We start from the raw sequence: 56406 nt of genomic DNA, 5'->3' as shown, positions 1-56406 counted from the left end.
CACCGTCAGGCCGCGCTCCTTCAGATAATCCTGCACGCTGTGCTCGCCCGCAAGATGCCCGGCGCCGACCGCGACGAACACGGTTCCCGGCTGATCCATCCGCGCCTTGAGCTGGTCGGCCCAGCGCGCGTTACGATCCCAGAGCAAGGTCTTCGCAAGTTCGGGCGTCGCCGCCAGGCTCTCGTTCATCGCGGTGGCAAGGCCGTCGGGGTCGCCCTTGGCCCACAACAGCACCATCTTGTCGAGCTGCGGCCCCAGCTTGTCGAGATCCTTCACCACCGCGTTGAGGAAGGCGACCTGCTGCGTTTCGGGCAGCGTATCGAAGAAGCCGAGCTGTTCGGGAAGCGTTTCGAGCCCCGCGACCGGCTTGCCCGCGGCCTTTGCAAAACCGGTCAGCAGCTTTTCGGCGCCCTGCTCGGGATCGTAGCCGAGCTTGGTGAGCGGCAGCACCGAGAGGGTAATCGCTGGAAACCAGGGTTCGAACATGTCGAACTGCGCGGGGGACAAGCCGAGGCTTGTCATCGCAGCCTGATAGGCCTTGAGCTCATCGGGATCGAGCCGCGACGACAGCTTCTTGCCGCTCTGGTCGATCGCCAGCGGCATCATCACCTTGGCCGTCTCGGCCTGATCCTCGGGCAGAACGATCTCGAGCATCAGCTGGTCGGATTTGTCGAACGCGGTCTTCACCGCTTCGTCGAACCAGCCGAGCCCGGGCTTCAGCACATGGACGGTGCCGAAGAGATAGATCGTCGTATCGTCGTCCTTCACCACCCATAGCGCGGGGTCGGCATCGGTCGTGGCCGGCGCTGGTGCGCTTGTCGCCGCAGCGGGTTCGGCGGCGGAGGCGAAATTGCCGCCGGGGATCAGCGCGCATTGCGCAAAGGGGATGAACGCGCAGGTGGCGGCAAGCGTCTTGAACCATTTTTTCACGGGAAAGCCTCTCTTCGTGGCGTCTTGTGGCCGGTGGCGGGGGAAAAGGGGAGCAAAAAAAGGGGAAGGCCGTTTCGGTCAGCGGAATTTCAGCCACAGCCAGACAATGGCGTTCACAATCAGCGAAAATGCGAACAGCGTCATAATATCGACCGGCGGCGCCAGCGCGGCGCGATGCAGCACCCACCAGGCCGGGGCCGGAAAGATGAAGGCATACCAACCGGCAACGCAGGCCCACAGCCATGCGCGTTCTTCATGATCGTCGATCGAGCGATGGTAAAGGACCATGCCGATTGCCAATCCGGCAATCCACAGCAGCGATGCGCCGACTGCGAAACCGGGGCTGAGCGATCCGCTGGCGAGCGTTTCGCTCAGCCCGCGCCCGGTCGGCTGGTCGGCGACGAGCCAGCCGCCCACGATGCCGCCGATCACTGCGCAAAAGCCGAGCGTAAGCCAATAGCGCTGCTTGCGGGGCGAAAGGCCTTGCCAAGTCGATCGATAGCGGCGGGCATAGATGGCAAGCGCGAAGATTGCGAAGGCGACCGCGGCAAGCGGGCCGGCCCAGGCGGGAAGGGGCGTGCCGCCGCTATCGAGCGCGGCCTGATTGTGGCCCGCGAAGCCGCCGAGCAGCCCGGCGGCGATCAGTGCGATGACGATCGGCCAGGCGATCAGCGCCGCGAGGCTGCGCGGCTTCGTGTCGTCACGCGACATTGTCGCCTCCCATATATCCATCATCGAAAATCTCCTCGATCGGCATTTCGAACAGCCGCGCCAATTTGAAAGCGAGCGGGAGCGAGGGATCGTATTTCCCCGTTTCGATCGCGTTCACCGCCTGCCTTGAGACATCGAGCCGGTCGGCGAGCTCCGCCTGACTCCAGTTCCGCATCGCGCGCAGCACTTTCAGCTTGTTGTTCATCGGCGCCCCGCCAGCATTTCCATCCGAAAGACCATGGCCTTCCCATAGACATCAATATGTCGCGATAGGGGAATTATTTGCTCGTCCTTTCGAACGGAGGGCAAAGATCGGATGGGACATTCGCTCCGGCGACAAGAGACTGGAGCGCCGTCGCATGGAGGACGCTCCAGCCCAAGTCGCCAGCCGTCACCGGGGAGGCACTGCGCGAGCGAATCCATCCGGATCCCCTCTTACCGGGTGGTATCGACCATAAGCAGCGCGAGCTTTGTTCCGTTCTGCGCCTGCGCGACGGCGCGTTCGACCTGCAGTTCGGCTTTCTCGATCGCATTCGATGCGCATGCCGACTGTCGAGCCTGCTCGGCAGTGCCGCGAAGGCCCGAGCGGCAAACGCTTCGCGCGGCGGTCTTGATGCGGGTGTCGAGGCGCTCGCGATCGGCGGTGCGGGTCAGGTCCAGGTCATCGATGCGGACTTCGGCGGTGGCATTTTCGCTCTCAGCCGCCATAGCGGGCGTTGCAACGGCGGTGAGCGAGAGAGCGAGGGTCAGCGTGCGGGTCATCATATCCATTCTCCTTGAATCGAGCGGTCGTGGTTAACTTGACCTGTCTTTATGTCAGGTGTCCATGACTATATGTCGTGATTCGCTGACCATGTCAATAACACCTTACAAAAAGTTCTGGAGACCTGACTGAATCGGATATTTTCGCGCTGTGGCGAACGGCGGGAAGCCTTGACCGTGCGCCGTCGCTGGGCCAATGCGGCGGCGATTTTTTGCACCTGCGAAGGGATTGCGGCTGTGGCCGACGGGGCGGACAAGACACCACTCAGTTTTCAGGACATGATCCTGACGCTGCACAATTACTGGAGCGCGCGCGGTTGCGCTATTTTGCAGCCCTATGACATGCGCGTAGGGGCGGGGACCTTTCACCCCGCGACAACGCTGCGCAGCTTGGGTCCCGAGCCGTGGAACGTTGCTTACGTGCAGCCGAGCCGCCGCCCGACCGACGGCCGCTATGGCGAGAACCCGAACCGCCTCCAGCATTATTACCAATATCAGGTGATCCTGAAGCCGTCGCCCGCCGACCTGCAGGAACAATATCTGGGCTCGCTCGCGGCGATCGGCATCGACCCGCTGCTCCACGACATCCGCTTTGTCGAGGACGACTGGGAATCGCCCACGCTCGGCGCGTGGGGTCTCGGCTGGGAAGTATGGTGCGACGGGATGGAAGTCACCCAGTTCACTTACTTCCAGCAGATGGGCGGCTTCGACTGCAAGCCCGTCGCGGGCGAGCTGACCTACGGGCTCGAACGCCTCGCCATGTATATCCAGAATGTCGACAATGTGTACGACCTGCGCTTTTCGGACGCGGTCGGCGACGTCGCGGCGGTGAGCTATGGCGATGTGTTCCTCGAGAACGAACGCCAATTCTCGAAGTGGAATTTCGAGGTGGCCGATACCGACACGCTGTTCGCAGGCTTCAAGGCGGCCGAGGCCGAATGCCAGCGCGCCATCGCGGCGAATGTCCCGCTTGCCGCCTATGATCAGGCGATCGAAGCGAGCCACCTCTTCAACCTCTTGCAGGCGCGCGGCGTGATCAGCGTGCAGGAACGCGCCAACTATATGGCGCGCGTCCGCGACCTCGCGAAGGGAAGCTGCAAGGCGTGGATCGACAGCCAGTCCGAACGCTGGACCGCAAAATATCCGGGGTGGACGCTGTGACCGATTTTCTTCTTGAACTGCGCAGCGAGGAAATCCCGGCGCGGATGCAGGCAGGGGCGCGGGCGGAGCTTGAAAAACTGTTCCGGGCGCAATTGAGCGCAGCCGGCCTCGAAACGGGCGAACTGACGATCTGGTCGACGCCCCGGCGGCTGACGCTGATCGCGCGCGATCTGCCCGAGGCGACCGCCGCCGTCAGCGAGGAACTCAAAGGCCCGCGCAGCAGCGCGCCGCCGCAGGCGCTCGAGGGGTTTCTCCGCAAGACCGGGCTGACGCAGGATCAGCTTGAGGAGCGCGATGGCGTTTATTTCGCCGTGATCGACAAGCCCGGACGCGCCACGTCTCGGGTCCTTACCGATACGATCGCGCATATCGTTCGGCACATGCCGTGGCCCAAGTCGATGCGCTGGGGCAAGGAAAGCGCGAGCAGCGAAAGCCTGCGCTGGGTCCGTCCACTGTCGGGCATTGTTGCCATTTTTGGCGAAGAGCTGGTGCCGTGCAAGATTGGCGGGATCGAGGCGGGTTTCGCGACGCGCGGCCACCGCTTCCACTGCCCGGGCGAAATCACCATCGGCTCGGCATCGGACTATGCGGAAAAGCTGCGCGCCTGCCACGTCATCGTCGACCATGAGGAACGGCAGGCGATCATCCGCGACGGCGCCGCGAAAGCTGCGGCCGACGCCGGGCTGACGCTAGTCGACGACGAGGGGCTGGTGATCGAGAATGCCGGACTCACCGAATGGCCGGCGCCCTTGCTCGGCCGCTTCGACGAAGCATTTCTGGAAGTGCCGCCCGAGGTCATCCAGCTGACGGCGCGCGTGAACCAGAAATATTTCGTCGTGAACGGGGCGGACGGGAAGCTCGCCAACGGCTTCGTCTGCACCGCAAACATCGACGCGGTCGACGGCGGCGCGGAGATCGTCGCGGGCAACCGCAAGGTGCTCGCCGCGCGCCTGTCCGACGCACGATTCTTCTGGGAACAGGATCAGAAGAAGACTCTCGCGCAGCACGCCGAAAAGCTCGCGAACATCACCTTCCATGAGAAGCTCGGCACCGTCGCCGACAAGGTCGAGCGCGTCGCGAAGCTTGCTGAATGGCTGGCGAGCGAAGGCATCGTCCCGAACTGCGACCCCGCGCTCGCGCGGCAGGCGGCCGAGCTGGCAAAGGCCGACCTCGTCACCGAAATGGTGGGCGAGTTCCCTGAACTGCAGGGCCTGATGGGCGGCTATTACGCCCGCGCCGAAGGCTTGCCCGATGCGGTCGCCGATGCGATCCGCGACCATTACAAGCCGGTCGGGCAGGGCGATGACGTGCCGACGGCGCCGGTGACGGTGGCTGTGGCGTTGGCGGACAAGCTGGATACGCTTTTTGGCTTCTTCCGCGAGGATATGTTCCCGACCGGATCGAAGGACCCGTTTGCGCTTAGGCGTGCGGGCATTTCTTCTTTGCGTCTAATTTTGCAAAACGGGCTGAAGCTATCGACCGACGCCGCGGCGACGCAGTGGCTTGGTCAAGTCGATCCGACTGCGCCGTTGAGTGAAACGCAAATTGCTGAACGCAAAATTCTGACAACGATCCCGGACTTTTTGACCGAGCGCTTGGCGGTTCAGTTGCGTGAAACCGGTGTGTCGGCGGATGTGGTGCAGGCTTCGCGCGAATGGAACAGTCGAGATGACACTCGGCTTGATCGCACGGAAGCTCGCGCTCGGGACTTGCAAGCATTCTTGGCGACCGAGGATGGCACCAATCTGCTCGCGGGCTACAAGCGCGCCGCGAATATCCTGAAGCAGGCGGGCGAGGTGAGCGGTACGGCCGCCGCGACGCCGCCGACCGAGGCCGACGGCGCGTTGCTTGCCGCGCTCGACGCCGCCGAGCCTGCAGCTTCCGCTGCCGTCGCCGAAGAGCGTTTCACCGACGCCATGGCCGCGCTCGCGTCGCTGCGCGCGCCGATCGACGCCTTTTTCGACGGTGTGATGGTCAACGACCCCGACGAAGCGGTCCGCGCCTATCGCCTCGGGCTGCTATCGCGCTTCACCGGCGCGGTGCACGGCGTCGCCGATTTCTCGAAGATCGAGGGATAGACGCGGCAGCGCGCGGGAAGGGGTGCCATGAACGAAACGCATCTCGTCTGGATCTTTGCGGTCGGCTTTCCGCTGTTCTTTGTCGCGATGTGGCTGCTCGTCACGCGCATCCTGTCGTTCGTGGGGTGGTCGAAATATCTCCCCGTCTTTGCATGGGATCGCCCGATCCCCGCCGATGCGCGGCGCTTTGCTTGGGCGACGATGGTCATCGGCCGTTTTCCGGGCGGGGTCAGCTACAAGAATGCGATGAACGTCTGGCTCGACCAGCGCGGCATCTATCTTCGTCCGCCGCTCTTCTTTCGCCTGTTCCACCCGCCGCTGCATATCGGTTGGGAGCAGATCGCGTCGATCGAGCCGCGCAAGACGCTGTGGATCAAGGCCTGGTCGCTCGCCTTTCGCCGCGACGTGCCGATCCTGACCTTTGGCGGCGGCGCAGGGCAGGCGATTTTCGAACATTGGCAGGCGCGTCATGGAGGCAGGCCAGCCTGACACCGCTAAAGCAAAACTGAGTCGACCCGGTCGCGGTTCGACCCTATTTCCCCGCCCACCTCCTCCCAGGGGCAGCAGGAGCATATGATGACGAAGATGGTGCATTTGTTCGGCGGCGCGGCCACGACGGCCGAGCGTTCGAAGGAATTGCTGGGCGGCAAGGGTTCCAACCTCGCCGAAATGGCCTCGATCGGCCTCCCGGTGCCCCCGGGCTTTACGATCACTACCGACGTCTGCACCGCTTATTATGCCAATGGCGAGCAATTCCCGGCCGGGCTGGTCGAGGATGTCGCGGCGGGCATCGCGCATATAGAGGGCATCACCGGCAAGCGCTTCGGCGACGCCGCGGATCCCTTGCTCGTCTCGGTCCGGTCGGGCGCGCGCGTTTCGATGCCTGGCATGATGGACACCGTCCTCAACCTCGGGCTCAACGATCGCACCGTCGTCGGTCTGTCGGAAGCCTCGGGTGATCCGCGCTTCGCGTGGGACAGCTATCGCCGCTTCGTGCAGATGTACGCCGACGTAGTCATGGGGCTCGACCATGCCGAGTTCGAGGAAGCGCTGGAGATCGCGAAGGAAGACAAGGGTTTCTACCTCGACACCGAGATGTCGGCCGAGGACTGGCAGGCGCTGGTCAAGGAATATCAGGCGATCGTCGAGCGCGAGACCGGCGCGCCGTTCCCGCAGGAGCCCAACGACCAGCTCTGGGGTGCGGTTGGCGCGGTGTTCGCAAGCTGGGAAAGCGACCGCGCGAAAGTCTATCGCCGCCTGAACTCGATCCCCGGCGAATGGGGCACCGCGGTCAATGTGCAGGCGATGGTATTCGGCAATATGGGCGATACTTCGGCAACCGGCGTCGCCTTCACGCGCGACCCCGCGACCGGCGAGCGCGCCTGGTACGGCGAATGGCTGATCAACGCGCAGGGCGAAGACGTCGTCGCGGGCATCCGCACGCCGCAATATCTCACCAAGATCGCGCGCGAGAAGGCGGGCGCCAAACCGCTGTCGATGGAAGAGGCGATGCCCGAGACCTTCGGCGAACTCGGCCGCGTCTTCGACACGCTCGAAACCCATTATCGCGACATGCAGGACATCGAGTTCACCGTCGAACGCGGAACCTTGTGGATGCTGCAGACGCGCTCGGGCAAGCGCACCGCCAAGGCGGCGCTGCGTATCGCGGTTGAAATGGCGGCTGAGGGGCTGATTTCTGAAGAGGAAGCGGTGCAGCGCGTCGATCCTGGCGCGCTCGACCAACTGCTCCATCCGACGCTCGACCCCAACGCGCCGCGCGACGTCCTTACCAAGGGACTTCCTGCAAGCCCCGGCGCGGCATCGGGCATGATCATGTTCGACGCCGATAGCGCGGAGAAGGCGGCCGGAATGGGCGAGGCGGTGATCCTCGTTCGTGTCGAGACGAGCCCCGAGGACATCCACGGCATGCACGCCGCCAAGGGTATTCTCACCGCGCGCGGCGGGATGACCAGCCACGCGGCGGTGGTCGCGCGCGGCATGGGCCGCCCCTGCGTTTCGGGCGCCGGCGGGCTGTCGATCGACAGCGCGGCGCGGGTGCTGCGGGTCGGCGGGCGTGAACTGCGCGAAGGCGACATCCTGACGCTCGACGGATCGACCGGCGAGGTGATGGCGGGTGAGGTTCCGACGCTGCTTCCCGAACTGGTGGGCGATTTCGGCACGCTGATGGGCTGGGCCGACAAGGTGCGCCGGATGAAGGTGCGCACCAATGCCGAGACCCCGGCGGACGCACAGGTGGCGCGCGACTTTGGCGCCGAAGGCATCGGGCTCTGCCGCACCGAACATATGTTCTTCGACGCCGCGCGCATTACCGCGGTGCGCGAGATGATCCTTGCCGACAGCGAGGACGGCCGCCGCGCCGCGCTTGCGAAGCTGCTCCCCGAACAGCGCGGCGACTTTGCCGCGATCTTCGGCGTGATGGCGGGCTTGCCGGTGACGATCCGCCTGCTCGATCCGCCGCTCCACGAATTCCTGCCGACGCGCGAAGAGGATTTCGCCGACGTCGCTGCCGCCGCGGGGGTAGGGATCGAGGCGCTGAAGGCGCGCGCGAACGAGCTGCACGAGTTCAACCCGATGCTCGGCCATCGCGGCTGTCGCTTGGGTGTCACCTATCCCGAAATCTACGAGATGCAGGCGCGCGCGATCTTTGAGGCCGCGTGCGACGTCGCCGCCGAAACCGGCGCCGCGCCTATCCCCGAGGTGATGATCCCGCTGGTGGCGACGCGCCGCGAATTCGACCTGATGAAGGCGGTCGTCGACGCGCAGGCGAGAGCGGTGTTCGCCGAAAAGGGCCGCGAGATCGCCTATCTCGTCGGCACGATGATCGAACTGCCGCGCGCCGCGCTGATGGCGGGCGAGATCGCCGAAAGCGCCGAATTTTTCAGCTTCGGCACCAACGACCTCACCCAGACGACGATCGGCATCAGCCGCGACGATGCGGGGCGCTTCCTGACGCAATATGTCGACAAGGGCATTTTCGTCACAGATCCCTTCGTCAGCCTCGACGTCGAGGGCGTCGGCCAGCTCATCGAGCTCGCCGCCGAACGCGGCCGCAGCACGCGCGCGGGCATCAAGCTCGGCATTTGCGGCGAGCATGGCGGCGACGCGCCGAGCATCCATTTCTGCGAAAAGACCGGCCTCGACTATGTCAGCGCCTCGCCCTACCGCGTGCCGATCGCGCGCCTGGCGGCGGCGCAGGCGGCGCTGAAGGCGAAATAGCACGCTTGCCGGCGGTGGGTGATTGCGGCCGGGGGAGGACTTCTCCCGGCCACGGCACCAACGCGCCGGCGAAAGCTGCGGTTTCGAATCATTGTCGCGCGCGCCGGCCGCTGCTGGTGGAAGGGCCGCGCGGAAATCGGCGCGCAGGATGTACTCCGCGACCAATAATCCGTCCGAGCGGTCATAAAGCTGAAATAGGGGGTTGCGCCCCCGGGCACTGGCCCTTAAAGGCGCCTCTCCACGCACCCGTAGCTCAGCTGGATAGAGCATCAGACTACGAATCTGAGGGTCGGGCGTTCGAATCGCTCCGGGTGCGCCATTCCCTCCCTCCGGCCGGTCGCTGGACAGGTATCGGGAATTTTCTCCCAAGATTGACGCATTCTTGAAGCCGCCTCTCGCAGCGGATTCTGCGCTGCTCGCGCCTGTAAGCCGACGTGGGTCAAGGGGGCCTGCCGGCGCCTATTCATCAGTGTTGCAGCAACTTAACATGGGTGAATGTCCGCGCGGCGCGTAACGCGCATCTGGTCTCTCGAATCCAAGGGGGACGCATGGGGCTGGCTGAAATCGTGAACGCGCTGCTGACCCCGCGGGAGCGGTTGGTCTGGGAAGCCAGCCTGGCGCGCAACGCGCGTGAATATATGAAAGGCGCCGACCTCGCCCGCGAAGGCGAAAAGCCCGTGGCGCTCCGGATTGTCCTGGCGGGCTGGGCGCAGAAATATAAACAGATGCCCGACGGTCGGCGGCAAATCCTGGGGCTGGTCCTGCCGGGCGAACTTTGCGACCTCGATCTCTTCACCGTCGCGCGCACCGATCATTCGATCGCCGCGGTGCGCCGCCTGTCGGTCGCGGAGATCGGCCGGGCGGACGCGCAGCGCCTTTTCGAACAATGTCCGAATCTGGCGCCGGCGCTGTGCTGGGCCGCGATCGTCGGCGCGGCGGTCCAGCGCGAATGGACGATCAACATTGGACAGCGAAACGCGCTCGAGCGCGTGGCCCAGCTTCTTTGCGAAATCTATGTGCGACAGCACGACATCCCGTCTGCTGGCGGCGGGGCCTGCGACTTTCTGCTCACCCAGGGACAGATGGCGGAAGCGATGGGGCTGACGCAGGTGCATGTCAACCGTATCGTCCAGCAACTCCGCCTCCGCTGCGCGGTGGAGGTTCGCAATATGCGGCTGGAAATTCCGGATTTCCAGCAGTTGGCGGCTTTGGCCTCGTTCAACGCCACCTATCTTCATCTGGGGGAAGCGGCGACATTGGTCGAACGCGTGAAGATGTTATTCCTGTCGGACCTTGACAGGCCGGACCGGCCGAACGGCGACGGCGCGATTTCGCCGACTGTCTGACGGAGACCGACTCTCCGCGTCAGCGAACGATCGGCGGGGGGGTCGAGATGCAAGAAGGGCCCTGCGTTGCGGCAGGGCCCTTCAGTCCTCTTGTATATGGCTACGCAAGAGGATGCTCATCAACCGTCCCGGGTCGCAGGTCGGTATCCGTGAAGCGATCATTAGCCTAGATGCGGCCCTTCTCTTGCAACATAGATTATAGCCGACGCGAAAAGGCAGCAGTGAGAAGAATGGGGTGGCGGAGCGGGAGGGATTCGAACCCTCGATACGCTTTTGACGTATACTCACTTTCCAGGCGAGCGCCTTCGACCACTCGGCCACCGCTCCGCACGCACCCCGGTCGTTTCGTGCGACGCACGAAGCGTGAATCGGGTGCTCAACCAATTCGCACTGGAAGGGGCGCCCTAATCGCTTGGCAGGGCTTTCGCAAGCCGGTTGGGCGTGGCAGACATCGATCATGAAACATCTGCTTCTGACAGCCGCTGCTGCCGCGTCGCTCATCCTTCCTGTGGCCGCTTCGGAGCCGTCGGCCATCCCGTCGCCGGGAGAAATTGCCGAGGCCGCACCCACTGCCGACTGGATCGCCATCGCTCCATCCGACCTCTTGGTGATGGATCTCGCGCCCGATGCGAAGGGCAAGCCGCGGCGCGTCGTCATCCAGTTGATGCCCGCGCCGTTCAGCCAGGGCTGGATCGGCAATATCCGCAAGCTCGCCGCGGCGCATTGGTGGGACGGGACGAGCATCAACCGCGTGCAGGACAATTATGTCGTGCAATGGGGCGACGCGACCGAGAAGAAGGTGCTGCCGGAGGGGTTGGCGGCGGTGCCGGAGAGAGAATATCAGGTTCGCGATACGGCCAAAGTCATGTCGATCATCGAGACGATACATGGCAACAAGGAGCGGCTCAAGGCGCTGGTCAAAGAGCAGCGAAGGTCCGACCCTCCCGTAATTTACGCGCCGGACATGCGGACAAAGGTCGATCCCTATGCGGACTTCCAAGGTTTTGCTGATGGATGGCCGGTAGCGGGAAGTACGGGCTTGTGGCCCATCCATTGCTACGGCGCCGTCGGCGTCGGTCGAAACATGTCACCGGACACCGGCAGCGGCGCCGAACTTTATGCTGTTATAGGACATGCGCCGCGCCATCTTGATCGCAACATCGCGGTCGTCGGCCGCGTCATCAGCGGCATCGAGCATCTGTCGAGCCTGCCGCGCGGGACGGAGGCGCTCGGCTTCTATAAAGCCGAGGCCGAGCGCACGCTCATTGCGTCGATCCGCATCGCGAGCGAATTACCTGCCGTCGAACAACCCAAATTCGAATATCTATCGACCGAAAGCGACAGCTTCGCGCGCTATGCCGATGCGCGCGCCAACCGGCGCGATCCCTTCTTCATTCGCCCCGCGGGCGGCGCCGATATTTGCAATATCCCGGTTCCCGTTCGTCCGGTCGCGGCGAAATAGGGTCGGTGGAGGCTTTTACCGTCAAGACGCCGCTCTGGCGCTGGCAATCCGCGACCGCGCCTGCCGCATGGTTTTTCGTGACAATAGCGGGCGAGGCGGCTGACGGCATTCGCCTTGCTGCAATATCGGGTCAATGGCTCAATGGACGCAAGGGGTTCGGCTCGGCGCGCGTCGACGCGAGAATCGGCGACACCCGATGGAAAACGTCGGTGTTCCCGCACAAGGAAAGCGGCGGCTGGTTGCTGCCGGTCAAGGCGATGGTCCGCAAGGCGGAAGGTCTTGCGGAGGGCGATCAAGTGACCGTGACGGTCAGTCTTTAGGCGGGGTTTCGGCCTTCGCGTCGCGCGCCTGCGCCTTGCGTTTGCGCAGATTGGCGCGCAACGCTTCGGCGAGGCGGCGTTCGCGTTCTAGATCGGCGGGGGGGGGCGTTTTGCTCACGAGCGTGGCCATGCCCGCGAAATCGCCGCATCGTCAAGCCTCGCATCTTGACAGGCGAGGGACGCCCCGCCATAGGCCGCGCCTGCCCAGCGAACATGCGTTGGCGGGCAGTCCGGTTGCTGCTGTAGCTCAGTGGTAGAGCGCGTCATTGGTAATGACGAGGTCGACAGTTCAATCCTGTCCAGCAGCACCATTTCCCCGCATTCGAGACGATCGGCGCGTCAGATCCTGGCGGCGAGCAGCCAGTCGTGGAACAGCTTGACCGCCGGCTGACGCAGCGCGCGCGGGCGGCACACGAACCAATAGCTGTAGGGACTGTCGACGTCGAAGTCGAACAGGCGGACGAGGCGCGGGTCGTGCGCATCGTCGAAGTGGTGGCCGTGCATGAAGGCGACGCCGATGCCCTGCGCGGCCGCCTCCAGCATCAGCGGACCCGAATCGAAATAGTCGGTCCCGGCGGGCTCAAGATAGGGCATGCCGATCGCTTTCTTCCATTCGAGGAAGGTCTCGGGCATTTCCCTGTGGAGCAGGACGGTCATCCGCTGCATCTGTTCGGGCACCGTTATCGGGCGGTCGCCGTCGGCCAGCGTTCGCGACGCGATCGGGAACACCTTGTCTTGATCGAGACGCGCCGCGTAAAGCATCGGGTCAATTGAGCGGGCGAGCGCGATGGCCGCGTCGATGCCTTCGCCGAGGCGCGCTTCGCCGTGCGACATGGTGTCGATATCGATGTGCAGTTCGGGATGCTGGCGCCTGAGTTCGGGAAGGCGCGGGAACAGCCTTTGCTGCGCGAACAGCGGCAGGACGTTGAGATGGAGGCGGAGCGATGCGTCGGGGCTGCCGGCCTGGCCGATCACCGCGCGCAGTTCATCGACAAGTGGCGACAATTGCTCGTGCAGGGCGCGCCCGGTCTCGGTGAGGCTGAGTCCGTGGTGATGGCGGTTGAACAGTGGGCGCCCCACGGCATGTTCGAGCGTCTGGATGCGGCGCGACAGCGCGGGCATCGACAGACCAAGTTCGAGCGCCGCCGCCTTGACAGTGCCGTGGCGGGCCACCTCGAGAAAGGCTTCCATGCTGCTGAGGGGAGGAAGGCGTGGCATATCGGCTGGCGATGATGGCATGGGCCCGCCCGACATGCCAGAATTTTGTGCAGTGCGTCATAGATCGACGGCGAAGCGGGGTCGCAAATCGGGAACGACAACCTATGTTTCGCATTCTGACCTTATTGAGGGAGACGCGCATTGGCCGAAGCGGCAGTGAAAGAAAAACAGGTGAAACTGCAGGTGGCGAATTCGCGCGCCGAGGAAAGCGGCGGTGGCATCGCCCGCATTCCGCGCTCTGCGATGGCTGAACTTGGCGTTACCGAAGGCGATATCATCGAGATCAGCGGCAAGCGGCAGACGGCCTCGCGCGTTGTGGCACCCTATGCGGAAGACGAGGGGCTGGAGGTTATCCGCCTCGATGGCTTGCAGCGCGCCAACGCTGGCGCGGGCGCGGGCGACATGGTGGTCCTGACCCGCGTCGAGGCCCGCCCCGCGACCCGCGTGGTGTTCGCACCGGCACAGGAAAATCTTCGGCTTCAGGGTTCGGCGAACGCACTGAAGCGCAGCTTTTTTGGCCGTCCGGTCGTCGCAGGCGATACGGTCGCGACTGCGGGACAGCAGCGGCTGCCGTCGGGTGATATGCCGCCGCAGCTTCGCCAAATGCTCAACGCGCCAGCCTATGCGCTCGCCGAAGTGCGCCTGCTCGTTGTGTCGGCGAGCCCCAAGGGCGTTGTTTTCGTCGACGAGAATACCGAAATCGAATTGCTCCCCGAATATCAGGAGCCGCAGGACGCCCGCCGCACTGATGTCACCTACGACGACCTCGGCGGGCTGGGCGAAACGATCGACCAGTTACGCGAGATGGTCGAACTGCCGCTGCGTTATCCTGAACTTTTCCGGCGTCTTGGCGTCGATCCGCCGCGCGGCGTGCTCCTCCACGGCCCGCCGGGAACGGGCAAGACGCGGCTCGCACGCGCCGTTGCCAATGAGAGCGAAGCGCAATTCTTCCTGATCAACGGGCCCGAGATCATGGGCAGCGCCTATGGCGAGTCCGAAAAGCGGTTGCGCGATATTTTCGAGCAGGCGGCGAAGTCGGCTCCTTCGATCCTGTTCATCGACGAGATCGATTCGATCGCGCCGAAGCGCGGGCAGGTGCAGGGCGAGGCCGAAAAGCGGCTGGTGGCGCAGTTGCTGACGCTGATGGACGGGCTCGAACCGCGGACGAATCTGGTCGTCATTGCCGCCACCAATCGCCCCGACGCGATCGACGAGGCGCTGCGCCGTCCCGGTCGTTTTGACCGCGAGATCGTGATCGGCGTTCCCGACGAGAAGGGGCGCCGCGAGATATTGGGTATCCACACGCGCGGCATGCCGCTCGCCGACAATGTCGATCTGGACGAGCTGTCGCGAACGACCTTCGGTTTCGTTGGCGCCGATATGGCGGCGCTGACACGCGAAGCAGCGATCGAAGCCGTTCGCCGGATCATGCCCAAGCTCAATCTCGAGGAAGGGACGATCCCCCCCGAGGTGCTCGAGGAATTGCGCGTGACGCGCGAGGACTTCAACAATGCGCTGAAACGCGTCCAGCCGTCGGCGATGCGCGAAGTGATGGTGCAGGCACCCAAGACGCGCTGGAGCGACATCGGGGGCCTCGACGCGGCGCGGGACAAGCTGATCGAAGGGATCGAGCTGCCGCTGAAGAATCCCGAGGCGTTCCGGCGACTGGGCATCCGTCCGGCGAAGGGCTTTCTGCTCTATGGCCCGCCCGGAACCGGCAAGACCCTACTCGCCAAGGCCGCGGCGCGCGAATCGGACGCGAACTTCATCTCGATCAAATCGTCGGACCTCTTGTCGAAATGGTATGGCGAGAGCGAGCAGCAGATCGCGCGCCTGTTTCAGCGTGCGCGAGCCGTCGCACCGACGATCATTTTTATCGATGAGCTCGATAGCCTGGTTCCCGCGCGGGGCAGCGGAACATCGGGCGAACCGCAGGTGACCGAACGCGTCGTCAACACGATCCTCGCTGAGATGGATGGGATCGAGGAGATGCAATCGGTCGTCGTCATCGGCGCGACGAACCGCCCGAACCTGATCGACCCCGCGCTGCTGCGCCCGGGGCGGCTTGACGAACTCATCTACGTCTCGGTGCCGAATGGCGAGGGGCGCAAGCGCATCCTCGAAATCCAGACGGCGAAGATGCCGCTCGCGGACGACGTCGATCTAGGCGTCCTCGCCGAAAAATCCGATCGCTTCACCGGCGCCGACCTGGAGGATCTGACCCGGCGTGCGGGTCTTGCGGCGCTCAAGCGCTCAATGGGCAGCGATACGGTGATGATGGAGGACTTCGAGGCCGCGCTCAAGGACACCCGCGCTTCGGTGACCGAAGCGATGGAGCGGGACTATGAAAAGATCCAGGGCGAGATCAAGCAGGCCGCAATGAGCATCGACCCGATCGGCTTCTTCGCACCCGGCATGCTCAAGCCCGTCCGCGAGCGGAAGCATGAGGAACCGAAAGACTAGGACGCTTGGGGCTGGTTCTGTCTCAGCGCCGACCAGCCCCACAGGATCAGCCAGCCGCAGAAGCCTGCCATCAGGCCATATGCGACCATGGGATGCCAGTTGTAGAGCAGCACGCCGATGGCGGGCGATACGATATAGGCCGAGCCGTTGATGGACGCGGTCATGCCGGCGACCGCTCCTTGATCGCGCCGCGGAACCGAGAGCGAGGCGCCGGCGGTGAAGCCGGGCCGGAACAGGCCGAAACCGAGCGAGGCGAGGGCAAAACCGATGATGATGCCGTGGAAGTCATAAGACAGCCCGGTCATCACGGTCCCGAGCCCGCCGAGCGCCGATCCGCACAGCACCGCAGTCCGCGGCGACATTTTTAGCAAGGGAATCAACCCCCATTGCGAAAGCAATGTCGCGAATGCGCCCGCCATCAGCACGATCCCTGTCATCGCAGCACCCTCGTCGGGGCTTAGGCGGAGGTGCAGGCGGTCGAGGATCAGGAAGCCGATTACCCCGAGCATCATCGCCTGCGCCTGCCCGCCGAAGAAGCCCGCGAGCAGCCACGGGCGCACGCGCTTGTCCGCCCAGCGGAGTGTCTCCGGTGTGATGTCGGTTCGGTCGAGGTCCTGCTCTTCGTCTTCGTCGGCGGCGGTCTGCGGAGATCCCGCGGTCGTGGGATAAGAGGCGATCGCCCCGCGCGCCGCAAAGCGCGGGACATCGTTGGGCAGACGCCAGCGTAGCGCGATGAGCACGGCCAAGCCGATCAGCGCGAAGACCAGGAGCGGGCCGGCGAGGCCGACAATGGGAAGGATGAAGAAGGGAGCGATCGCCGGGCCGATGACGGTGCCTAATCCGAAGGATGAGGATACGAGCGACAGCGCCTGCGTACGCTGTTCGGGGTCGGTGCGTGCGGCGACGTAGGCCTGCACCGCGGGGGGCGCAGCCGAGCCGAACCCGCCGTAGAGGCTGCGGAACAGCGCAAAGAGGATGAAGGTCATGCCCGCTGCCAACCAGCCTTCGAGCCCCGACCAGAGCACGAAGCCACACAGCGCCATCGACGAAAGGAAGCCGATGACGCCCAGCGCCATCAGCGCCTTGCGTCCACGTTTGTCCGATTGGCGCGCCCAGTGCGGTGCGGTGAGCACCCAGAGCAGCGCCGACCAGCTGAACGCGAGGCTGACCCACACGTCGGGAATGTGCAGCTTGGCGCCGATGGCGGGCAGGATCGACTGCATCGCGGTATTGCCCGCTGCTGCGACGAGCATGACGGCAAACAGCACCGCCATGCGGTCCGAGGGGATGGAATGCGATGTCGTCGCCATGTCCGCCCCCTCTTTGTTGCCTTCGGTAACGTGGCTTCTCCCTACACGCGAGCGTCCCGCTGTCCAGAGTCAAGACAGACTCTTTCCTTGCGCGACCGTCACGATTTTGCCACGCATTTGATCAACCGCAACAACGCGAAAGCCATCATGACCAATCCGCGGGCGCAGGCCCAACAAACGAAAGTCCCGCTGGCCCGCCGGCTGCGCGTGGGCCTCAAACGCTTTTTCGGGCCGTGGGGCATGTTCGTGCGCGGCTTCATCAAGCACCCGGTCATGGTGGGATCGATCGTGCCGTCGTCGCCGACGCTGATCCGCCATATGCTGAAGCCCGTCGACTGGAAGAATACCAAGCTGTTCGTCGAATATGGTCCGGGCGTGGGTACATTCTGCCGTCCGGTCCTCGAACGGATGACGGGCGACGCGACGCTGATCGCGATCGATACCAACGAGGACTTCATCGATTATCTTCGGGGGGATATCCGCGACAGCCGCTTTATCGCGGTTCATGGCTCAGCGGCGGACGTCGAGGAAATTATCCGCGCGCATGGCTTCGAAAAGGCCGATTATGTCCTCTCCGGTCTGCCATTCTCGACGCTGCCCGCCGGCGTCGGCCCCGCCATCGCAGCGGCGACGCACCGCGTATTACGTCCGGGCGGCGCTTTCCTCGTCTATCAATTCCGCGCCCGCGCGCGTGATTTCCTCGCGGCGCACTTCAACCGCATCGACAATGCGTTCGAATGGGTCAATGTCCCGCCCTGCTTCCTCTTCTGGGGCTGGAAGGACTGAACGTCCAAGGGACTAAACTTCCGGGTCAGGATCGCCGAGCCCGAAGTTGAGTTTTCGCGACACCGTATAATCGACGACGCCGACGACGAACCAGGCGAGCGTCCAGCGCAGCCGCGTCAGCCAGCTGCCGCGCGCCTTGTGCGATTGCGACGTGATGATCTCGCAGTCGGGCCGCAGCGCCGCGAGGAAGTTGCGCATCCTTTCGGCGAAGCCCGCGTCGGCGATCCGCACCATCACTTCGACGTTCACGAACAGGCTGCGCACGTCGAAATTGGCCGATCCGATATAAACGACATCGTCGATGACGATCAGCTTCATGTGCAGCCGGCACGGCCGATATTCCCAGACCTCGCCGGTCTTGCGCAGCAGATAGCCATAGAGCAGCCGCGACGCGCCGATCGTTGCCGGATTGTCCGACTTGCCCGCCATCACGAACCGCGCGCGGCCGCGCCGCGCGACGCGGCCGAGCCGGCGCAGCATTCCCTGGCCCGGCGAGAAATAGGCCATCGCCATATCGAGCTGCCGCGCATCATCAAGGTCGGCGCGAACCGCGCGCGCCCAGGGAGAGAGACGCTGCGTCGGGCCCCCGACGAGCCACGAGACAGCCTCGCCATCGACCGGCCATTCGCGGATCAGCCGTCGCAGGGTCAGCACCTTGCCGTCGTCGTTGACGGTGTAATCGTGGATCTCGGCGAACCATCGCGCAGCTTGTATGACCGTCGGGCCCTTCACGATCATGCCGATGTCGAACCAGCAGTCGCTGCGGGGCGGGCTCAGATAATCGTCGGCAATGTTAAACCCGCCGGTAACCGCAATATAGTCGTCGATCAGGATCAGCTTTTGATGATTGCGGATCAGATAGGTCGACCGCCAGCGGCGCGAGAAGAAGGTAACACTGCCGCCCGCTTCGCGGAGTGGGGCGAACAGGCTGTCGGGCGTGTCGCCCGAGCCGAAACTATCAATTACCGCACGGACGCGGACGCCGCGTTCCGCAGCGAGGAGCATGGCATCGAGAATGCGCCGACCCGCCGCGTCGCCCTTAAAGATATACATGATGAGGTCGATGCTGTGCGCCGCCCCGTTGATCAGATCGAGCAGCCGTGTCAGCCGGTCGCCGCCGTCGAAGAGCAGTTCGATCCGGTGGCCTGCGACATCCGCCGTCAAGCTCTGGTGCAGATCGGCGGGGGGGCAGGCGTCGGTCATCAACCGCTCATAGGCTGGTGGCCGTAAGGGCTGCAAGAGCGCCGCTTTGGTTGACATTGGCGGGCCTCCCTGCTAGCGCGCAGCGCTTGCTGCCATGCCCCAAAGGCTGGCCTCTCCGATATTAAGGAAACAACATGGCCCGCGTTACCGTCGAGGATTGCGTCGACAAGATTTCCAACCGCTTCGACCTGGTTCTGCTTTCGGCGCACCGCGCGCGCGAAATCTCGGGCGGTTCGGAACTGACCGTCGACCGCGACCGCGACAAGAATCCCGTCGTCGCGCTGCGCGAGATCGCCGAACAGACGATTCGTCCCAAGGATCTGCAGGAAACGCTCGTCGGTTCGATGCAGAAGGTCGTCGTTGACGATGACGACACGCCCGATGAAATCAGCTCGATCAGCCGCTCGGCCGAAGCGCTGCGTCTGACCGCGGCGGCGCCGCCGCGCAGTCCTGCCGGCGGTGGCGGCGACTTCGAATAAGCGCTGCTGACAATTGATTACCAACGGGGCCGCAGGAAACTGCGGCCCTTTTGTCAATCAACGTGCGTCAGTTCGGCGATCCGGATCGCCTTCGAGGCAAGCATCGGCTCCAGAATGCGCTGGATGCGGTGCGCGCGCGGCGAGCCGACCGCGATGTTGAACAGGCTGTTGGCGATCACATCGGCAATCTGGACCCCGTCGCTGCGGCGGCTGTCTGCGAGCGAGGCGCGCCCCCACTGACCGAGCCCGGCCTGAATCTCCTCGCGGACATGCGACAGGATTTTGGGATCGTAGCGCCCGTCGTCGATCACGACGTCGGTGCAGACGCCTCCCGTTTCCGGAAGCCAGTGGCCGACCGCGCTGTTGAGCAACGCGCCGTAGAGCGCGAGATCACTCGGCAGGGTGCCGCCCGGATTCTGCGCCAGCTTCTTGCGCTCGGCGACCGCGACCCACGCCCTGCCGCCGGCGCGGTCGAACAGTTCGAGCAGGTAGGCGCGTTCGACGAGGCTGATGCGGCTGCCCTTGAGTTCGCCGCGAAGCCCGGTGACGCCGCGGAAGCGATCGTGGATTTCGGTCGCTGTCTGGGGTGTGAGCATCACTGCCGAGAAGGTCATCGCGCCGGCGTTGAGCCCGCCCGATTCGTCGCAATAGATCGTCATTCCGAGGGGTTACCGCACACGCCCGAAAAAGGCGACCGTGCGTGTCTGGCCGGGCGCGACCGCGTCGGCCCACTTCCAGCGGACATGCGTAACGTCGGCCGCGGTGGCCGGGCGGGCCGCTCCGCCTTCGACCGGCACCGCCAAATCGGAAAGCGGCGCAAATTGCTTGCCGCCGTCGACCGAGACGCCGAAACCCGCTTCGTCGTCGGTGCCGTCGAACAACAGCGCTTGCGGGATCGGATTGGCGATCACCACGCCCGATGCGGGTTCCGCGCCGTTATTGGTGAAGGCGAGCGAGATGCGCACCCGGTCGCCCGGTACGACGACGTCCGGCGTGAGGTACGTCTTCGTCGCGGGCTTTCCGTCTGTGGCAGAGATCGATTTTTCGAGTTCGACCTTGCTGGTCAGCGTGCCTGTGTTCTGCGCCAGCGCCGGCGGGGCGCCGACCGCCAGAAGCGCTGCCGCCGCCCGAATGCCCCACTTCTTGCCCGTCATCGCTTCCTCCCTGGTCCTCGCCAGCATCTTTGGCGCATCAGGCAGGGCAGGGATAGCGCTTCTTCATGAGCGCGTCGAAGGCCGAGTAGATGCTGACCTTCCGCCGTACGGAAACCGGATAGCTGCGCAGGTGCGACAGCCATTGATCGGGGCTGACATCGCCCGACTCAGGCGGACAACTCGTCGTCTTGCGGCCGGCGCGGCGTTCGGCGTCGATCCGTGCCTTGTAGCGTTTGCCTGCCGCGATGACCTCGCCCTTGAGCTGATGGCCTTGCGGCGTCGCGAGCGCGAGCGGACCGAGCCGCTCGATCGACGCCGCGCGTGCGAGAAACGCCGCCACGCTCATGTCACCCGGCGCCATGGCACAGAGAAGGGGAGCGGTAAGCAGGACAGGCAGGAGGCGCGCATGTTTCGCGTTGATCATGCGCCGCCACTTGCCCCCAGCCAATGAATGATCCTTGAAGCAAGCCAGGCCGAAGCCCTATGCGCCCTGCGGATTGGCGTCGCCGAACGGGCGCGGCTTGCGCTTGATCTGCGGGATACCGCCGGCATGTCCCGAAACCGGCGTGCCGCGCTTGTCGGCGTCGTCCTCGCGGCCGATATCCTCGCCCTTGATCGCGCGCTTCGCTTCCTCGCCCGACAGCGTTTCATATTCCAGCAGTGCGCCGGCAAGCAGGTGGAGTTCGTCGAGATGGTCGGTAAGCACCTTGCGAGCGACATTTTCGCCTTCCTCGACGAGGCGGCGAACCTCGGCGTCGATCAACTTGGCTGTCTCTTCGGACATATTCTGCGCCCGCGACACGCTGTGGCCGAGGAAGACCTCGTCCTGGTTGTCGCGATAGCGCAGCCAGCCCAATTTTTCGGACATGCCATATTCCATGACCATCGCGCGGGCCATGTCGGTCGCCTGCTGAATGTCGTTCGAGGCGCCGGTGTTGAGCTCGTCCTTGCCGTAGATCAGCTGCTCGGCGATGCGGCCGCCGAAGCAGAGCGCGAGGCGCGCTTTCATCTGCTTCATATTCTGCGAATAGCGATCGCGTTCGGGCAGGTTCCACGTCACGCCCAGCGCGCGTCCGCGCGGGATGATCGTGACCTTGTGGAGCGGGTCGTTATGCTCGACGTGGAGCGAGACCAGCGCGTGACCGGCTTCGTGATAGGCGGTTGCCTTCTTTTCGTCCTCGGTCATCACCATCGAGCGACGCTCGGCGCCCATCATCACCTTGTCTTTCGCTTCCTCGAACTCGTTCGAGGCGATCAGGCGCTTGCCCTTGCGCGCGGCGAGCAGCGCCGCTTCGTTACAAAGATTTGCCAGATCGGCGCCCGAGAATCCCGGAGTGCCGCGCGCGATGCGGCGGAGGTCGACATCGGGCGCGAGCGGCTTCTTGCGCGTGTGGACTTCGAGGATTTTCTGGCGGCCCTCGATATCGGGGCGCGGCACGACGACCTGGCGGTCGAAGCGGCCCGGACGCAGCAGCGCGGGATCGAGCACGTCGGGGCGGTTGGTCGCCGCGACGATGATGATGCCTTCGTTCGCCTCGAAGCCGTCCATCTCAACCAAGAGCTGGTTCAGCGTCTGCTCGCGCTCGTCATTGCCGTTGCCGAGGCCGGCGCCACGGTGGCGGCCGACCGCGTCGATTTCATCGATGAAGACGATGCACGGCGCGTTGCGCTTCGCCTGTTCGAACATGTCGCGGACGCGCGAAGCACCAACGCCGACGAACATTTCGACGAAGTCCGAACCCGAAATGGTGAAGAATGGCACGCCTGCTTCACCCGCGATCGCGCGGGCGAGCAAGGTTTTGCCGGTGCCAGGCGAGCCGACGAGCAGCGCGCCCTTCGGGATCTGGCCGCCGAGTTTCGAGAATTTGGTCGGATCCTTCAGGAATTCGACGATTTCCTCGAGCTCTTCGCGCGCCTCGTCGATGCCCGCGACGTCGTCGAAGGTGACGCGGCCCTGCTTTTCGGTGAGCATCTTGGCGCGCGACTTGCCGAAGCCCATCGCGCCCGAGCCGTTATTCTTCTGCACCTGGCGGAAGACGAAGAAGGCGATGCCGAGGATCAGCAGGAAGGGCAGCGACTGGACGAGCATATACATCCAGAAATTCGGCACTTCGGCCGCCTTTCCGTCATATTTGACGCCATTTTCGTTGAGCATCTTGAGCAGTTCGGGATCGCGCACGACGTTGGCGGTAAAGCGGTCGCCGTTCGACAGCGTGCCGGTCACCTTGTCTTCGGAGAGCACGACGTCCTTGACGCTGCCTTCCTCGACCTTCTGGCGGAACTCCGAATAGGCGAGCGGACTGCCCGCGGGCTGCGCGGCGCCGCCGAACATCGAGGCGACGAGGAGCATGGCGAGCAGGATGCCGCTCCAGATCATCACGCTCTTCATCCAGGGGTTGCCCTGCGGTTCCTTGTCGTCCTGCATTCGGAATCTTTCCTGTCGCCCGCGAACATCGCGAAGCTGATACCGACAAGATAGGATAATCGGGTTAAATGACAATGAGGCAATCAGCCCTTTTTGTCGGTCCTGACCCCAATGTTCCGCCGCGGTGCCGCGGAAATGCGCCAGATCGTCCCTTCGAGCCCGCGCACGGCGTCGATCAGTAGTTCGCCGACCATTGCGCGGCGGCCCTGGTGCATCGCGGCGATGACGCCGTCGAGCGAGGCACCGCGCAGGACGAGCTGCGGCGCGTTGGCGCGCAGGCGCTGCGCGACGATGCGGCGGAACATTTCGGGCGGATAGCCATCGTCGCGGATCACCGCGATGTCCGACGCGTCGGGCCATGACGCGATCAGCCGCTCGACCGCCCAGTCGAGCGCCTCGTCGGCCTCGGCCAGCCACGCCGCCGACCGCGCCGACGCGACCGGGTCGAGCGCCGTCTGCGATCGCAGCGCATGGCGGAGACGTGCGCGGTCGAAGCGATCGTCGCTGTTCGACGGATCGTCCACGAAGGGAAGGTCGTTTTCGAGTGCGACCTGCACCAGCTCGCTGCGCCGCCAGTCGAGCAGCGGGCGCAGGATCAGGCCGTTCTTCGCGCGGATCGCGGCGAGCCCGCCGACACCGCTCGACCGGTTGAGCCGCATCACGATCGTTTCGAGCTGGTCGTCGGCGTGATGCGCGGTGACGATATGGTCGAGCGCGTTTGCCTCGCGCCATTGTTCGAGCAGGCGGTAGCGTTCGGCGCGCGCAGCGGCCTGCTGCGATCCCGTGATCGGCGCCGGCGGACGCAGCGTCGAATGCGGGATATGCTCGCGCGCGCAGAATCCCGCGACCATCCGCGCTTCGTCGTCCGATCCCTTGCGCAGACCATGATCTACCGTCGCCGCCCAGACCTGGCCGGGCAGCAGGCTGGTCATCAGCCAGAGCAGTGCCATGCTGTCAGGCCCGCCCGACACCGCGACGCCGAAATGGAGCCGGTGCCAGTCGGGGCCGAGCAGCGCCGCGATATCGCCGGCGAGCCGGCCGGCGACGTCGCGATCAGCAGCCTGCTTTTGCTTTTGCGGCGGCAGCATCGGTGCGAACATCCTGCGGCGCCTTGTCGCCATAGACTTCGTCGAGCTCGCGGAACGCCTTGCAGGCGTCAGCCTTCCGACCGAGCTTGTCGAGCGCGATGCCCATATAGACGAGGCTGTGCGGCGCGCGCGGGCCGCTCGGGCGGTCCTTGTAATTATTGTAGAAGGCGACCGCGGCGAGGCTCGGCTTGCCTTCGTCGAGATAGGCGCGGCCGAGGAGATTTTGCGCAAAGCTTGCATAGCTGCTCTTCGGCCATTTTTCGGCGACCGTCTTCAGCTGTGCCTGCGCTTCGGGATAGAGCTTCGCGTCCCACAGGCGATAGCCATAGTCATAGGCGTCCTTGGTCTCGTTGCCCGTCGACGGCACTTCGACCTTCTTGACGAGCGCGAGCCGGGCCGCGTCGGGTGCGCCGGGCTTTGCCGCGGGCTTGCTGGCGGGCTTTTTCGTCGGCGTCGCGTTGGCAGCCGCTGGTGCCCTTACCACGGGGGCGAGGCTCGCGGGGGTTGCGGTCGGGTCGCCCGCTGCCGGATCGACCGCTGCTGGATCGGCGAAGCGCTTGTCCATTTCGGCCTTGTAGGCGGTGAACGCCTTTTCGAGTTCGCGCAGATGATAGGCATTCTGCTCGGTCTGGCCGGTGAGCGTCTGCAGCTGGGCTTCGAGCGCATCGACGCGCGCGGTCAGGTCGATCACCGGGGCGTTGGTGCGCGAACGCTCGCCAGGCGTATTGTCGGGCGCGATCTCGCCTTCGAAAAAGGTCGGGCTGCCGCCGGGAAAGACCGAGCGTTGGACCGCCCGCATTTCCTTTTCGAGCCGCTCGACGCGCTTGCCGATATTATTGTCCTGCGCCGCCGCCGGCATCGCCGCCGCGAGCGCGATCGTTGCCGCTCCGAGGAAAGTGATCTGACGCATCATCATCTGCCGTTAGGTCCCCACTGATTAACCAATTTCGCCGTCCATAACGCGGCAATCGGCGCCAGCGCAAACCCATTTCGGCGCGCTGTCTTTCGAACCGGTCCGAACGACCGGCGTTTCGGCCCCTGTTTGCCCTTGGTTGCCGCGGCCGTCAGCCGTTGGGGCGCGGCCCCGCGGGGACTGCCGCGCCGTCGCCTCCGGTGCGCGCGACAAGATCGGCGGGTTTCAGCGACACGCCCTTGACGAGCGTATCGGCGGGTCCGATCGATCCGACATCGCGACCGCCGACCGTGACTCGCAGCGCTTGCGGGATGCTCGTGCGCAGCGTGAATTGTTCGATATAGGCGGGCGGCACCTGATAGACTTCGCCCGCCTCGAGCGTGCGCCAATTCTCGGTCTTGCCCGTCGCATCGTCGAAGCCGATCCAGACTTCCGACAGGCCGGTCAGCACGACCGGCGCGTTGGCCGCGACCGCTCCCGCCTTGGTTGCGGGCGTCGCGGCTGCGTCGCTCTGCGGCGCTTCGGATTCGTCGGCGGCGCGATTCTGCGCGGCGATCAAAGCCTCGTCGGGTTCGACCGACAGGAAACGCCAGACGCCATAGGCCGATGCGAGCAGCAGCGTGACGATAACCAGCGTCCAGGTCAGCCGCGCGGTCGGCAGACGCGCGGGATCGGTCGGCTCATAGGCTTCGTAAAGCGGCCGCGAGCCATATTCGTCGTCTTCGAGTTCCTGACGCACCGCAGCGCCGATTTCGGCCTCGGGCAAATCGACGGCGCGGGCATAGGCGCGCGCGAAACCGGTGACATAGGTCCGGCCCGGAAGTTCCGAAAAGTCGGACTTTTCGATCGCGGCGAGATGACGCTGGGTAATGCGCGTGCGCGTCGCCACGTCGGCGAGCGACAGACCAGCCGCTTCCCGCGCCAGCCGAAGCCGATCGCCGGTGCGCGTGATCGCCAACTCGCCCTGTTCGGGGGCGACGTCCTCATCCGTCATTGCTGTCTCCGTGCCGGCCGTTTGACCCAGGTTCGACCGTGTCGCCCGTTCATCGCATTGCCGACGCGAGAAAGTCAAATGAAGTTCGGTAAACGGACGGTTTGAAAAGAAGCGGATTTTGGAGTTGGGGAAACTGGTTCTGGATCGAACTGGACCCGCAGTGAGAGTTGCCCGAGCAGACGGGCTGGCCAAATGGGGTCAGCCTCGCACGTTTGCTTACGACCATGCGTCTGGTTTCGAGCATTCCTCGCACAGGGCGTATTCGTGAACGCGGGGCGGGGGTTCCATGAGCGGCGCGACATAGGCCTTCCAATCTTCCATCAGGGCAGCCGCGTCTATAGGTTGTCTACATCTGATGCAGACGGGTTTTCTCGCGCGCCACGCCTCGTCCTTTGCATCCGCTTCCTCTTTACGTCTGCCCGGGCGCTTTCCAAAAAGCGCGCGTGCTCGGATCGATTCAAAATCATAGCCAGCGCCATAATTGTACACCCGCTTTATAGCGCCGTTTCTCGCCTCGGTCGGGCCATTTGTAAGTCGCCCGTGGTCGAAGAAGTTCAATATTTCTGTCCGCCAATTGTCGATTGTGGTCGCGACGGCTGCGAAAACATGCAAGGGATCGTCAGGTATCGACGCCCGCCACTCGTCGAGGGCTGTTTCCGCGGCGGCGCGGTCGTGTAAATCCCAGATGCTAAGCAGCGCCTCTTTCGCTTCGTACGTGGCATAGAGCTCGTCCGAATTTGCGAGCCAGCCTCCGAGTTCTAATTGCTCGCTAGCGCTCAGCTCGGCCCTTCGTTTGAGAAAAATTCCATTCACGCCCTTGAGGGCAGTTCGGAGGTCGAGGTGAATGGTCCGCTGATATCGGCGGCGCGCTTCATCCATAGCGTCGTTCACATTATCAACCATGTGCCATCGGTCGACGATAATGGCAGCCTGTGGCATCGTTTTCTTTACGGCCGTCCTATAGTAATCGCACATGTCCATCGTGACCGCCTCGACATCCCCGCGGTTCGGTAGCTTCATAAGAAAATTCTGCACGGACTTCAGTGTTCGGTTAGGAAGTAACTCGAACGGCCAACTGTCCTCAAGATTGATGAAGATCGCCCGCATCTCTTTATTAACCAGCGCCAGTTCGTCGATTCCGATGTGGCGGGGAGCGCGTAAATTGCGCGCATGATGTTTGGATAATCTGGCGAAATACGCCTTGCTGATCTCCCCGACGGTTGTCTCAGACACGCCAGTGTCTTCGGCCACGTGAGCAATCGGCTTCAACAGAGATTGTTTCTCGATATATTCCACCAAGCGCTTGGTCATCCGGCGGGTGTGATGCATTCCTGGCAAGATCTGCTTGAACGACGCCCCGCATGTGCGACAAGTATATTTGTTGTGTCGGACATGGATGAAGGTGTGCCTGCCATGAACCGGTGCATCTACAAAAATCCTGGTTGTTGCGCCCCGCTTGACCAGTCGGGCAGGGTCTTCACATCGTGCGCACTCGTCGGGTGCGAGATCATAGGTTGCAGTGATTTGGTAAGTGTCATTCTCGTCAACATAAACGTCGGAAACTGACCAGTCGGGCATTAGCATAATATTTGTCATGCTCGAATTAGTGGTTTGAAATTGCTTAATAATGTATTTATCGGCACGCGAAATTGCTGCCGATTTGGTTGCATCGGATATGTTGTCGCGCCGGGTCGGTTGCCGGACTGTTCATTTTGCATCATTGATGACGTCTATTCCAGTAGACCAAGGCCGCTTGCTGGTGAGCTGACCGATGCCGAATGCGAGGGTTGGCTTCCTTTTATCCGCCGCCCTCGGGCACCCGCGCAAGTGGTCGCTGCGGCGGATGTCGAGGCAATGCTTTACCTGCTGTGCGGCGGGTGCCGTGGCGGATGCTACCACCAAATTTCCCGCCGTCTCGGCCTCCTGTGCTGGTTTCATCTGTGCGCGACAAAGGCCTGAGGTTTTTGCTCGGCCATGAGTTCCGCTGTATCGCGCCCTTGCCATCGGATGACGAGTCAACTGCCTCGTACCGCCTTGCGGAGCGCCGCCTAATCCGCTGCTAATAAATAAAAAATTTACTTCCGAGGTTCAGGGACCGGATCGAATGGAGGCCCAATGACAGCTCTTAATTTTTCGATCACCCACGAGGGCATTTTTCTTGCGACCGATACGCTCGTCTCCCGCGATGGCCGGCCATTAATGTATACGGCCAAGGTCTTGATGCTGCCTCACTTGGACGGTTTTGTATCAGGGACCGGTTCGATAGCTCTGTTTCAACGCTGGTCGCACGAAATCCTCAGCGAGGGCATGATCCATATGTCGGTGCTCAATGTTCTTACGCCTGACCGACTTCGTAAAATTTGGAACGAAATGTCGGAGGAGGAACGTGACAACGGTTCCGCAGACATTTATCACTTATACTATGATCCCAACGACGATCAGTTTGGAGGTTTCGCTTACCGCTATTCGAACGACTTCAAAAGCGAGCCGCTCGGCTATGGGGATTACTCCAATCCAGGATTCGATAACGCAATCGAGATCTTGGACTTTCCGGGCGATCTCATAAGAGCATGTCGCCGCCAGCGGTTCGCGCAGGAAAAGTTGGATCCCGGCGAACGTCGACAAATTGGCGGCCAGGTTATCGCGTATATGATGCAGCGCCATGAGGCTGAAGGGGAACCCATGTCTACGCTGATGACGGCGCAGGTCGCGTACGTATTCGAAGATTTCGACGATATGTTTCTCGATTGCGATGACCCAACTGACGACGAAATCTGGGGCAGTGACCCTGAGACCTGTCCATCCCCCATTTGATTATAAAGTGGAACGCGAATCATCTGCTGAATAGCTTTTCGGATGCGGCTCAATTGAGTCGTATTTTGAAAGGAAAATGCGATGAAGACCCTGAACAATGAGGAAATGATCGATCTCGGCGCCATCAGCGTCGAGACACGCGGCATCAAGCAACTCGGCGAGCCCGATTTCGAGGATGGCGATCATTATGGCCTTGTCGGCGCGATTAGCACCGACGATTGAATGCGATCGGCGTGCCGCCGAACGGTGGCACGCCGGCCGTAGCCGCCATCGTGCCATTGCCGACCATGCCACTTCAATTGCGCCCAGGCCTCTATCATCGTCGGATCGGAGGGGATCATATCTTCTTCGATTTGTCAGCCGACCGCTATTTCCTCCTTCCGCCCCATCTGCGCGCTGCCTTCGACAGCTATTTGAACGGAACGCCAAGTGCTCCCGCGCTTTCCGAACTCCTTGCCGCGGGCGTGATCGGTCCGGGGCAAGCCGAAGACTCGCCGACGCCGCTCGCCTTTACGCACGCGGTCGAGAGTCTTGTTGACGGTCCGCTCGGCGCGGCGTCTACGCCGCAAATCTTGCGGGCAATCTGGATGCAAGGCCGTGCCCGCGCCGAGCTTCGTCGAGACGGCATTCTCGATATCGTGGCGCGACTCGAGCGAGACCGTCCCCGAAACGCTTCGTGTGACGAGCGTGTCATCCAGAATACTGCAGCGGCTTTTCTCCACAGTCGGCGCCTTGTCTCCGCCGCCGACCAATGCCTCGTGCGGGGAATTGCGATGAAACGCCTGTTGGCGCAGCGAGGCTGTGACGCAAGCCTTGTGTTCGGGGTAACGATGCCATTCTCGGCGCACTGCTGGGTGCAGGCCAGCGACGTTGTTCTCACGGACACGCTCGATATCATCCGTCGCTACCAACCGATATTCGCTGTCTGATGGCTGGCGGCTTTTACATCGACATACATGTCACCGCCGAGAAACCTCCGTCGGGTCAGGAAATTTTCGGACGTGCTCCCGACTTCACTGCTGCGAATGTGATGCTCTGGTCGGATGAGCCAATGGTCGCGATCGATGCGAGAACTGTCCTACTCGGATACCTATTCCGGAAGGGGCCGCCGAGCGTGCGTGTTCGCGATTGGGCGGGGGTGGACGGGAGCGCGCTCGTTGCTGCCAACGGGCGGGAACTGATTAATGGCTATTGGGGTGGCTATGTTTTCGTGCATGTCGCGGAAGACGGCGCGCTTTACGTGCTGCGGGACCCATCCGGTCTATTGCCTTGCTACATCCGGCGCTCGGGGTGCGCGACGGCGCTGGCTGGCGATGTCACGGACTTGGTAGTGCCCGAACCGGGCCGATTAGACTTTGAAGAAATCGGACGCATTCTAGCCTCGGGAGATGCTCGCGGCCGGAATACCTGTCTTGTCGGCGTCGAGGAGTTGATTGCGGGAGAGTGCCTCGTGGTCGATCGGCGGAGCGCGAGGATCGAGCGATGGTGGTCACCATGGGACCATGTGACTCCCCGCGGAATGTCCGTCGAAGAGGAAACGAGCCAGCTTCGCTGGACGATAGCCGATTGCATCGGCTCTTGGTCGAGCTGTTTTCCGTCGATCCTGCTGGGATCATCTGGCGGTCTGGATTCCTCGATCGTCGCCGTGGCGGCCACTCCGCGATCGGAAAGGCTGACGGCCCTAACGCTCGTCAGTCCAGGCGTTGCTGGCGATGAGCGACCTTATGCGCACGCCGTCGCAAGTTCGCTCGGAATCCGCCTGCGTCATGCGCCGCTCGACCTGGCTGATATCGACGTCGAGCGTGCGGTCACGCCTCACCACCCCTGGCCGATCTCCCCGATATTCAAACAGGCGGTTGGCGCCATCCATCAGCGATTGCACTCTGAAATGCCTATCGACGCGCATTTTTCCGGGAACGGCGGCGACGGAATATTTTGCAGCATTCGCAGCGCCGTTCCGTTGCTCGATCATTTCCTGTCCAAAGGACAGCGTACCGGTCTCGGCAAAATAGTTCGGGATATCTCCAGCCTCACCGGCGCCGACATCGTGACGGTGCTCAGGCACGCTTGGTTGCGGCATAGGCGCTCGGGCGGGGCGCATCTGCCGCGCTACAATGAGCTTGGTCTTGAAAGGGAGGTGCTGGCGCGGATCGAAGCGCAGGGTTTTTCTCATCCATGGCTCTCTGCGCCCGCCGACGCCCTCCCCGGGAAGACGGTTCATGTCGCGTTCCTGATGCGAGCCCAGAAAAGCCTCGAGCTATATCCGCGGCGAAGCGCGCCGCCGCACATCGCGCCTCTGCTCTCCCAGCCGATCGTCGAACTATGTCTCTCTATTCCGACTTGGCACTGGATAGCCGACGGACGCGACCGCGCCGTCGCCCGCGCCGCCTTCTCGAACCGGCTGCCAAGAACGATTATTGAGCGGCAGCAGAAAGGCGGTCCGGCGGAGTTCAACCTTTCGATCTATAGGACACAGCGTGATCGCCTTCACGAGCTGATCCGCCACGGCGTTCTAGCTGGCGCGGGGATTATCGATACATCCCTTTTGGACGAACCCGAAGATATGTCTTGGCGGGGCAATGCGCGGGAGCAACGCATTCTTGCATTTGCCGCGGCTGAGAGCTGGGCACGGCGATGGAATGGTGGATGAACTAAGGTGCCGCCTCGGCGGTGCCGCAGCGCGGCTTCCCGTGTTCGGCCATGCGGTCCCACATGGCGAGGCGTTCCGGAAAAGGAGCGTCCGCATCGCGCTTGCCGCGCAGCCAATAGTCGAACCATGCTATATTCTCACGCATGGCGAGCATCCGGTTCGCCGGGATATGAAAGATGTGCGTTTCGTCCGATGCCGCGCTGGCGCCGGGATAGTAGGTTAGCTGGGTCGGCACTTTCGCCGCCCGCAGCGCTTCGAACAGTTCGGCCTGCGACGGGGAAGCCGCTGCTACCTGTTGCAGAACGGGCGTACAGGCTTTCCTGGCATTGAGGGAGGGAGCGAAGCGGCGATATTGTTCGAAATGCTCGCTCATCGGCGAGCCGCCATAGACGGGATCATAGCTCGCCGGCCATCCGGCGTAGCCGGAGGGTTCGAGGAAGCCGCCATCACCGCTCGACGCGGCGCTGAAGATTTGCGTCTGCGTAATCGCGACATTGACCATCTGCGCACCGCGGCTGTAGCCGGCGATGCCAACGCGGGCCGGGTCGACGAGGCCCTCGGCCGCCAGCTCGCCTATGGCATCCACGAGGCTATGGACGCCTTCAATCCAAATGAGCCGCCTCACGGTCTCCGGATTGGGCGGTCCGCTACCTCGGGACCAGGCGCTATAGGCCGCGCGTAGATCCGCTGACTGATAGGGCGACGGATCGTTGATCAACAGCACGACATAGCCGCGTTCGGCAAACAGCTGCGCGGGATAGTTCCACTGGTTTTCCGCCTTGGCAAAGCGCTCGTCAGCGTCGAAGCCGTGCGTGATCACGATCGCCGGATAGCGTGTGTCCGGACGAAAGTCTCGCGGGTAGAGGACATAGCCCGACGCCTTGTAACCATTGCGATTGATCCAGGTTCTGGCGCGCGCCTGAAGCGGCGTAATCTCCTCATGGCGGGGAGATACCGTCACAATGGGCTCGATGCCGCCGCGGGCAATGTCGACACGAACAAGCCTTGGCGGCATCGAAACGCCTTCCTCCACGCAGATTGCAAAACTGATTTGATCATCGAAACTGCACTTGGAGAGGCTGCCGGCGCCGTAAATTTCGCGCACGCCGGTTCTTTGCACCAGCGCGAGGCCATAGCGCGAAGTTTTGAGGCTGCGGGTACCGACTATGGCCTTCCGCCCGTCGCGGCTGGCCGCGTAATTGCGATCGCTGATAGTGAAAGCGAATCGGCCGTAGCGGTGGCGCTCCTCACCTGGGCCGCTTTCTCTCAGTTCGAGTGCGGCGCCGATGCCCGTAGTGGAGAGTGCGCCGCCCCGCGGACCTCTGAGCATCGTCAGCGTGCGCGCGTCGCGCTCGTTCGAAACGATACGGATGCTCTTCTGCTTGCGGTCCCATGCACGCGTCTCGAAGACGCTGCCGGGCGTGCCATCGGGCGCCTCGGTCCTGAAAAGAATCTCGTCGCCGCGCCAGATAACCTTGCCGCCCGCGTGCATCGCCATTCGATCGCTGGTCGGACGGGTGATTATCTTGTCGATGCGTCCGTCGGGCGCCCGCAGGAAAAATTCGACCTCGGCCTCGATCGACGAGCGCCTGCGGCTGCGCAGTCGGGTCACGGCCTCGTCAAAGCGAACAAGCGGTTGACCGGGCTTCGCCTTAAGCAGCGAATACCAGAGCCATTGCCCGTCGGAGGACCAATCATAGGCCAAAATGCCGATCTCGTGTGGCGAAGTTCCGCCGCCCATAGCTACGGAAAGGTCTGCCTTGCCGACCGAGACCAACTCGCGGTTTTTAACTATCGTGCCGATCTTGCCATCGGTCGAGATTCGGTAAAGCTGCAGTCCTTCGCCGATATCGAGAAGGGCGCTCCAGTCCTCGGTCCCTGGAATATTCTTGAACGATCTCGCGATGTCGGCGTTTGCGATACTGCGCTGCGTTCTCGCACCGATATTGACGATCCGGATCTGCGCCCGCGTGCGCTTTGCTTCAGCGTCTGCGGTTTCGGTCGCGTAAATCGCAAAGCGACCGTTTGCCGAAAGCGCGAGTTCGTTCACCTCGGGCACCAGCAGGATATCCTCAAAGGTCCAGGGCCGGCCCTTTCTCTCCCCCGCCAGGGAGGCAGGGGAGAGAGCCACGGCGGCAAGGAACGCCGCGGCGAACCGGCCGGTTCTGGGGCAGTTCAGCATGGCCTCGCCCTCACCAATCGCGGCTGATCGTCAGGGCGAGAAAACGCCCGATCGCCGAATAATTCGTCGAATCGAACGGCGTGTCGTTCGGCGCCGCCACGAGTATTTGATCGGGCTTCGCATTGAATATGTTGAGGGCGCTAACCGTGACGTCGGCGACGCCCGCGATCTTGATTCGGCCGGTCAGGTCGAAGGTCGCAACCGGAGAAATTTCGATTGGGACTGCGCGGCGTCGGTCCGTCACGCCGCCAGTGAAACTCGAGAAGGCCGCGAGCGTAAACCGGTCACCGTCGTAAGTCGCACCGCCGCGCGCGCGAAAATGCGGTGGGCTGAAGATATTGCCCGCCAGGTCAGTGACCGGCAGATCAGGAAGCAGACGCTGCTGGCTGTCTAGCCAAGTGGCTCCGGCGCTGAGGGTCAGTGACCGGCCCCTGCTCAGGGAAGCGCGGTAGCGGATTGCGAGATCGGCACCGCGATATCTCTGCTCGGCGATATTGCGGTCGCGCCCGTCGAGAAGAGCAACGACGTTGGTAGGGTCATAGGGGCCGGTCGTGCCGTTCGCCAGCGGGCCGGCGGCGCCCGCGATCGCGGCATCGAGTTCGGCCGCGGTCGGGTTGAAGGTCACGAGCTGCGAGTAGAGCGGGTCGGTCAGCGCTCCCAGCACCGATCTCAGCGGCGGTGCGACGCGGTCGCGATAGTCGATATGGAAAAGGCTCGTTATAATTTCGAGGCGTGATGACGGCCGGAACGTCGCGCTCAGCGTCATATTCTCCGAGCGTTCAGGGCCGACCTCCGGATTGGGGCCGCCGATGTAGACAAAGGTCGAACCTGCCGGAAACTGCGTGCCGTAGCCGGTGACCGGCACCAGGCTTGCGGAGTATCCGGTATATTGCTGGATGAGCGTCGGCATCTTGAAGGACCGGCCCCAAGAGACGCCAAGACTGAACTCCGGCACGGGTGAATAGACCAGCCCCAGCTTCGGCGTCACAATGCTGCCCGAGTCCGAATAATCCTCCCAGCGCAAAGCTGCGGTAAAGGAGGCGCGATGGGCGAAGCCGAGCTTCTGATCCGGACTTGCCAATGGAACGAACAGTTCGCCGTAAGCGAATTTATTCTCTCGCGCCGGCGTGATGTTGCGCCCGGAAAATTCTCCGTGAATGCGATTCTGACGCCAACCTCCCCCCACTGCTAGCCGGACATCGCCCGCGGGGAGAGCGAACAGCGGGCCCTCCGCGCCTGCCTCGATCGCGATATTGCGATTGTCGAAGATCCGGATCAGCTTGGCGGCAACGCCATTGGTGAAATTGTCGGTGACGCCGTAAGTCTCGTCAGTGCCGTAAAATCCCGTCAGGCGCGTGTTCCAGTCGCCGCCAATGTCGATTTCAAGCGTCGGGGCGATGCCAAATGTCTCGAACTCATTTACAACTCGGGTCCCGCGGGTTTCGATCGGCCGATCTACGAACAGGCCGCGCACCGACGTCATGTCGCCGCGCTTGTAGATGAGATCTGCCTTGAGGCGCACGCCCGGGACGAACTGCTGGTGGGCGCTCAGGAGCACGCTATGGCGCTTCAGGTCGGGATAGAAAGTGGAAGCGGGGTTGCTGCTTGACGAAAAACTGCGATCGCTGGCGCGGATCGCGCTGTTGTCGAAATAGTCATAAACTGCAAGGATGCCGCCGGTCGACCATTTGGTTCCGCTAAGCACGCTAAACTGCTGCTGGAAATTGCCGCCATCGGTCGAGCCGCCGATCCGCGCGGTCGTCGTGAAACCTTCATAGTCCTTGCGCAGCAGGATGTTGACCACACCAGCGACGGCGTCGGCACCGTATATTGCCGATGCGCCGTCGGTGACGATCTCGACGCGCTCGACTGCCGCAATCGGGATGGCGCTCACGTCGATCACGCTGTTCGTCCCGCTGTAGGCGAAGCGGTTGCCGTTCAGCAGGGTGAGGGTAGCGTTGGGACCGATGCCGCGAAGGTTGAAGGTCGACGCCCCGTTGACGTTCACATTTTCGTTTTGCGTGCCTTGGGCCGAGCCGATTCCCGGGTTCTGGCCACCTCCGAAATTCTGAGGAAGGCTACGCGCCACTTCGCCAAGATCAGCCAAGCCGGCGTTCTTGATGTCCTGGTTCGTGACCGTGATGACGGGGGCGGCCGGCGGCGCACCCTCAATGCGCGTCCCCGTTACCACTATGGCTTCCTCTGATTCTTGGACCGCGAGCGCGCCGGACCTGGGTCGTCTCCTGATCAACACCGATCCGTTTTCGAACCGAGCTACCAGCGATGTCCCTTGCAGCAGCTTTTCGATTGCCTCTTTGGCCGTAAAGGTCCCCTGCAGCGGAGGGACGGAAACACCGTTTATTTCATCGGCTGCTGCATAGAGTTCCCAATCAGCCGTTGCCGCGACGGTCCTCAACGCATCGCCCAAGTCCTGTGACGGAATGTCGAATATGTAGCGCTCGGTTTCCTGCGCGGCCAGCTCCAATGGTGACAACACCATGACTGTGCCAGCCAGTAGCGCCTGTACCGTGCGTGATTTCAGAATCTTCATAAAGCCTCCCCTAATTGCCCGCGCCGCGCGCAGTGCCATCGGGAATGCTTCGACAAGTGTGGAGAGGCCGACCTTAGGCGGCCGGCAATATTTTATTGGCTGCGGAGGTAGATGCCGTCCGGACGTCGGTGAATCGTAAGATCAAACAGGTCCGCGATCCGTTTCAGGAAAATCTCGGTATCGCTGATCTTGAATCGTCCTGATACATCACGCTTGGCAAGCTTCGGATCTTCCACAACAATGGGAAGAGGCGCGTACTCGTTGGCTTCCGAAATCAGTTGATCCAGGGAGATTGAACTATGCTCAGCCCAACCGGACGGCCACTCCGCCGACGAACTGACGCTGGGCCGCGCGGTGGAATGAATTTGCCGATCGTGAAACCCGTATTGGAGCGCCGAGCGAGTTCGGAGCGATTGCGGCGCTGCGGCTGCGGAGGCCGCGCGCGATGCTGAAGCAAGATCGGCCTTTCCGCTGATCAGTTCCACGACGACTTGGCGGTCGGCGCTTATCATCACGTCGACGACGCCTTCGCTCGTCGTCACGATGCCTTGACCAGCCGCGAGGCGGAAAGGGCGGACGTCATTGACAACCTTCACTCGAGCTCGGCCTTGTGCCACGCGCACATACCGTGTGTCCGAGGATATCGATACCTCAATCCTGGTGTCGGAATCGAGCGTCGCCGTTGATCCATCTTCAAGTTTGAAACTGCGTATTTCGCCGCGTTCGGTCACCAGTGGTTCCGCAGCGTGGGCAGATAGGACGACGCCCGAACCCGGGATTGGAGTTCCACCGGCGCTGATCGTGATCGCAAACAGGATTACCGCCGCCGCCGCCGCGCCGAACATCATCCAGCGTCTTGAAGGGTACGTGACAAGTTTTGCCGTGGCCGCCTCGCTGGTTTGCCCGGAGGATTTCAAAATCTCGGCTTGGGCTATCACGCGAGAATAGCGGTTATAAGCCTGCCTGTGGCGCGGAGATTTCGCCAGCCATTGCTCGAATTGTTCCTGAAGCTGTTCGGTCACCTCGCCGCGCATCCTGATGCTCCATTCAAGAGCATCATCTTTGCGGAAACCGTCGCTCCCAGATTTCGCGCTGTCATTGTCATTCATCGACCGGGTCCACCACTTGTGCGATATGCGCCAGGGCCTTCATCATATGATATTCAACCGTTGCGATGCTGATGCCCAGACGCTGATGGATCTCGCGGTAGCTAAGTTCCTCGACACGGTGCATCAGAAAAACTCGTCTCGTCTTCTCGCTGAGACCTGCAACGGCGCGCTCATAGAGCCGGAGGAGATCGCCAGCTTCCATTTCAAGTTCTTGCTCTGGCGGACTGGCAAGATCATGTTCTTCATGAAGCGGAAGAAGGACGACCTTGTTGCGCCGGCTGCTTACTGCGCGATTTATCAGGAGGTTTCGCGCAATGCGCTGGAGGAAGGCAGCCGGGTTCGCGAGGCGATGCCGCTGTTCGCTGCCCGCGGCACGCAAGAACACTTCCTGCATCAGATCCGGTGCTGCCTCTGGACCAACGTGTCGACCGAGGTAGCGTAGCAAGACGGCGCCATCGTCGCGAAAGGCTCTGTCCAAGGCGGCGTTCCCCTGGTTGGGGACCCGGGTGGCCGTCGAAATGTTAACCGGCTTTTCCGGCTCCCTGACCCGATCCGACGTTGAAGGCAGGAGTGTGCGCGCAGAACGGTCGCGACCGAATGAAGAAAATGCCACAGGACTAATCTGAAATGGCAATGCGAGCAGGCGGGTTGTCACCCGTCTACAAGTCGTTTCTCGCTTCGCCGCCGTTAAATCGCCCTGCGGCAATTTGATGGTCGGGCCACCCGACCGGTAAGGACGAGCGTTCATAATGCGTGACGGAACTTCCACGCGGCTGCTGCCAATTTGCTCGCTGCGCTTTGCCGTCATGCCGACGGCCGTGAAAATTGGCAAGCAAAACGCTGCGGAAATTTGTCTTTCGATACAATCCATCTTTCCCGACGTGAAATTTGCAGCCGCAATGAAATCAGGGGGCGCTTGGTGAATCCAACTCCGATGTCGTCAGCCGAATATATTCTGCCACCTTAGCGATACGCCGATTACAAAATCGCTTGATAAGTCGGCGCAATTTCGCGCCTTTTGGGTCATCGTTCGCTGCGGCTATGATGTCTTCCAGCTCCGACTCGATATCTTCAAAGAGCTTCGAGTCGCATCGGCGAAATTTATAGAGGCGATTATTATGCTTTGAGATATCTGCGATGAGTGCGCTGTTACCTGATCGACTGCCAAGTTGCAGGAAAAATTCCGAGACTCGGTTTGGATAGGCTCCATCCGCTGAAATTGCAGACGAATCTTTCGAAGATTTGATCGCAGCGAGAATAAGAGTTTGATGGTGTTCGAAAAGATGACGCAGTTTGGCTTCATCTATCCGCGGCACATAAAATCCTTCGCCAGAGATGTACTCGACCAATTCTTCGCGTTCCAGCCGACGAAGAGCCTCGCGGACCGGCGCAGTGCTGGAAAACAGCATATCGGCGATTTTTATCGGATCCAGACGTGTGCCCTGAGGCCAGAATTCATCCATAATACGCTCCTTTAGCTCGGCGTAGATATGTTCGAGAACGCGCGCGGCACACATGGATCAGTGCAACCTGGCTTGCGCCAAGCTGCGGAGCGTCACTCCGTAAACTTGGCGCTCGGCATCGTCGGTCCCATTGCCTCTGGCTCCCTTGCCGGTTTGATAAATCAGATTTCGAGCGACGAACCCGGATGACGCATGGCGAAGCGCCAAAGCGCTCTTGATCCGTTCGTGTGTCTTGTCATTGGCCATTTGAATCAGTTCCTTCTTAATACCATTCTCAAATGCCTAGCGTAAAGCTAGGGACATGCGACAAAACCGATCCGAAGCGGGTGGCTGCATCGCGAATCTATACACGATTCGTTATGACGAGTCTAGAGTTAGCTTGGCCGTTATCTAAATCTGTGAGGTTGGGGACTGTTAAGAGGTTTGTGGATTGTGAATAGATATTTAGAGATTGAGAATCTATAGGTGCATTGTCCTGGGGTATTTGTGGAAGATTCTTCCTGGCTTTTCCTGAATTTTCCTAATTTTTGCCGTGCGCCGCTAGCTTGAGACGGGGTCAAAGATCCATGTTGAACAACCCAAACGGCGCAAGGAGCGCAATGCGATGCTCTCGCCGCAGCGAGCGGCGCTGCTCGAAGTGTGATGGCGCGAGGGCAAGTGTCGCAATGTCATGCAATTTAGGGCCCGGAGGTCGGGTCGATGGTGCGGTTTCGTACGCGGATACACCCGCAATGGTGGTTTCGACGCGGGGCCTCAAGCTCATAGCCATCGCGCCAAACCGGCCCGGCAGGGTAGCATCCGCCGAGAGCGCGACCAGAGAGGCGAAAGCGTAAGAGCAAGAATAGGTGAAGGGCAGGGAAGAGAGATGTCCCGGTAGCAGATTTGCAAATGTGAAAGAGAGAGAGGGATCGAGCGGACGCCGTCCGCCGATGCCTTCGGATGTCGGCCGCTTCATCGATGCGGGCAGCGGCGTCAACCCGTAACGGGTCTCTGCGGGCAACTGCCGGAACGCTCAAAATGATCAAACTGGCATCGAAGAACCGCCGTCTCATTCGGAAGTTGGAGCAGGCGATGCTGCGAATGGCGCCGTGTGACCGTGTGATATTCCTCGGACATTTCGTTGATGATGCGACCTTCTTCGAACTTGCGCGTCAGCACGGCGTCAGCGTTGCCGAAGTGGAAGCGGCGCTTCGTCGGGGCCTCGTAATTCTGGCCGATATCCTGGAGCCGGAGCCGCAGCGATGGTGGCGATTTTGGCGCCGCTAGTCGCCAGAACTGCAATTGGCAGCATGTTGCATTACATTGTCATGCAGGAAGGAAATTGACATGGCTGCGAATGCACTCGTCCAAACCCGAATTGACGGGACCGTGAAGGAAGAAGCCGCTACCGTATTGGCGGCGATGGGGCTTACCGTCTCGGATGCAGTGCGGTTGATGCTTACCCGCGTTGCCCGTGAAAAGGCGTTGCCATTCGAGCCGCTGACGCCGAACGAAACGACCATCGCCGCGATGAAGGAAGCCCGCGTGAGCAAAGGAAAGCGGTTCGCCACGGTTGCCGACCTCATGGCGGACCTGAACGCGGACGATTGAGCGCACGGGCCAATTCAAGCGCGACTATAAACGGGAGAAGAAAGGACAGCACGCCAAAGCGCTGGATGCTAATTCTTGGGCAGTTCCGGCTTCTCGCGGCGTCGCAATTCATTCTCCACCGCCTCGCGGATGAACCGTGCCAAGCGCCGGTTACCGACCACCGCTTCAATATGAGGATCCGCTCGCGCGGGCGGGGGTGTCGGCGCCGTCGGCGCGTTTGACGCTTGCCAAGCAAGGGGCAGCCGGACAGGGTGAAAAAGATCATGCGTACCGACCTGGATCACCTTCCTGCGAATAAGCAGCGTGAATTGGAGCGTGTTGTCCAGATCATCTTCGAGGAATTCGAGGATGCACTGGCGCTCGCCCAAAAGCAGTGGAAGAAGAAAGGGCGGATCGAAAAGATCATCCTCTATGGCAGCTACGCGCGCGGCGGCTGGGTCGACGAGCCCCATACCGCGAAGGGATATCGGTCCGACTTCGATTTGCTCATCATCGTCAATGACAAGCGGCTGACCGAACGCGTCGATTATTGGCTCAAGCTCGATGACCGGCTGATCCGCGAGCTCGCGATCGACAAGAGCCTGCACACGCCGGTGAATTTCATCGTGCATACGCTGCAAGAGGTGAACGACGGTCTCGCGCACGGGCGATATTTCTTCATGGACGTCGCGCGTGATGGCATCGCGCTCTACAGCTACGATGACAAGGAACTCCATACTCCCAAGCCGAAGACGCCGGAACAGGCTTTGGCTATGGCGAAGGAGTATTTCGAAGAATGGTTTCCAGCGGCGATGCGAAAGCATGATTTCGCTAGATTTGGAATGGATAAGGGTCACCTAAAGGAAACAGCGTTTGAACTTCATCAAACGGCTGAAACACTCTACCATTGTGTTCTTTTGGTGTGCACCTTCTATACTCCTCATGTTCACAATCTCGCTTTCCTGCGCACGCAGGCTGAGCGGATCAATATGCGGCTGATTGATGCTTGGCCACGCGAGCGGCGCGAAGACCGCGCGCTGTTTGAAAAGCTGAAAGAGGCGTACGTTAAGGCTCGCTATTCGAAGCACTACCGTATCAGCCAGGAAGAATTGCTCCGGCTTAGCGCGAATGTCGATGCATTGGGGCAGGCCGTACACGCCGTTTGTCTGGACCGAATTTCGGAGCTGGAGACAAGGGTGTCTGCCGAACGGTAGCATGTTGCCTACTCCTCTGTCGCGCAGTGGATAGTTGCCTTCCGACGGCGGAGGCGGCTTCGCGCAGGTAGTTTTGCACCGCCTGAGGCGGCGCCCAAGAACAGAAAGGGAAGTTGCAGGGTTGGCCCTGCTTGAAGGATGAAATTCTGAAGGAGGGCTGCCGCCCCGAGCCCCGGCAACCGGGCTCAAGGTCAAGAGCAGTTTTCCATGCAAGTTACAACAATAGCCGACCCGCTGAATCCGGTCGTCGAATCTGAGACAATGCTTCCCACAGTGCTACGAGGAAGTGTCAATCTTCCGGCGGCGACGCGGGCTGACAGCAAGATCATGCACCATATCGCGGCGCTCATGCATAGTTCGGCTCGCTCCGACCATGGTATGGCGGCAACGCTGCTGCCTGGAAGCCTTTTCCTGAAATCTTCACGGGTCACCGTCTACGCTACCGCGGCGCAGAACCCGCTGTTCCTCGGCGAGATCGAGATCCTCGCTATCGCGACGGGTCAGCCAGTGATTTTGCTGCGGCGAGCGCCTGACGGTTCATCCACCGATCTGACCGTCGACATCGCCTTGCCGGATCCTACGAAACTCAGCTGGTTTCTCGAATACCAGTTGTTTCTCGGTCTGGCTGGCGACAGCTGGCTCGTACCTCTTGGTAGCGGACCGTCGATCCATTTGATGCGGCACGGTCTATTCTTGTCAGAACATCATCCCTTTGCCGATGCTTGGGATCGCGATGCGGGAATCGAGAGGGCGATGGCGCATCTCGCCTCGCACCGGATCGGGGGCTGGTCATGGTGATGAAGAAATTCCCCGTCCCCGGCGACCTTGATTTCGTTCCCGTCCCCGGCGGTGACGACCCGAACTTCATATTCGGCGTCGTGCGCCGGCAGATTAAGGACGGTCCCGTCCGAACTGTTCCAGCGTCGGTCATCAAGCGCCTTTGCCCAGGGCAAAAGGTCGAGATATCTGCGCCGTGGGCACCGACCTGTCTTCGCTGGGACGTCCTTCTGCCGTCCCACGCAAACGACGAGTTCCTCGATCCCAAGCGCCTATGCGAAAAGTATGAAGAGCAGGCCTGCAATAAGCTCAAGGATCTGCTCGTGATGATAACGTTGCGCTTCCCCAATCCCGATCGCTTGCATCGAGCCTGGGAGGATGTTCGTGCGTTTGCTCTCGAACGCTTGTGCCGCGAGCGCAACGTCGCCGTAATCGCAGCGATGCATCTGCCAGTCACAGTTGGCTCGACCAATCCGCCCCATATCCATCTGATGGCGCCCGCCCGCGAACTTCAATGTTACGGCTTCGGTCCGTTTGTCCGGCCCTTTTCCGCCGATGCCGGAAAGGCGATGATCGCGGCAGAATGGTCCGAATGGCAGAAACGGCCACTTAACGGCGATCCCGCCGGCGAATAACCGGCGTCGACATGCCGATGGCCTGGGCGTCGGCCTCTCACCCAAAGAAGACAGACCAGCTAGCTGGATCGAAGAAATGAAAGCAGCGGCTGCCCGGCCGAAGCCGCTGCAAGGAATTGACGATGAAAAAATATATGACCGCCAAAGACCGGCTCGAAGAAGCCGAGACACTGATGGCCGCCCTTGCGATCGTTCGAACGGCCGGGTTGGAACTCGATGGCAAGCTTCCTGTCCTGTCGCCCGAGTTTGCGCGCTATCTGTCAGCGCCCGATTCTTTTCTGCTAGTCGTGCCGTCGACAGCGACCTACCACGACGACCGGCCCAGAGTCGCGAACGCGATGCGGATCTCGCGGTGCGACGCCGTGATTGTCCGGATATCGCGGTCGAGCATCGGCTCGAAGAAGGTCATTCTCGACATCGGGGTCGATGGGCTGGTACCTGTCTGGTACAACGAATATCGTCCCTGTTCACTCGATGGCGTGCTCCATTTCGTGCCCGACCATGAGCCTGGCGGGCCTATTTTCCGGCTGACGCAAAAGGGACTGACCACGTCGGTCGATTTCGATGTGTTACAACCCGATGAGCATTGACGAACCGAACGATGCGCGGCTTAAGGCCAGGGCTTACTTCATGAGACGGGGCGTCGACCCTGTCAGACATGGAGGGGCGGGCCTGCGCACCTTCCTCAATATCGCCGACGCGTGGAGCCTCAGCACCGAGGAGCAAATGGACCTACTCGGCACTCAGGACCTTGCGACCTTCGAGGATTGGAAGGTCCGCGTGCGAGCGCACGAGACTATCGCAATTCCCGTAGATGTGATTGTGCGGATTGGCTGCGTGCTGTCGATTTACGGATCGCTTACGACGCTCTTCCCGGACGAACGGGCGGCCGCCTGGTTGCGTGCTTCGAACGCGGACAGACCATTCGATGGAAGGGCCGCCTTGGCAGTAATGACCAGGGGCGAGCTTCAGGGCCTCGATGCGGTTGTCGGCTATCTGCTGGCAAAGGTTTACAGCTAAGGGGGGCCTATCCTTTGATTACCGTCGCGGACGAACGCAGCCCGACCGTGCCGTTGATCATGATAACTATTCAGCGGACGCACGAAGCGGATGCACGAAAAAGCCGTTAAGACGCGAGCGCCCGAGCGGCTTCGGAGATCAAAGCACATATTTGCTGAGGTCGGTGTCGCCGACGACGTCGGCGAGCTGGCTGTCGACATAGGCGGCATCGATGTCGAGCGTCGTGCCGCCCGCATCCTCGGCGGTGAAACTGATTTCCTCGACCAGCCGCTCCATGATCGTCTGGAGGCGGCGCGCGCCGATATTCTCGACCTTTTCGTTCACCTCTGCCGCGAGTCTCGCGACGCGTGTGATCGCATCGTCGGTGAAGTTCAGCGTCACGCCTTCGGTGCCGAGCAATGCCGCATATTGTTCGGGAAGACCGGCCTTCGTCTCGCTGAGAATACGGACAAAATCCTCTTCGGAGAGTGCGCCGAGTTCGACGCGGATGGGTAGGCGGCCCTGAAGTTCGGGGAGGAGATCGCTCGGCTTCGCGACATGGAATGCGCCCGACGCAATGAAAAGGATATGGTCGGTCTTCATCGGGCCGTATTTGGTCGCGACGGTCGTGCCCTCGATCAGCGGCAACAGGTCGCGCTGGACGCCCTCGCGGCTCACCGAGCCACCGCGCACGTCGCTGACCGCGATCTTATCGATCTCGTCGAGGAAGACAATGCCGTTCGCCTCGGCATCCGCGAGTGCGACGCGCGCGACATCGTCCTGGTCGAGCCGCTTGTCCTGCTCTTCCTCGATCAGCCGCGTCGCGGCCTCGATGACTTTCAGCTTGCGGCGCTTCTTGGGCGGGCCGCCCATCGCCTTGCCGAGCATGTCCGACAGGTTGATCATGCTCATCTGCCCCGGCTGGCCGGGCAGCTCGAAGTTCATGCTCGGGGTGTCGGCAACCTCGATCTCGACCTCGCTCTCGTCGAGGTGACCCTCACGGATGCGCTGGCGGAAACTCTGGCGTGTCGCCTCGCTAGCGCCCTTGCCCGTGAGCGCGTCGAGCAGCCGCTCCATCGCAGCTTCCTCGGCAGCGGCGCGCACGGCTTCGCGGCGGCGGTCCTTTTCGAGCCGCACGGCTTCCTCGACGAGGTCGCGCGCAATCTGCTCGACGTCGCGGCCGACATAGCCGACCTCGGTGAACTTGGTCGCCTCGACCTTGATGAACGGTGCGTCGGCGAGCTTGGCGAGGCGGCGCGAAATCTCGGTCTTGCCGCAGCCCGTGGGCCCGATCATCAGGATGTTCTTGGGGCTGACCTCGTCGCGCAGATCGGGCGAAAGCTGTTGGCGGCGCCAGCGGTTGCGCAGCGCCACCGCGACCGCGCGCTTCGCCGCGGTCTGGCCGATGATATGCGTGTCGAGCGCGGCGACAATCGCCTTCGGGGTCAGGTCTTTGTTCATATGTCGGAGAGGTCCAGCAGAAAGAAAATCATGTCGCCGCTAAATGGGAAGGGGGCGGGGCAAGTCAAGCCGGGCAGCGGAAACCGGCGAACAGCTGCTGGTGCGACGCGACGATGCGCGCGATACGTTCGGGCTGTGGTTCGGCCTCCCAAATGTTTCGTTCGTAGCTGCCGCCGATGACGATCCCGTCGGGACGCGGGAACATATAGCCCGCCTCGCCGGTGAAGGCGTAGTGGACCTCGGGCTGGGGGATCAGGATGGCGAGCTGCCCGCGGATCGGGATCAGGTCCATGTCGCCGAAAAGATCGCGCGCGCCGAGCCCGGTGCAGTTGAAGACGAGCGATTCGGACAGCGATGCGATTTCGGCGGGCGACGCGAAGCCGCGCACCGCGATGCGACCGCCCGCACCCTCGATATCGCGCATCATCTGGCGCAAGTATCGGCCTGTCTCGACGTACATTGTGTCATATTGCCAGAGCCGTTCAACCGGGAAGGGATGCTCGTCGGCACGAAGCGCGCGCGCGGCTGGTGGGAAGGTCGGAAGCTTGGGTTCCTCGGGCGTGCCTTCGGAATAGGTGGTCAGCCAGCGCACGCCATAATCGTCGCCGACCATGATCTGAAACCGCCGCCAGCTATAATCGAGCGCCGCGGTGAATTGCCGCCGCCACTCGGGGGTGACGGCGTCGGCCTTGAACAGGCCGAAGGGATGGAATTGGCCGCCGGCGATGTTCGATGTCGTGTCGGGGGGCAGCGACTTCGCGTAGACGGTGACGGGACAGCCCGCCTCCTGCAGCAGCCGCGCGGTCGACAGGCCGACGATGCCGGCGCCGATCACCGCGACGGGGCCGCTGTGGCCGGGCGCGCCGATTTCGACCGCGAGCTTCGCGGTGCCCCAGCTCATCGTGATGCCCGACCCGCCGTGGCCGTAGTTGTGGACCAGGCGCTTGGTGCCGAGCGTGTCGGCGCGCACGACGAAGCCGCCCGGGCGATAGGGGCGGAGGCCCGCGACCGTCCGGATGACGCGGTCGGGTGACGCCTTCACCGGCATCAGGCAGGTGGCAGGGGTTCGCGCGGTAGTGGTCGCGCAGCCGGGGAGGGCGAGGGCGGCGGAGCCGGCGACGAAATGACGGCGGGGGAGTGTTTGAATCACCCCGCGACCATAGAGGGTCAGCCCTTGATGTCGATGGTCTCGGCCGTGAACTGGTCATTGGTGTAGACGCAGATGTCGGCGGCGACCTCCATCGCCTTCTTCGTCAGCACCGCGGGATCCTTTTCATAATCGGCCAGCGCGCGCGCCGCCGAGAGCGCGAAATTGCCCCCTGATCCGATCGCCGCAATGCCGCCCAGCGGTTCGAGCACGTCGCCGTTGCCGGTGATGACGAGCGTGACCTCCTTGTCGGCGACGATCATCATCGCTTCGAGGTTGCGGAGATATTTGTCGGTGCGCCAGTCCTTGGCGAGCTCGACCGCGGCGCGGAGCAACTGGCCGTTGTGGCGCTCGAGCTTGGCCTCGAGTCGTTCGAAGAGGGTGAATGCGTCGGCGGTCGCGCCCGCAAAACCGCCGATGACGCTGCCGTCGTGGAGGCGGCGGACCTTGCGGGCGTTGGGCTTCATCACCGTCTGGCCCATCGACACCTGGCCGTCGCCGATGATGACGACCTTGTTGGCGCTGCGGGCCGAGAGGATGGTGGTTCCGTGCCAAGGCGCGGCACTTTGCGCATGGGGATTGGTCATGTCGCGCGATATGGGCGATGGGCGGCGGAGCCGCAAGGGGAGGGTATTCGCCTTCAGGCCGTCGGATTGTCGGCGAGATGTTCGACGATCGCTTTGACCTCCTGCGCGCGGTCTCGCGGGATGATCAAAATGTCGTCGCCATGGGTCACGACCACCAGATCGGAAACGCCGACGACCGCGATGCGCCTGCCCTTGTCGGCGCGGAGATAATTTCCGGCCGCGCCGATGGCGATCACGTCGCCGATGCGAACATTGCCCGCTTCGTCCTTGCCACCGAGGTCGTGCAGGGCCGCCCAGCCGCCGACGTCGGACCAGCCCGGATCGACCGGGACCACGACGACGCTTTCGGCACCCTCCATCACTGCATAGTCGATCGAGTTCGACGGGCTGGCAAGGAAGGCTTCGTCGCCGGGATGAATTTGCACACCGTCGTGTCGTGCCGCCACCGCGGAGGCGGCGCACGACGAAGCCATCGCGGGTTGTTGTCGTTCGAGTTCGGCGAGGAAACGATCGGCACGCATCAGAAAGATGCCGGCGTTCCAGTAATGCCCACCCTCGGCGAGCATTTCCTCGGCTCTGTCGCGCGGCGGCTTTTCGACGAAGCGCCGCACCGCGTGGACGCCCGGCGCGCCGGTCAGCGGGTCGCCCGCGGCGATATAGCCATAACCGGTTTCGGGATAGGCGGGGGCGATGCCGAAGGTTGCGAGCGCACCGGCCGCGACCGCAGGGCGTGCGGTCTCGATCGCGTCGTGGAAGGCCGGCACGTCGGTCATCACATGGTCCGCCGGCATCACGAGGATCATCGCGGCAGGATCGGCGGCGAGCGTCGTGAGGGCCGCGAGCGCGATCGCCGGAGCGGTGTTGCGTGCTGCGGGCTCGACGATGATCCGCGCGTCGCTGATCCCCGCCGCCGCCAGATCGGCCTCGACATAGGCGACATGGCCGGGACCGCACACGATGAGCGGTGCGGCGAAGCGCGTGCGGTCGACCGCCCGGTCGAGCGTTTGCCGGAACATGCTGTCGCTTCCGGTCAGCGGCTGGAACTGTTTGGGCGTCGTGTCGGTCGACACGGGCCACAAGCGCTTGCCGGAGCCGCCGGAAAGGATGACGGGGACGATGCTGTTCATATCGGGCCTTTAGGGAAGGAAATCAGGCTGGCCAACAGAGTAATGCGCGCGCGCCGGACGCGAGCGCAATGGCGTCGGCGCGATCCGTTGCCACGCATTCGCCGAGCTTTACCGCTTCGCCGGCAATGCTGCACCCCCGTGACAATGGGGTGAAGGTGAAGTCGGCCGCTTCCCGCGGCAGGAACGTTGCGGCCTCGGGCCCCGACAGGTGGAGCAGGCGGAAGTGCGGACCGTCGACAAGCAAGCGGTTTGCGGTCGCGGCGACGCGGCCATCGCGGTGGTCGGGTCGGGGAGCGGTCTCCGATACCGCGAGACCGGCATCGAGATGCAGTTTACGCGGCCGGCCATAGTCATAGAGGCGGTAGGTGCAGTCGACATTCTGCTGCACCTCGACGACGGTCAGCCCGGCACCGATCGCGTGGATCGTGCCGGCCCGGTTATAGACGAAATCATCGGGTTTTGCGGCGCGCCAGTCGATCATGTCGACGATCGAACCGTCGAGCGCGGCATCGTGCAGCAATTCGCGGGTCGTCGGTGCGACAAGGCCGACGCCGAGTTCGGCATCGGGTTCGGCATCGAGCACCAGCCAGCATTCTTCCTTGCCGCGTGGATAGCCCGCCGCCTGCGCGTCGTCGTCGCCGGGATGGACCTGGATCGATAGCCGTTCGGACGTGAAGAGGAATTTGACCATGATCGGGGCGTCGGTGCCACCCGGATGCGCAAACCATATCTCGCCCACTCGCCGGTCGCCGAAATCGCCGAAATCTCGGGGAATGTCGGTGCGCCCCCACGGTTTGTCGACGATGATGGTTTCGAGGCGAGTCAGTGTCGGCATGGAAGGTCGGAACCTGTCGTTCTTTTCGCCGGGGCGGCGCCTGAAGGAGATTGATTTATAGCCGATAATGGCCGCTTCGCCGCACAAAAGCGAGCAGGAAGGTCAGGCGGCTCTGTGCAGGCGGCTTCCGTTCGCAGCGCTCGGCTGGTCGAGCCACAGACCGCGGGTGTCATAAACGATCTTGTCGCCGCGTTCCTCGATCGGGATCGACTTGAACAGATCATGGTCGACGAGGACGATCAGCAGGTCGCACTGCGCTAGCGCCGTATCGAGGTCGATCAGTTCAGCGCCGGTGCCCGCGAATTCCATCGGCAGGCCGCGCGCATAGGGCTCGACAATCCGGATCTGCTGTCCGAAGCGGCGCGCGAGCGCGGCGGCGACCTCGACCGCGGGGCTTTCGCGGAAATCGTCGATATTGGGCTTGAAGGCGAGGCCGAGGCAGGCGACGCGTGCCTCCGGATGCTGCGACACGAGCATCTCGGCGGCGCCGATCACATGCGCGGTCTTGGCGAGATTGACCTCGCGCGCGGTGCGGATCAACTGGCTGTGATCGGGCGCGCCATGAACGAGGAACCAGGGATCGACCGCAATGCAATGGCCGCCGACGCCCGGGCCGGGCTGGAGGATGCTGACGCGCGGGTGGCGGTTGGCGAGGCGGATCACCTCCCACACATCCACCCCCATATGCTCGGCCATCATCGACAGCTCGTTGGCGAAAGCGATGTTGACGTCGCGATAGCTGTTCTCGACGAGCTTCACCATTTCGGCGGCCCGCGCCGAAGTGGTGACGCAGGCGCCGCGCACAAACTGGCGGTAAAAGGTCATCGCTCGGCGCGCGCAGCGCGGGGTGATGCCGCCGATGCAGCGGTCGTTGTCGACCAGCTCGACGAGGATGCGCCCCGGAAGCACGCGTTCGGGGCAGTAAGCGACGAAGATGTCCGCGGCGCCGGTGCAGGCGCCGGGGATTTTCAGGTCGGGGCGGAGCTCTGCCAGCAGCGCGGCGACCCTTTCGGTCGTGCCGACCGGCGAGGTCGATTCGAGGATGACGAGATTGCCCGCCTGAAGCTTCGGCGCGATCGCGCGCGCGGCCGACAGGACATGGCCGATGTCGGGGCGATGCTCCTCGTCATGCGGCGTCGGCACCGCGATGACGAAGACGTCGGCGGAGGCAACCTCGGTCGAAGCGACGAGGGTGCCGCGCGACACGACGCCCTGGACGAGCCCGTCGAGATCGACTTCCTCGATATGGACCTTGCCGCTGTTGACCGTGTCGACGACGTGCCGGCTGACGTCGATGCCCGTCACCTTGCTGCCCGAGCGCGCGATCAGCGCGGCGGTGGGCAGGCCGATATAGCCGAGCCCGAGGACGGTGACCTTCTGTTCGCTGTCAATGAGCACGCGCAACTATCTCCGCTATTCGTGTCGCCGCCTTGCCGTCGCCAAAAGGATTATGGGCGCGGGCCATGGCGTTATAGGCCTCTTTGTCATCCAAAAGGCTGAAAATTTCCGAAACGATGCGATTTTTGTCGGTCCCGACGAGCCGCGCGGTCCCCGCGGCGATGCCTTCGGGCCGTTCGGTCGTCTCGCGCATCACGAGCACCGGCTTGCCGAGCGAGGGCGCTTCTTCCTGCACGCCGCCGCTGTCGGTGAGGACAAGGGTGCTGGCCCCGAGCAAGCGAACGAAATGCGGATAGTCGAGCGGATCGATCAGCGCGACATTCGAAAGGCTACCCAGAATCGGCTCCATTGCGCTGCGGACGTGCGGGTTCGGATGAAGGGGGAAGATGATCGCGACGTCGGGGCGTTCGGCAATTCCGGCGATGGCGTCGGCGATGGCCTTCATGCCGTCGCCAAAATTCTCGCGCCGGTGCGAAGTGACGGCGATAATCTGCCTGCCGGCGCAACGCGCGAGCAGCGTATCGAGCCCCGCCGCCAGCGAAGGCTGTTCCTCGATCCGCGCCGAGGTGGCGAGCAAGGCGTCGATGACGGTGTTTCCGGTGACGTGGATGCGGCCGGCGTCGACATTTTCCGCGCGCAAAGCGGCCGCGGCGGTTTCCGTCGGCGCGAAATGGAGGTCGGCGACGGCGCCCGCGACCTTGCGATTCACCTCCTCGGGCCAGGGGTGATAGATGTTGCCGCTGCGCAGCCCCGCCTCGACGTGTCCGACGGGTATTTTGCGGAAATAGGCGGCGAGCGTCGCCGCCATCGTGGTGAGCGTATCGCCATGGACGAGCACCCGATCGGGCTTTTCGCGGTCGAAGGTCTCGCCGAGCCCGGTGACGAGCCGCGCCAGCAGCGCGTCGAGCGTCTGGTTCCGCGTCATGACGTCAAGATCGACGTCGGGTATAATGCGCGCGATTTCCAGAACCTGATCGAGCATTTCACGATGTTGCGCGGTCACGCAGACGCGCACGTCGATCCCTTCCCGGTTCTGCAGCGCATGGACCACCGGAAACATCTTGATCGCTTCGGGGCGGGTGCCGAAGACCGTCATCACCTTCATTTTAAACAACTCTCCGCATCGTGATGCCGACTGCTGGTAAACGCGCGATTAAGCGACAAAGCTTGCGACACCCTTAAGGTGCGGTCGGGGGAATTTCACGAAAAGACTTCTGTGAAAAGCCCGCAACGCAGGTCGGCTTCGCGCGTATCGCGTATCGTATCGCGTATATTGTCACCGCACGATTGCAGGGCTAGGGGACGGGGCATGTCCGAACCGCAGATATCCTTGCGGTCGTGCCGGGTTTGATCGAGATCGGTTCAGCAAGTCATGTTTTGGAGACGCAAGAGCAAGGCGGTCGCGCAAATGCGCAGCAGCCTTGCGATTCCCGATGGCCAGCGCGTTTATGCTATTGGCGATATTCACGGGCGCGACGATCTGTTCGCCGAATTGATAGAGCGCATCCGTGCCGATGTCGCGGCGCGGCCGGTCGCGAAGATCACGCTGATCCTGCTCGGGGATCTTGTCGATCGCGGCCCGCAGTCGGCCGAGGTGGTCGAGCGGGCGATCGGCCTGCGACGTGAATTCCCCGATACCCGCCTGTTGATCGGCAATCATGAGGAATGTTTTCTTGCCGCGCTGACCGGCGATGTCCGGCGTCTGCGTTACTTCATGCGCATAGGCGGCGAGGCGACGGTCGAGAGCTATTGGAACAGTGATGCAAGCCTGACCGAAGCCAGCTTTGAAGAGGTTGCCGAGCAGCTACCTTTGATGGTTTCCCGGTCGCACGTCGAATTTCTGAGTAATGGCGAAGATTTTATCGCAATCGGTGATTATGTTTTTGTGCATGCAGGTATCCGGCCCGGCGTGCCGCTGGAACGTCAGACTTTGACGGATCTGCGTTGGATACGAGATGAATTTCTGAGCGATGAGCGTGACCATGGCAAAATGATCGTCCACGGCCACACGATTCGTGATGAGATTGACGAATGCGCAAACCGGATCGGCATCGATACCGGAGCTTACAAATCAGGCGTTCTGACTGCGATCGTGCTGGAGGGCGCCGAAAGACGCTATCTCCAGACCATGGAAGTTGCCGAAGCGGTCTGACGGCACCCCGCTACGCGGTGATACGCTTCGGACCAGAGAACGCGGCGAGATAGCGAAAGGGCGCGGTCTGCGCGTCCGCCCGGAAAGCTGAAGTCTCGGTATGGCGCAACGTTTCGACTTTCTTCTCGCCGCACGAACGACTAATCGGCCACGATGACCTACCGGCCCGCCGCCCGTTTATTCTTGCTTGTTGTCTTGGCGCTGTTCGCCTTGGGCTACGCGTTCAGATACGCGTTCCTGACCTATTATATCTCGTCGAACACGCAGCTACCGCCCGAATATCTCGACTGGCACTTTGTCAATCAGGCGCCGCTAAACTCCGCGATGCTCATTTGCACCGGGGTCTTTGCGCTATTCCTGATCATCGCATTCCCGACGACGCGCGCGACCGATCGTCCGGCGCCCGACTATCGAGACATCCCGGCTTGGGGAATCATCGCCTTTGTCGGCTTTGTCGGCCTGAGCCTTGCGGTGCGCGCTGCCTACGGTGCGACCTTGGGCGAAGAGGCCACCGACGCCGGCTTCATATATGGCGCACTCAACTACCGGGTTCAGTCCGACGTTATCCCGGGCCTCACACTGCTGCTCATGGAAATCTCGTGGGCGCAGAGACGCAAGTTTCAATATTGGGGCGCGATCACGCTGCTCGCTGGTTTCTTCCTCACCCTGTCTGCGATCACGACCAGCAAGGCGGGCATGGTCAACTTCCTCGCCCTGGTCGTGATGCTGATGTACATTACCGGGCAAGCGATCTGGAAGCACCCAGTTCGGATCATTCTCGCCGCCTTGGCGGGTATTTTGACCTTCATCGTCGCATCGCAGCTGCGCGCGCAAGCTCTGGGCATTGGCGATTCGGCGATCTGGACGTCGCTTCGTGACGGCCATGTCTTCGAGACTCTGTTGCAGGTCGTCGGACTGATCGCTAACCGCATCCCCGGCGTAGAAGGCCTTGCGCTGTCGTGCGGCTATTCCTGCAACACCATTCCGGCGTTTGAATTTCCGACCCTGCGCGCCACCGCGATCGACATCTTCACCTATGATATTGTCGGCGTGCAACATGAGAATGACTTCCGCTCGCCTGGCTATATAGCAGGCGCCGTCCTGCTTTTCGGCATGGTCTACGGGCTCGCAGCTGCCTTTGGCGGCCTGTTTTTTGGTCGCTGGGTTGCTGGCGCGGTCGATCGCTTGAAGTTCAGCGCCGCCGCGATGGCCGCCTTGATGTTCGGCATGCTCCGCTTCATGATGGAGGGTGCATGGTACTGGCTCGACGTCGTGACGATGGTCTCCGGCGTCGCAGTTGTCGAGGTCGCATCGCGGCTGTTCAGGCAATCGGCCGCTATCGCCGCGGTGCATGTACAGCCGATCGGCGCTCGTCAGGTCGAGATGGCGCCATAACCCTTGATCAGCGCGCAGGGGCCGACGTTCTGAAACGTCGCCGACCCCGTCCTGACGATTGCACCGACCTTCTTTGGCCAAGCGGGCTCCGGGCCGGCCCAGCCCCCGGACGTGACCCTATACGCGAAACCATTGTCGACCTTCGGCTGGAAATATTCCCCTGTGGCGTGAAATGCTCCAGCATTGAAGCTGGCGCACTTCACGCCCTCGCGGACCACGACCGCCCCCATGACACCCCCCGCGTGGGGCTGACCATCCTCGATGACCCAACCCTTAGGCAGGAAATAGCCGAACCATTGCCCCGCACTGTTGAAGACGTCGGCGCGGAAGCTCGATGCCGCATGCGTGGTGACGAACTTCTTTTCGGGGGAGGGATCCCAATGATCGAAGTATGAGCGCCAGCGCACAAAGCCCGAAAGCGTGATCGTCGAGTTGACGTAATTGTCGCGGCTGGTGATCTTGGTTATGCCGGTCACCTCTATCGGCTGATTGACGACATTCGCTTGCAGCACGATCGCGCCCTGATCGTTGGTGGCCGAATAGGTCAGGAACTTCGAACCGGCTACACCTTCTGACTGGCAGCCGATGATGCGCAGGACGTCAGGCGACGAGCTTGCGATCTTGAACATGACATGCCCGGCCTTTTCGGTGCCCGCGGCGCAGTTTTCGACCAACATGAAGCCGAAGGTCTGGAAATCGAAGGTGACCTCCTCCATCGCATCGAAGCCCCAGCGCTCCACCTTTGAATAATCGGCGGCGTTAGTCGCATTGATTACGAAGCCCTTGCGGCAACTGTGGCATGCGCCATCGCGGAACGTGATGCTGTCGACCTGCTCTAGAGCAGCCTTCGCGTTCGCGTCGCCCCATCTTACTGCAATGCCCGCGCCAAATATCGTTATCCCTTCGAAGACGAGATCCTTGCATGCCGGCGCATTATCAGAGCCGAGCCATATCCCGACGGAGTCGGCGTCCTGGCCGCAATCGATGCCGAGGCTGGCCGTCCGATTCTTCTGGGTGTTGCGGTACCGGAGCGCCGGGGATGAGGCCGGGCCGCGATAGCGAAGCCATGAGCCGCGAAAGACATTGCCATTATCGTAGACATAGAAATTGCCGGAGCCGATCAGCTGGATGCCGGCCGGAACGTTGATGGTTGATAGGGTGCGGAAGGTGCCCGCGGGGAGGCGCACGGTCGCACCGCCCGCGGCCTTTGCCGCGTCGAGGGCTGCCTGGATAGCAGGTGCTGCGTCGGCCTTGCCCGTCGCGTCCGCATTGAAAGGCGCGTCCGTGATCCAGATTTCCCTGGCAGACGTTCCCAGCGGGACAACGCCGAGGTCCCCGGCCGAGCCCCCCATCGCCCACGCGCCTGACGCAGCCAACAAGCTGCGCCGCCCGATCGATTTCTCGCGATAGTCCATCGTGTCTCCGTTCGCTTAAGACGGAGACGTCTAGGGCACGCGAGGCCCCGCGGACTAGTGCATTATTCTCGCTTAGCCGTGGCCGACCGGCAGCGCGGGTCGGCCACCGCGACTTTCTGCAGCATCCGGCAGCGGCATCGAGACGGCGCGCTACACCCTTGCCCCACTGATCGCAGGCATCGTCGACGGCTCTTTCGCGAGTTCGCGTTCCGGCGCGTCGCACGTCATCTCCGGTCGGCCGGCTCGCTCGGAGCCATCAGCAGTCATGCTCGGTGGTGATGGATTTTGGATTGCTTGTTGAGAAGTCGGTCACTAGAAGCCTGCGCTTTAAGCGCCGCTTGAAAGCCACGGTTCGCTTATCGTTTTACATAACAAAGGATTAAGTCGGCAGACATTCTACCGGGTATCGGCATGCTGGCCCGGGCAGCCCTGTTGGTTTCTGATGCGATGAATAGCTGGTCCGACGTTCCCTCTCCGATGCTGTCATTCTTCGTGATTGCTTTGCGGCGACTAGCGGATTTGCCGCGCCCCTTTCGGCGGTTGATTGCATTTGCCATGGATGCCGGCTTGTGCGTCCTGTCGGTCTGGCTCGCCTTTTCGATACGCATCGGAGAATGGGATTTGACGAGCATCTCGGTGCTGACCGTAATCGCCGTTGCTCTTCCATCATGGTTCATCTCGGCCTGGTGGTGCGGAACCTATCGGTCCATCATCCGATCTGCCGGCGGGCGAACTATCGCGAATATTGCCATAGCGTGCATATTGATGTCACTGCCGATGCTCACAATTTTTATGTTCCTGGGTATCGAGGGTATTCCGCGGACGATCGGCGTTCTCCAGCCGATGGTCATGCTGATCGGGCTGGCGACGGCGCGGGTGCTGATCC

Annotated in this window: 55 protein-coding genes and 3 tRNA genes (2 of these 58 running past the window's edge); 27 read left to right on the top strand and 31 right to left on the bottom strand. The window is 62.4% G+C overall.

Going from position 1 to position 56406, the window contains the following annotated elements:
- The 4 genes from FG95_RS15620 to FG95_RS15605 form a co-directional block, all read right to left on the bottom strand.
- Window positions 1-930: the 5' portion of a TraB/GumN family protein gene (locus FG95_RS15620; protein WP_037557041.1), read on the bottom strand. It extends 18 nt beyond the left edge of the window; 930 of the gene's 948 nt are visible here — the first part of the coding sequence; the start codon lies at window positions 928-930; its stop codon lies off the left edge, out of view.
- Between the two features lie 78 nt (window positions 931-1008).
- Window positions 1009-1665, bottom strand: coding sequence for a hypothetical protein (locus FG95_RS15615; RefSeq protein ID WP_235211590.1), 657 nt, complete (start codon window positions 1663-1665; stop codon window positions 1009-1011).
- On the bottom strand, window positions 1631-1846 hold the full coding sequence (locus FG95_RS15610; protein WP_037557040.1) for a helix-turn-helix transcriptional regulator: 216 nt from the start codon (window positions 1844-1846) through the stop codon (window positions 1631-1633). The genes FG95_RS15615 and FG95_RS15610 overlap by 35 nt, the downstream gene beginning before the upstream one ends.
- A 230-nt stretch (window positions 1847-2076) precedes the next feature.
- Window positions 2077-2406, bottom strand: a complete 330-nt coding sequence (locus FG95_RS15605) for a UrcA family protein (protein ID WP_037557039.1) — start codon at window positions 2404-2406, stop codon at window positions 2077-2079.
- A 276-nt stretch (window positions 2407-2682) separates the two neighbouring features.
- Here FG95_RS15605 and FG95_RS15600 point away from each other — a divergent pair, with 276 nt between their 5' ends.
- The 6 genes from FG95_RS15600 (at window position 2683) to FG95_RS15575 (ending at window position 10225) form a co-directional block, all read left to right on the top strand.
- Window positions 2683-3564, top strand: a complete 882-nt coding sequence (locus FG95_RS15600; protein ID WP_052182447.1) for a glycine--tRNA ligase subunit alpha — start codon at window positions 2683-2685, stop codon at window positions 3562-3564.
- Entirely contained in the window at window positions 3561-5642 is a 2082-nt protein-coding gene (gene glyS / locus FG95_RS15595) for a glycine--tRNA ligase subunit beta (protein ID WP_037557172.1), read from the top strand. Before FG95_RS15600 ends, glyS begins: the two co-directional genes overlap by 4 nt.
- Before the next feature lie 27 nt (window positions 5643-5669).
- Complete coding sequence (locus FG95_RS15590) at window positions 5670-6131, top strand: hypothetical protein (RefSeq protein ID WP_037557038.1); 462 nt, start codon at window positions 5670-5672, stop codon at window positions 6129-6131.
- An 87-nt stretch (window positions 6132-6218) separates the two neighbouring features.
- On the top strand, window positions 6219-8879 hold the full coding sequence (gene ppdK / locus FG95_RS15585) for a pyruvate, phosphate dikinase (RefSeq protein WP_052182421.1): 2661 nt from the start codon (window positions 6219-6221) through the stop codon (window positions 8877-8879).
- Window positions 8880-9121: 242 nt separating this feature from the next.
- A tRNA-Arg gene (locus FG95_RS15580) sits at window positions 9122-9198 on the top strand.
- Between the two features lie 229 nt (window positions 9199-9427).
- Entirely contained in the window at window positions 9428-10225 is a 798-nt protein-coding gene (locus FG95_RS15575; RefSeq protein WP_052182420.1) for a Crp/Fnr family transcriptional regulator, read from the top strand.
- Window positions 10226-10461: 236 nt separating this feature from the next.
- Here FG95_RS15575 and FG95_RS15570 read toward each other — a convergent pair.
- Window positions 10462-10552: transfer RNA gene (locus FG95_RS15570), tRNA-Ser, on the bottom strand.
- Window positions 10553-10682: 130 nt separating this feature from the next.
- Between FG95_RS15570 and FG95_RS15565 the strand changes: the two genes are divergently transcribed.
- Together FG95_RS15565 and FG95_RS15560 are read left to right on the top strand one after the other, a co-directional pair.
- Window positions 10683-11687 carry a peptidylprolyl isomerase gene (locus tag FG95_RS15565; RefSeq protein ID WP_037557036.1) on the top strand — a complete coding sequence of 335 codons (1005 nt, stop codon included), beginning with the start codon at window positions 10683-10685 and terminating at the stop codon, window positions 11685-11687.
- Between the two features lie 5 nt (window positions 11688-11692).
- A complete protein-coding gene (locus FG95_RS15560) occupies window positions 11693-12007 on the top strand; it encodes a DUF1905 domain-containing protein (protein ID WP_037557035.1) in 315 nt (104 codons plus the stop codon).
- On the opposite strand, the gene FG95_RS21270 is transcribed toward FG95_RS15560, so the two are convergent.
- On the bottom strand, window positions 11997-12125 hold the full coding sequence (locus FG95_RS21270; protein WP_268746864.1) for a hypothetical protein: 129 nt from the start codon (window positions 12123-12125) through the stop codon (window positions 11997-11999). The two genes, FG95_RS15560 and FG95_RS21270, sit on opposite strands and share 11 nt — an antisense overlap.
- 118 nt (window positions 12126-12243) lie before the next feature.
- Between FG95_RS21270 and FG95_RS15555 the strand changes: the two genes are divergently transcribed.
- Window positions 12244-12318 (top strand) — tRNA-Thr (locus FG95_RS15555).
- Between the two features lie 28 nt (window positions 12319-12346).
- Here FG95_RS15555 and FG95_RS15550 read toward each other — a convergent pair.
- The gene (locus FG95_RS15550) at window positions 12347-13225 is read right to left on the bottom strand and encodes a LysR substrate-binding domain-containing protein (protein WP_037557034.1); all 879 of its coding nucleotides are present in this window, start codon (window positions 13223-13225) and stop codon (window positions 12347-12349) included.
- A 141-nt stretch (window positions 13226-13366) separates the two neighbouring features.
- Between FG95_RS15550 and FG95_RS15545 the strand changes: the two genes are divergently transcribed.
- Window positions 13367-15688 (top strand): CDC48 family AAA ATPase, encoded by a 2322-nt coding sequence (locus tag FG95_RS15545; RefSeq protein WP_037557033.1) that lies wholly within the window; start codon window positions 13367-13369, stop codon window positions 15686-15688.
- On the opposite strand, the gene FG95_RS15540 is transcribed toward FG95_RS15545, so the two are convergent.
- The gene (locus tag FG95_RS15540; RefSeq protein WP_037557032.1) at window positions 15685-16998 is read right to left on the bottom strand and encodes an MFS transporter; all 1314 of its coding nucleotides are present in this window, start codon (window positions 16996-16998) and stop codon (window positions 15685-15687) included. The two genes, FG95_RS15545 and FG95_RS15540, sit on opposite strands and share 4 nt — an antisense overlap.
- A 147-nt stretch (window positions 16999-17145) precedes the next feature.
- On the opposite strand from FG95_RS15540, the gene FG95_RS15535 reads away from it, so the two are divergent.
- On the top strand, window positions 17146-17784 hold the full coding sequence (locus FG95_RS15535; protein WP_152567677.1) for a class I SAM-dependent methyltransferase: 639 nt from the start codon (window positions 17146-17148) through the stop codon (window positions 17782-17784).
- A 12-nt stretch (window positions 17785-17796) separates the two neighbouring features.
- Here FG95_RS15535 and FG95_RS15530 read toward each other — a convergent pair whose 3' ends face one another.
- Entirely contained in the window at window positions 17797-19044 is a 1248-nt protein-coding gene (locus tag FG95_RS15530; protein ID WP_235211589.1) for a phospholipase D-like domain-containing protein, read from the bottom strand.
- Window positions 19045-19121: 77 nt separating this feature from the next.
- Between FG95_RS15530 and rpoZ the strand changes: the two genes are divergently transcribed.
- Window positions 19122-19466, top strand: a complete 345-nt coding sequence (gene rpoZ / locus FG95_RS15525) for a DNA-directed RNA polymerase subunit omega (RefSeq protein ID WP_037557031.1) — start codon at window positions 19122-19124, stop codon at window positions 19464-19466.
- A gap of 53 nt (window positions 19467-19519) precedes the next feature.
- On the opposite strand, the gene FG95_RS15520 is transcribed toward rpoZ, so the two are convergent.
- The 8 genes from FG95_RS15520 to FG95_RS15485 form a co-directional block, all read right to left on the bottom strand.
- Window positions 19520-20125: a DUF3800 domain-containing protein gene (locus FG95_RS15520; RefSeq protein WP_037557030.1), complete on the bottom strand. Its 606-nt coding sequence runs from the start codon at window positions 20123-20125 to the stop codon at window positions 19520-19522.
- A 9-nt stretch (window positions 20126-20134) separates the two neighbouring features.
- Window positions 20135-20620 carry a hypothetical protein gene (locus tag FG95_RS15515; protein ID WP_052182418.1) on the bottom strand — a complete coding sequence of 162 codons (486 nt, stop codon included), beginning with the start codon at window positions 20618-20620 and terminating at the stop codon, window positions 20135-20137.
- A gap of 37 nt (window positions 20621-20657) precedes the next feature.
- The gene (locus FG95_RS15510; protein WP_235211588.1) at window positions 20658-21068 is read right to left on the bottom strand and encodes a hypothetical protein; all 411 of its coding nucleotides are present in this window, start codon (window positions 21066-21068) and stop codon (window positions 20658-20660) included.
- Between the two features lie 33 nt (window positions 21069-21101).
- On the bottom strand, window positions 21102-23045 hold the full coding sequence (ftsH, locus tag FG95_RS15505) for an ATP-dependent zinc metalloprotease FtsH (protein WP_037557028.1): 1944 nt from the start codon (window positions 23043-23045) through the stop codon (window positions 21102-21104).
- Between the two features lie 83 nt (window positions 23046-23128).
- On the bottom strand, window positions 23129-24145 hold the full coding sequence (tilS, locus tag FG95_RS15500; protein ID WP_081933196.1) for a tRNA lysidine(34) synthetase TilS: 1017 nt from the start codon (window positions 24143-24145) through the stop codon (window positions 23129-23131).
- Complete coding sequence (locus FG95_RS15495) at window positions 24099-25049, bottom strand: hypothetical protein (RefSeq protein WP_052182417.1); 951 nt, start codon at window positions 25047-25049, stop codon at window positions 24099-24101. Before FG95_RS15495 ends, tilS begins: the two co-directional genes overlap by 47 nt.
- A 148-nt stretch (window positions 25050-25197) precedes the next feature.
- Window positions 25198-26040 carry a helix-turn-helix domain-containing protein gene (locus tag FG95_RS15490; RefSeq protein WP_037557027.1) on the bottom strand — a complete coding sequence of 281 codons (843 nt, stop codon included), beginning with the start codon at window positions 26038-26040 and terminating at the stop codon, window positions 25198-25200.
- Between the two features lie 216 nt (window positions 26041-26256).
- Window positions 26257-27636: an ISL3 family transposase gene (locus FG95_RS15485; protein ID WP_081933195.1), complete on the bottom strand. Its 1380-nt coding sequence runs from the start codon at window positions 27634-27636 to the stop codon at window positions 26257-26259.
- Window positions 27637-27667: 31 nt separating this feature from the next.
- Here FG95_RS15485 and FG95_RS21140 point away from each other — a divergent pair, with 31 nt between their 5' ends.
- From FG95_RS21140 to FG95_RS15470, 5 genes are all read left to right on the top strand, one after another.
- Window positions 27668-27808, top strand: a complete 141-nt coding sequence (locus tag FG95_RS21140; RefSeq protein WP_235211587.1) for a hypothetical protein — start codon at window positions 27668-27670, stop codon at window positions 27806-27808.
- A gap of 347 nt (window positions 27809-28155) precedes the next feature.
- On the top strand, window positions 28156-28854 hold the full coding sequence (locus tag FG95_RS15480) for a hypothetical protein (protein ID WP_037557026.1): 699 nt from the start codon (window positions 28156-28158) through the stop codon (window positions 28852-28854).
- 81 nt (window positions 28855-28935) lie between these two features.
- Window positions 28936-29076 carry a hypothetical protein gene (locus tag FG95_RS20830; protein ID WP_161786571.1) on the top strand — a complete coding sequence of 47 codons (141 nt, stop codon included), beginning with the start codon at window positions 28936-28938 and terminating at the stop codon, window positions 29074-29076.
- Window positions 29073-29783: a lasso peptide biosynthesis B2 protein gene (locus FG95_RS15475; protein WP_037557024.1), complete on the top strand. Its 711-nt coding sequence runs from the start codon at window positions 29073-29075 to the stop codon at window positions 29781-29783. The genes FG95_RS20830 and FG95_RS15475 overlap by 4 nt, the downstream gene beginning before the upstream one ends.
- Window positions 29783-31504, top strand: coding sequence for an asparagine synthase-related protein (locus FG95_RS15470; RefSeq protein ID WP_037557023.1), 1722 nt, complete (start codon window positions 29783-29785; stop codon window positions 31502-31504). The genes FG95_RS15475 and FG95_RS15470 overlap by 1 nt, the downstream gene beginning before the upstream one ends.
- 1 nt (window position 31505) lies before the next feature.
- Here the strand turns inward: FG95_RS15470 and FG95_RS15465 are convergent, their stop codons facing one another.
- The 6 genes from FG95_RS15465 to FG95_RS20600 all read right to left on the bottom strand — a co-directional run bounded on the left by FG95_RS15465 (window position 31506) and on the right by FG95_RS20600 (window position 39055).
- The gene (locus FG95_RS15465) at window positions 31506-33686 is read right to left on the bottom strand and encodes a prolyl oligopeptidase family serine peptidase (protein WP_081933194.1); all 2181 of its coding nucleotides are present in this window, start codon (window positions 33684-33686) and stop codon (window positions 31506-31508) included.
- 10 nt (window positions 33687-33696) lie between these two features.
- Window positions 33697-36237 carry a TonB-dependent receptor domain-containing protein gene (locus tag FG95_RS15460; protein ID WP_081933193.1) on the bottom strand — a complete coding sequence of 847 codons (2541 nt, stop codon included), beginning with the start codon at window positions 36235-36237 and terminating at the stop codon, window positions 33697-33699.
- 92 nt (window positions 36238-36329) lie between these two features.
- Complete coding sequence (locus tag FG95_RS15455) at window positions 36330-37346, bottom strand: FecR family protein (RefSeq protein WP_037557019.1); 1017 nt, start codon at window positions 37344-37346, stop codon at window positions 36330-36332.
- Window positions 37339-38217, bottom strand: coding sequence for an RNA polymerase sigma factor (locus tag FG95_RS20320; protein ID WP_235211586.1), 879 nt, complete (start codon window positions 38215-38217; stop codon window positions 37339-37341). Before FG95_RS20320 ends, FG95_RS15455 begins: the two co-directional genes overlap by 8 nt.
- A gap of 34 nt (window positions 38218-38251) precedes the next feature.
- Window positions 38252-38863, bottom strand: coding sequence for a GntR family transcriptional regulator (locus FG95_RS20315; protein ID WP_081933192.1), 612 nt, complete (start codon window positions 38861-38863; stop codon window positions 38252-38254).
- A 3-nt stretch (window positions 38864-38866) separates the two neighbouring features.
- Window positions 38867-39055 carry a hypothetical protein gene (locus FG95_RS20600; RefSeq protein ID WP_152567675.1) on the bottom strand — a complete coding sequence of 63 codons (189 nt, stop codon included), beginning with the start codon at window positions 39053-39055 and terminating at the stop codon, window positions 38867-38869.
- A 771-nt stretch (window positions 39056-39826) separates the two neighbouring features.
- Here FG95_RS20600 and FG95_RS15440 point away from each other — a divergent pair.
- From FG95_RS15440 to FG95_RS15410, 7 genes are all read left to right on the top strand, one after another.
- Window positions 39827-40075 (top strand): sigma factor-like helix-turn-helix DNA-binding protein, encoded by a 249-nt coding sequence (locus FG95_RS15440; protein WP_037557013.1) that lies wholly within the window; start codon window positions 39827-39829, stop codon window positions 40073-40075.
- A 60-nt stretch (window positions 40076-40135) separates the two neighbouring features.
- Window positions 40136-40399 carry a type II toxin-antitoxin system RelB/DinJ family antitoxin gene (locus FG95_RS15435; protein ID WP_037557011.1) on the top strand — a complete coding sequence of 88 codons (264 nt, stop codon included), beginning with the start codon at window positions 40136-40138 and terminating at the stop codon, window positions 40397-40399.
- A 263-nt stretch (window positions 40400-40662) separates the two neighbouring features.
- Window positions 40663-41592 carry a nucleotidyltransferase and HEPN domain-containing protein gene (locus FG95_RS15430; RefSeq protein ID WP_037557161.1) on the top strand — a complete coding sequence of 310 codons (930 nt, stop codon included), beginning with the start codon at window positions 40663-40665 and terminating at the stop codon, window positions 41590-41592.
- A gap of 207 nt (window positions 41593-41799) precedes the next feature.
- Window positions 41800-42390 carry a hypothetical protein gene (locus FG95_RS15425; RefSeq protein WP_161786568.1) on the top strand — a complete coding sequence of 197 codons (591 nt, stop codon included), beginning with the start codon at window positions 41800-41802 and terminating at the stop codon, window positions 42388-42390.
- Complete coding sequence (locus tag FG95_RS15420; protein WP_037557007.1) at window positions 42384-43004, top strand: hypothetical protein; 621 nt, start codon at window positions 42384-42386, stop codon at window positions 43002-43004. Before FG95_RS15425 ends, FG95_RS15420 begins: the two co-directional genes overlap by 7 nt.
- Window positions 43005-43126: 122 nt before the next feature.
- Entirely contained in the window at window positions 43127-43594 is a 468-nt protein-coding gene (locus FG95_RS15415) for a hypothetical protein (protein WP_037557005.1), read from the top strand.
- Entirely contained in the window at window positions 43584-44024 is a 441-nt protein-coding gene (locus tag FG95_RS15410; protein WP_052182415.1) for an antitoxin Xre/MbcA/ParS toxin-binding domain-containing protein, read from the top strand. Before FG95_RS15415 ends, FG95_RS15410 begins: the two co-directional genes overlap by 11 nt.
- Before the next feature lie 138 nt (window positions 44025-44162).
- Here FG95_RS15410 and hslU read toward each other — a convergent pair whose 3' ends face one another.
- The 7 genes from hslU to wecB all read right to left on the bottom strand — a co-directional run bounded on the left by hslU (window position 44163) and on the right by wecB (window position 51663).
- The gene (gene hslU / locus FG95_RS15405) at window positions 44163-45464 is read right to left on the bottom strand and encodes an ATP-dependent protease ATPase subunit HslU (protein ID WP_037557003.1); all 1302 of its coding nucleotides are present in this window, start codon (window positions 45462-45464) and stop codon (window positions 44163-44165) included.
- 64 nt (window positions 45465-45528) lie between these two features.
- On the bottom strand, window positions 45529-46614 hold the full coding sequence (locus FG95_RS15400; protein ID WP_235211585.1) for an FAD-dependent oxidoreductase: 1086 nt from the start codon (window positions 46612-46614) through the stop codon (window positions 45529-45531).
- Window positions 46615-46631: 17 nt separating this feature from the next.
- A complete protein-coding gene (hslV, locus tag FG95_RS15395; protein WP_037557001.1) occupies window positions 46632-47198 on the bottom strand; it encodes an ATP-dependent protease subunit HslV in 567 nt (188 codons plus the stop codon).
- A 53-nt stretch (window positions 47199-47251) separates the two neighbouring features.
- On the bottom strand, window positions 47252-48325 hold the full coding sequence (locus FG95_RS15390) for a mannose-1-phosphate guanylyltransferase/mannose-6-phosphate isomerase (protein ID WP_037556999.1): 1074 nt from the start codon (window positions 48323-48325) through the stop codon (window positions 47252-47254).
- A gap of 22 nt (window positions 48326-48347) precedes the next feature.
- Window positions 48348-49160, bottom strand: coding sequence for a class I mannose-6-phosphate isomerase (locus FG95_RS15385; RefSeq protein WP_037556997.1), 813 nt, complete (start codon window positions 49158-49160; stop codon window positions 48348-48350).
- Window positions 49161-49262: 102 nt separating this feature from the next.
- Complete coding sequence (gene wecC, locus FG95_RS15380; RefSeq protein WP_037557154.1) at window positions 49263-50558, bottom strand: UDP-N-acetyl-D-mannosamine dehydrogenase; 1296 nt, start codon at window positions 50556-50558, stop codon at window positions 49263-49265.
- Complete coding sequence (gene wecB / locus FG95_RS15375; protein ID WP_037556994.1) at window positions 50548-51663, bottom strand: non-hydrolyzing UDP-N-acetylglucosamine 2-epimerase; 1116 nt, start codon at window positions 51661-51663, stop codon at window positions 50548-50550. The genes wecC and wecB overlap by 11 nt, the downstream gene beginning before the upstream one ends.
- A gap of 303 nt (window positions 51664-51966) precedes the next feature.
- On the opposite strand from wecB, the gene FG95_RS15370 reads away from it, so the two are divergent.
- Both FG95_RS15370 and FG95_RS15365 read left to right on the top strand, forming a co-directional pair.
- Window positions 51967-52710, top strand: coding sequence for a metallophosphoesterase family protein (locus FG95_RS15370; protein ID WP_235211584.1), 744 nt, complete (start codon window positions 51967-51969; stop codon window positions 52708-52710).
- A gap of 153 nt (window positions 52711-52863) precedes the next feature.
- Entirely contained in the window at window positions 52864-54105 is a 1242-nt protein-coding gene (locus FG95_RS15365) for a hypothetical protein (RefSeq protein ID WP_037556991.1), read from the top strand.
- Here FG95_RS15365 and FG95_RS15360 read toward each other — a convergent pair.
- Complete coding sequence (locus FG95_RS15360; RefSeq protein WP_037556989.1) at window positions 54084-55520, bottom strand: glycosyl hydrolase family 28-related protein; 1437 nt, start codon at window positions 55518-55520, stop codon at window positions 54084-54086. The genes FG95_RS15365 and FG95_RS15360 overlap by 22 nt on opposite strands.
- 411 nt (window positions 55521-55931) lie before the next feature.
- Here FG95_RS15360 and FG95_RS15355 point away from each other — a divergent pair, with 411 nt between their 5' ends.
- Window positions 55932-56406, top strand: partial view of a polysaccharide biosynthesis protein gene (locus tag FG95_RS15355; RefSeq protein WP_235211583.1) — the beginning only. Its footprint extends 1520 nt past the window's final position; only the first 475 of its 1995 coding nucleotides appear in the window; it begins with the start codon at window positions 55932-55934; its stop codon lies off the right edge, out of view.

The organism is Sphingopyxis sp. LC363 (assembly GCF_000756385.1).
In the GTDB taxonomy this organism is placed as follows: domain Bacteria; phylum Pseudomonadota; class Alphaproteobacteria; order Sphingomonadales; family Sphingomonadaceae; genus Sphingopyxis.
Note: the sequence above shows the minus strand (reverse complement) of the source record. Positions and strands in the feature narration are given on the sequence as shown.

Excerpts from the sequence above, each read along its gene's own strand:
- FG95_RS15615 (WP_235211590.1), bottom strand. The coding sequence starts at position 1,665 with ATGATGGATATATGGGAGGCGACAATGTCGCGTGACGACACGAAGCCG.
- FG95_RS15610 (WP_037557040.1), bottom strand. The coding sequence starts at position 1,846 with ATGAACAACAAGCTGAAAGTGCTGCGCGCGATGCGGAACTGGAGTCAG.
- FG95_RS15605 (WP_037557039.1), bottom strand. The coding sequence starts at position 2,406 with ATGATGACCCGCACGCTGACCCTCGCTCTCTCGCTCACCGCCGTTGCA.
- FG95_RS15600 (WP_052182447.1), top strand. The coding sequence starts at position 2,683 with ATGATCCTGACGCTGCACAATTACTGGAGCGCGCGCGGTTGCGCTATT.
- FG95_RS15590 (WP_037557038.1), top strand. The coding sequence starts at position 5,670 with ATGAACGAAACGCATCTCGTCTGGATCTTTGCGGTCGGCTTTCCGCTG.
- ppdK (WP_052182421.1), top strand. The coding sequence starts at position 6,219 with ATGACGAAGATGGTGCATTTGTTCGGCGGCGCGGCCACGACGGCCGAG.
- FG95_RS15575 (WP_052182420.1), top strand. The coding sequence starts at position 9,428 with ATGGGGCTGGCTGAAATCGTGAACGCGCTGCTGACCCCGCGGGAGCGG.
- FG95_RS15565 (WP_037557036.1), top strand. The coding sequence starts at position 10,683 with ATGAAACATCTGCTTCTGACAGCCGCTGCTGCCGCGTCGCTCATCCTT.
- FG95_RS15550 (WP_037557034.1), bottom strand. The coding sequence starts at position 13,225 with ATGCCACGCCTTCCTCCCCTCAGCAGCATGGAAGCCTTTCTCGAGGTG.
- FG95_RS15540 (WP_037557032.1), bottom strand. The coding sequence starts at position 16,998 with ATGGCGACGACATCGCATTCCATCCCCTCGGACCGCATGGCGGTGCTG.
- FG95_RS15535 (WP_152567677.1), top strand. The coding sequence starts at position 17,146 with ATGACCAATCCGCGGGCGCAGGCCCAACAAACGAAAGTCCCGCTGGCC.
- FG95_RS15530 (WP_235211589.1), bottom strand. The coding sequence starts at position 19,044 with ATGTCAACCAAAGCGGCGCTCTTGCAGCCCTTACGGCCACCAGCCTAT.
- rpoZ (WP_037557031.1), top strand. The coding sequence starts at position 19,122 with ATGGCCCGCGTTACCGTCGAGGATTGCGTCGACAAGATTTCCAACCGC.
- FG95_RS15520 (WP_037557030.1), bottom strand. The coding sequence starts at position 20,125 with ATGACGATCTATTGCGACGAATCGGGCGGGCTCAACGCCGGCGCGATG.
- FG95_RS15515 (WP_052182418.1), bottom strand. The coding sequence starts at position 20,620 with ATGACGGGCAAGAAGTGGGGCATTCGGGCGGCGGCAGCGCTTCTGGCG.
- ftsH (WP_037557028.1), bottom strand. The coding sequence starts at position 23,045 with ATGCAGGACGACAAGGAACCGCAGGGCAACCCCTGGATGAAGAGCGTG.
- tilS (WP_081933196.1), bottom strand. The coding sequence starts at position 24,145 with ATGTTCGCACCGATGCTGCCGCCGCAAAAGCAAAAGCAGGCTGCTGAT.
- FG95_RS15495 (WP_052182417.1), bottom strand. The coding sequence starts at position 25,049 with ATGATGATGCGTCAGATCACTTTCCTCGGAGCGGCAACGATCGCGCTC.
- FG95_RS15490 (WP_037557027.1), bottom strand. The coding sequence starts at position 26,040 with ATGACGGATGAGGACGTCGCCCCCGAACAGGGCGAGTTGGCGATCACG.
- FG95_RS15485 (WP_081933195.1), bottom strand. The coding sequence starts at position 27,636 with ATGACAAATATTATGCTAATGCCCGACTGGTCAGTTTCCGACGTTTAT.
- FG95_RS21140 (WP_235211587.1), top strand. The coding sequence starts at position 27,668 with ATGTATTTATCGGCACGCGAAATTGCTGCCGATTTGGTTGCATCGGAT.
- FG95_RS15480 (WP_037557026.1), top strand. The coding sequence starts at position 28,156 with ATGACAGCTCTTAATTTTTCGATCACCCACGAGGGCATTTTTCTTGCG.
- FG95_RS20830 (WP_161786571.1), top strand. The coding sequence starts at position 28,936 with ATGAAGACCCTGAACAATGAGGAAATGATCGATCTCGGCGCCATCAGC.
- FG95_RS15470 (WP_037557023.1), top strand. The coding sequence starts at position 29,783 with ATGGCTGGCGGCTTTTACATCGACATACATGTCACCGCCGAGAAACCT.
- FG95_RS15465 (WP_081933194.1), bottom strand. The coding sequence starts at position 33,686 with ATGCTGAACTGCCCCAGAACCGGCCGGTTCGCCGCGGCGTTCCTTGCC.
- FG95_RS15460 (WP_081933193.1), bottom strand. The coding sequence starts at position 36,237 with ATGAAGATTCTGAAATCACGCACGGTACAGGCGCTACTGGCTGGCACA.
- FG95_RS15455 (WP_037557019.1), bottom strand. The coding sequence starts at position 37,346 with ATGAATGACAATGACAGCGCGAAATCTGGGAGCGACGGTTTCCGCAAA.
- FG95_RS20320 (WP_235211586.1), bottom strand. The coding sequence starts at position 38,217 with ATGGATTGTATCGAAAGACAAATTTCCGCAGCGTTTTGCTTGCCAATT.
- FG95_RS20315 (WP_081933192.1), bottom strand. The coding sequence starts at position 38,863 with ATGTGTGCCGCGCGCGTTCTCGAACATATCTACGCCGAGCTAAAGGAG.
- FG95_RS20600 (WP_152567675.1), bottom strand. The coding sequence starts at position 39,055 with ATGGCCAATGACAAGACACACGAACGGATCAAGAGCGCTTTGGCGCTT.
- FG95_RS15440 (WP_037557013.1), top strand. The coding sequence starts at position 39,827 with ATGATCAAACTGGCATCGAAGAACCGCCGTCTCATTCGGAAGTTGGAG.
- FG95_RS15435 (WP_037557011.1), top strand. The coding sequence starts at position 40,136 with ATGGCTGCGAATGCACTCGTCCAAACCCGAATTGACGGGACCGTGAAG.
- FG95_RS15430 (WP_037557161.1), top strand. The coding sequence starts at position 40,663 with ATGCGTACCGACCTGGATCACCTTCCTGCGAATAAGCAGCGTGAATTG.
- FG95_RS15425 (WP_161786568.1), top strand. The coding sequence starts at position 41,800 with ATGCAAGTTACAACAATAGCCGACCCGCTGAATCCGGTCGTCGAATCT.
- FG95_RS15420 (WP_037557007.1), top strand. The coding sequence starts at position 42,384 with ATGGTGATGAAGAAATTCCCCGTCCCCGGCGACCTTGATTTCGTTCCC.
- FG95_RS15415 (WP_037557005.1), top strand. The coding sequence starts at position 43,127 with ATGAAAAAATATATGACCGCCAAAGACCGGCTCGAAGAAGCCGAGACA.
- FG95_RS15410 (WP_052182415.1), top strand. The coding sequence starts at position 43,584 with ATGAGCATTGACGAACCGAACGATGCGCGGCTTAAGGCCAGGGCTTAC.
- hslU (WP_037557003.1), bottom strand. The coding sequence starts at position 45,464 with ATGAACAAAGACCTGACCCCGAAGGCGATTGTCGCCGCGCTCGACACG.
- hslV (WP_037557001.1), bottom strand. The coding sequence starts at position 47,198 with ATGACCAATCCCCATGCGCAAAGTGCCGCGCCTTGGCACGGAACCACC.
- FG95_RS15390 (WP_037556999.1), bottom strand. The coding sequence starts at position 48,325 with ATGAACAGCATCGTCCCCGTCATCCTTTCCGGCGGCTCCGGCAAGCGC.
- FG95_RS15385 (WP_037556997.1), bottom strand. The coding sequence starts at position 49,160 with ATGCCGACACTGACTCGCCTCGAAACCATCATCGTCGACAAACCGTGG.
- wecB (WP_037556994.1), bottom strand. The coding sequence starts at position 51,663 with ATGAAGGTGATGACGGTCTTCGGCACCCGCCCCGAAGCGATCAAGATG.
- FG95_RS15370 (WP_235211584.1), top strand. The coding sequence starts at position 51,967 with ATGCGCAGCAGCCTTGCGATTCCCGATGGCCAGCGCGTTTATGCTATT.
- FG95_RS15365 (WP_037556991.1), top strand. The coding sequence starts at position 52,864 with ATGACCTACCGGCCCGCCGCCCGTTTATTCTTGCTTGTTGTCTTGGCG.
- FG95_RS15360 (WP_037556989.1), bottom strand. The coding sequence starts at position 55,520 with ATGGACTATCGCGAGAAATCGATCGGGCGGCGCAGCTTGTTGGCTGCG.